At 63.7% G+C, this 44,020-nt stretch carries 34 protein-coding genes; 25 read left to right on the top strand and 9 right to left on the bottom strand.

All coding sequences use genetic code 11. The annotated features are described in order from the left end of the window. Positions 1–221 precede the first annotated feature (221 nt). The 7 genes from ABDB81_RS07325 (at position 222) to ABDB81_RS07295 (ending at position 8,371) form a co-directional block, all read left to right on the top strand. A complete protein-coding gene (locus ABDB81_RS07325) occupies positions 222–2,207 on the top strand; it encodes a TonB-dependent receptor (protein ID WP_137928031.1) in 1,986 nt (661 codons plus the stop codon). Between the two features lie 24 nt (positions 2,208–2,231). Further along, positions 2,232–3,566: an HmuY family protein gene (locus ABDB81_RS07320; protein WP_346810514.1), complete on the top strand. Its 1,335-nt coding sequence runs from the start codon at positions 2,232–2,234 to the stop codon at positions 3,564–3,566. 25 nt (positions 3,567–3,591) lie between these two features. Beyond that, positions 3,592–4,626 carry a ChuX/HutX family heme-like substrate-binding protein gene (locus tag ABDB81_RS07315; RefSeq protein WP_346810513.1) on the top strand — a complete coding sequence of 345 codons (1,035 nt, stop codon included), beginning with the start codon at positions 3,592–3,594 and terminating at the stop codon, positions 4,624–4,626. A gap of 31 nt (positions 4,627–4,657) precedes the next feature. After that, positions 4,658–5,509 carry a hemin ABC transporter substrate-binding protein gene (locus ABDB81_RS07310; protein ID WP_346810512.1) on the top strand — a complete coding sequence of 284 codons (852 nt, stop codon included), beginning with the start codon at positions 4,658–4,660 and terminating at the stop codon, positions 5,507–5,509. Next, a complete protein-coding gene (locus ABDB81_RS07305; protein WP_346810511.1) occupies positions 5,509–6,498 on the top strand; it encodes an iron ABC transporter permease in 990 nt (329 codons plus the stop codon). The genes ABDB81_RS07310 and ABDB81_RS07305 overlap by 1 nt, the downstream gene beginning before the upstream one ends. 1 nt (position 6,499) lies before the next feature. Next, positions 6,500–7,285 carry a heme ABC transporter ATP-binding protein gene (locus ABDB81_RS07300; RefSeq protein ID WP_346810510.1) on the top strand — a complete coding sequence of 262 codons (786 nt, stop codon included), beginning with the start codon at positions 6,500–6,502 and terminating at the stop codon, positions 7,283–7,285. 102 nt (positions 7,286–7,387) lie between these two features. Beyond that, positions 7,388–8,371, top strand: a complete 984-nt coding sequence (locus tag ABDB81_RS07295; RefSeq protein ID WP_346810509.1) for a tripartite tricarboxylate transporter substrate binding protein — start codon at positions 7,388–7,390, stop codon at positions 8,369–8,371. 6 nt (positions 8,372–8,377) lie between these two features. On the opposite strand, the gene ABDB81_RS07290 is transcribed toward ABDB81_RS07295, so the two are convergent. Together ABDB81_RS07290 and ABDB81_RS07285 are read right to left on the bottom strand one after the other, a co-directional pair. Continuing rightward, complete coding sequence (locus ABDB81_RS07290; protein ID WP_160473698.1) at positions 8,378–8,920, bottom strand: cysteine hydrolase family protein; 543 nt, start codon at positions 8,918–8,920, stop codon at positions 8,378–8,380. Positions 8,921–9,110: 190 nt separating this feature from the next. Then, on the bottom strand, positions 9,111–10,043 hold the full coding sequence (locus tag ABDB81_RS07285; protein ID WP_346810508.1) for a DMT family transporter: 933 nt from the start codon (positions 10,041–10,043) through the stop codon (positions 9,111–9,113). Positions 10,044–10,129: 86 nt separating this feature from the next. Between ABDB81_RS07285 and ABDB81_RS07280 the strand changes: the two genes are divergently transcribed. Continuing rightward, positions 10,130–10,996 carry a LysR substrate-binding domain-containing protein gene (locus tag ABDB81_RS07280; protein ID WP_346810507.1) on the top strand — a complete coding sequence of 289 codons (867 nt, stop codon included), beginning with the start codon at positions 10,130–10,132 and terminating at the stop codon, positions 10,994–10,996. Positions 10,997–11,066: 70 nt separating this feature from the next. After that, positions 11,067–11,579, top strand: coding sequence for a nucleoside deaminase (locus tag ABDB81_RS07275; RefSeq protein ID WP_137928040.1), 513 nt, complete (start codon positions 11,067–11,069; stop codon positions 11,577–11,579). A 26-nt stretch (positions 11,580–11,605) separates the two neighbouring features. Here the strand turns inward: ABDB81_RS07275 and ABDB81_RS07270 are convergent, their stop codons facing one another. The 3 genes from ABDB81_RS07270 to ABDB81_RS07260 all read right to left on the bottom strand — a co-directional run bounded on the left by ABDB81_RS07270 (position 11,606) and on the right by ABDB81_RS07260 (position 15,802). Next, positions 11,606–13,195 (bottom strand): gamma-glutamyltransferase family protein, encoded by a 1,590-nt coding sequence (locus tag ABDB81_RS07270; protein WP_160473695.1) that lies wholly within the window; start codon positions 13,193–13,195, stop codon positions 11,606–11,608. A 74-nt stretch (positions 13,196–13,269) separates the two neighbouring features. Next, positions 13,270–14,214, bottom strand: a complete 945-nt coding sequence (locus tag ABDB81_RS07265; protein ID WP_237380479.1) for a tripartite tricarboxylate transporter substrate binding protein — start codon at positions 14,212–14,214, stop codon at positions 13,270–13,272. Positions 14,215–14,524: 310 nt separating this feature from the next. Further along, a complete protein-coding gene (locus tag ABDB81_RS07260) occupies positions 14,525–15,802 on the bottom strand; it encodes a 4-aminobutyrate--2-oxoglutarate transaminase (protein ID WP_346810506.1) in 1,278 nt (425 codons plus the stop codon). Between the two features lie 119 nt (positions 15,803–15,921). On the opposite strand from ABDB81_RS07260, the gene ABDB81_RS07255 reads away from it, so the two are divergent. From ABDB81_RS07255 to shc, 10 genes are all read left to right on the top strand, one after another. Continuing rightward, a complete protein-coding gene (locus tag ABDB81_RS07255; RefSeq protein WP_346810505.1) occupies positions 15,922–17,448 on the top strand; it encodes a PLP-dependent aminotransferase family protein in 1,527 nt (508 codons plus the stop codon). 226 nt (positions 17,449–17,674) lie between these two features. Further along, complete coding sequence (locus tag ABDB81_RS07250; RefSeq protein ID WP_346810504.1) at positions 17,675–18,589, top strand: dihydrodipicolinate synthase family protein; 915 nt, start codon at positions 17,675–17,677, stop codon at positions 18,587–18,589. Positions 18,590–18,751: 162 nt separating this feature from the next. Beyond that, a complete protein-coding gene (locus tag ABDB81_RS07245; protein ID WP_137928046.1) occupies positions 18,752–19,396 on the top strand; it encodes a TRAP transporter small permease subunit in 645 nt (214 codons plus the stop codon). 1 nt (position 19,397) lies between these two features. Next, entirely contained in the window at positions 19,398–20,663 is a 1,266-nt protein-coding gene (locus tag ABDB81_RS07240; protein WP_160473691.1) for a TRAP transporter large permease, read from the top strand. Between the two features lie 47 nt (positions 20,664–20,710). Beyond that, the gene (locus ABDB81_RS07235; RefSeq protein WP_137928048.1) at positions 20,711–21,715 is read left to right on the top strand and encodes a TRAP transporter substrate-binding protein; all 1,005 of its coding nucleotides are present in this window, start codon (positions 20,711–20,713) and stop codon (positions 21,713–21,715) included. A 100-nt stretch (positions 21,716–21,815) separates the two neighbouring features. After that, the gene (locus tag ABDB81_RS07230; protein WP_160474661.1) at positions 21,816–22,499 is read left to right on the top strand and encodes a GntR family transcriptional regulator; all 684 of its coding nucleotides are present in this window, start codon (positions 21,816–21,818) and stop codon (positions 22,497–22,499) included. Between the two features lie 445 nt (positions 22,500–22,944). Continuing rightward, positions 22,945–23,169, top strand: coding sequence for a DUF1653 domain-containing protein (locus ABDB81_RS07225; protein WP_237380761.1), 225 nt, complete (start codon positions 22,945–22,947; stop codon positions 23,167–23,169). A 40-nt stretch (positions 23,170–23,209) separates the two neighbouring features. Further along, on the top strand, positions 23,210–24,283 hold the full coding sequence (gene selD, locus ABDB81_RS07220) for a selenide, water dikinase SelD (protein ID WP_160473689.1): 1,074 nt from the start codon (positions 23,210–23,212) through the stop codon (positions 24,281–24,283). Beyond that, positions 24,280–25,335 (top strand): tRNA 2-selenouridine(34) synthase MnmH, encoded by a 1,056-nt coding sequence (gene mnmH / locus ABDB81_RS07215; protein ID WP_346810503.1) that lies wholly within the window; start codon positions 24,280–24,282, stop codon positions 25,333–25,335. The genes selD and mnmH overlap by 4 nt, the downstream gene beginning before the upstream one ends. A gap of 153 nt (positions 25,336–25,488) precedes the next feature. Next, positions 25,489–27,513 (top strand): squalene--hopene cyclase, encoded by a 2,025-nt coding sequence (gene shc / locus ABDB81_RS07210; RefSeq protein ID WP_346810502.1) that lies wholly within the window; start codon positions 25,489–25,491, stop codon positions 27,511–27,513. A 165-nt stretch (positions 27,514–27,678) separates the two neighbouring features. Here shc and oxlT read toward each other — a convergent pair whose 3' ends face one another. Beyond that, on the bottom strand, positions 27,679–28,998 hold the full coding sequence (gene oxlT / locus ABDB81_RS07205) for an oxalate/formate MFS antiporter (RefSeq protein ID WP_137927092.1): 1,320 nt from the start codon (positions 28,996–28,998) through the stop codon (positions 27,679–27,681). A gap of 922 nt (positions 28,999–29,920) precedes the next feature. Here oxlT and ABDB81_RS07200 point away from each other — a divergent pair. The 4 genes from ABDB81_RS07200 to ABDB81_RS07185 all read left to right on the top strand — a co-directional run bounded on the left by ABDB81_RS07200 (position 29,921) and on the right by ABDB81_RS07185 (position 34,814). Next, positions 29,921–30,451: a sigma-70 family RNA polymerase sigma factor gene (locus ABDB81_RS07200; RefSeq protein ID WP_137927097.1), complete on the top strand. Its 531-nt coding sequence runs from the start codon at positions 29,921–29,923 to the stop codon at positions 30,449–30,451. 6 nt (positions 30,452–30,457) lie between these two features. After that, the gene (locus ABDB81_RS07195; RefSeq protein ID WP_346810501.1) at positions 30,458–31,522 is read left to right on the top strand and encodes a FecR domain-containing protein; all 1,065 of its coding nucleotides are present in this window, start codon (positions 30,458–30,460) and stop codon (positions 31,520–31,522) included. A 105-nt stretch (positions 31,523–31,627) separates the two neighbouring features. After that, complete coding sequence (locus ABDB81_RS07190) at positions 31,628–34,054, top strand: TonB-dependent receptor (protein WP_346810500.1); 2,427 nt, start codon at positions 31,628–31,630, stop codon at positions 34,052–34,054. A gap of 22 nt (positions 34,055–34,076) precedes the next feature. After that, positions 34,077–34,814, top strand: a complete 738-nt coding sequence (locus ABDB81_RS07185; protein WP_137927089.1) for a DUF4198 domain-containing protein — start codon at positions 34,077–34,079, stop codon at positions 34,812–34,814. A gap of 101 nt (positions 34,815–34,915) precedes the next feature. Here ABDB81_RS07185 and ABDB81_RS07180 read toward each other — a convergent pair whose 3' ends face one another. Next, complete coding sequence (locus ABDB81_RS07180; RefSeq protein WP_137927088.1) at positions 34,916–35,920, bottom strand: LysR family transcriptional regulator; 1,005 nt, start codon at positions 35,918–35,920, stop codon at positions 34,916–34,918. Between the two features lie 134 nt (positions 35,921–36,054). Further along, positions 36,055–36,960, bottom strand: a complete 906-nt coding sequence (locus ABDB81_RS07175) for an AraC family transcriptional regulator (protein WP_160473682.1) — start codon at positions 36,958–36,960, stop codon at positions 36,055–36,057. Between the two features lie 149 nt (positions 36,961–37,109). Between ABDB81_RS07175 and ABDB81_RS07170 the strand changes: the two genes are divergently transcribed. After that, positions 37,110–42,080 carry an ATP-binding protein gene (locus tag ABDB81_RS07170; RefSeq protein WP_346810499.1) on the top strand — a complete coding sequence of 1,657 codons (4,971 nt, stop codon included), beginning with the start codon at positions 37,110–37,112 and terminating at the stop codon, positions 42,078–42,080. A gap of 16 nt (positions 42,081–42,096) precedes the next feature. Here ABDB81_RS07170 and ABDB81_RS07165 read toward each other — a convergent pair whose 3' ends face one another. Then, complete coding sequence (locus ABDB81_RS07165) at positions 42,097–42,867, bottom strand: IclR family transcriptional regulator (protein ID WP_346810498.1); 771 nt, start codon at positions 42,865–42,867, stop codon at positions 42,097–42,099. 109 nt (positions 42,868–42,976) lie between these two features. On the opposite strand from ABDB81_RS07165, the gene ABDB81_RS07160 reads away from it, so the two are divergent. After that, positions 42,977–43,987 (top strand): tripartite tricarboxylate transporter substrate binding protein, encoded by a 1,011-nt coding sequence (locus tag ABDB81_RS07160; protein ID WP_346810497.1) that lies wholly within the window; start codon positions 42,977–42,979, stop codon positions 43,985–43,987. Positions 43,988–44,020 lie beyond the last annotated feature (33 nt).

Raw genomic sequence — 44,020 nt, 5'->3', positions numbered from 1 at the left:
CCGCCGCGTCCGCCCCTCCCCGCCCCACCCCGCCCTCTTCTTTCGCCTTCCCCCGCCTTCCCTCGCTTTCCTTCCGTCTTTCTACCTCTTTCCCCGTTTTTCGCGTCCCCGCATGACCACGCCGCACCGTTGCCATAAACGGTTAAGGAAAGTTAATAAAAGTGGATATCAGAATCATTATCATTTGCGTCTGTTTCTAACCGAGCAGGTCCGCCCCCTTCATGCGTCTGAAAACCCTTGCCGTCGTCGCCGGCACTCTGCTTTCCACTGCGCCGCATCTTCGTGCCCAGCCGGTCGCTGCCGATACGTCCCTCTCCACCGTGGTGGTTACCGGCACCCGTTCGGAAAAGACGCTCGACGAGACGCCGATCCGTACCGAAGTGGTCGACCGCCAGGAAATCGAACGTACCCACGCCCGCACGCTCAAGGATGCGCTGGAGAACGTGCCCGGCCTGCAACTGCGCGAAATCCACGGCAAATCGGGGTACGAAGTCACGCTGCAGGGCATGACGGCGGATCAGGTGCTGATCCTGATCGATGGGCTGCCCATCACCGCCAGCACTGGTTCGACGGTAGACGTTTCGCAATACCTGCTCACCGAAGTCGATCACATCGAAGTGGTCAAGGGCGCCAGTTCGGCCCAGTACGGCAGCTCCGCCATGGGCGGCGTCATCAATGTGATCACGCGTCCCATCGAGAAGGGTTTCCGTGGTGCAGCCACGGCCGATGCAGGCACCTATGGCGGCCAGAACGCCGACGGCTCGCCCGGCGCGCTGCACGGAAACGTTCGGCTGGAAGGTGGCACGGAGCACTTCCGGGCGCGCGTCAGTGCCGATGCGCTCGATAACAAGGGTTTTGCCGTGGAGCCGGACAACTGGACGCGCCATGGCGACAAGGTGCGCCGCCAGCAGTATTCGGGCCGGCTCGAATGGCTGCCGACGAAGGCAGGCAAGTTCTGGTTCGATGCCAGTGCCTATCGCGAGACCGACGAGCAGCGCTACCAGTATTACGCGCCGCCGCAGTACGTGCCGCAGCGCAAGACCGAGGACATCGACCGCAATCGCTATACGTATGGCGGCCAGTGGGGCTTCGACAATGGCGTGCGTGCCCGGCTGGCCGGTGTGCACGAAACCTACGACAGCACGTCGCGCGAATACTCGAACGGCTTCCAGACTTCCACGCGCAACTCCGCGCAGCAGACCGATCACGTCTCCGCGCAGTTCGACATGCCGGCCTGGTATCGGCAACTGTGGCAGTTCGGCGGCGACTTCCATCGCGAGACGCTGAACCAGAACGTCAACGGTGCCTCCGAGCTTGCGGGCTCGGGCAACGCCGAACGCACAGCGGGCGAGTTGTACCTGCAGAACGACGTCATCTTCAACGAGACCTGGGAAATGGTGTTCGGCCTGCGCGGCCAGCACGATTCCGACTTCGGCAGCCACTTCGCGCCGAAGGTGGGCGTGCGTGCCAACCTGCTGGCCACCGAAACCTGGAAGGGTGTGCTGCGCGCCAACTACGGTCAGGGTTATCGCGTGCCGAACCTGAAGGAGCGCCACTACCTGTTCGACCATAGCTCGCTGGGCTATGTGGTGCTCGGCAACCCGAACCTGAAGCCCGAATCGTCGAACAGCTTCCAGCTGGGCGGCCAGTTGAGCTGGCGCGACCGCGTCACGCTCGATGCGAATCTGTTCTACAACCGCGTGACGGACCTGATCCAGACCGACATGACCAACTTCCAGATGGTCAACGGCATCGCGGTCTACACCTACCGCAACGTGGCGCGCGCCAAGACGCAAGGCGCGGAAACTTCGCTGCGCTGGCGCGCCACCAACACGCTGAACCTGACGGCCGCCTACACCTTCACGGACACGGAAGACCTCAATACCGGCACCGAGCTGACTCGCCGTCCGCGTCATATGGGCCGCGTGGGCGCTGACTGGCGCATCTTCCCGTCTACCGAACTGACCACGCGCGCGCGCTTCCAGAGCAGCGAACTGACCGACTCCGTGACGGGCGCTCGCTCGCCGGGCTGGGGCACGCTGGACCTGGTGCTGAACCAGAAGATCGGACGCAACGTCACGGGCTTCGTCGGCGTCAACAACCTCTTCAATCGTCAACGCGATTTTGCGAATGCCAGTGACTTCGGGCCCGTGGCGGGGCGCTTTATCTACCTGGGCGCACGGTTCAACTTCGACGTCGCTCGCTAACAAGAACTCAACGGGGAAGCACTCATGATGAAGAACGACACACTCTCCTTGCATCGCCGCACGCTGGGCGCAATTGGCGTGGCCGCGCTGGCGCTGACGCTCGCCGCCTGCGGCGGCGGTGGCGACGACAGCACCACCACGACGCCCAGCACCGGTGGCAACTCCAACACGGGCGGCGGCACGACCACGCCGCCGGCAGCCACCACGGCCTTCACGCAATCGGCCGAATGGAGTTTCGCCCTGCCGGCGGCTGGTGCATCGCTCTGCTACGACTTCAACGCAAAGGCCGAGACCGCGTGCTCGGGCACGGCGTGGGACCTGAAGGTCAAGACGGATACGGGTGGCCGTACGGCCAAGCTGTGGACGAACAGCGGCACCAGCGGCACCGGCAACGGCGGCGCGTTCGGCAGCCCGTTCGACCACACCTGGAGCAACCTGTCGGCCTGGAAAAACGCCACGACCGATCCGGTCAACGGCGCCCTGCCCGCAGCCGTGTTCCTGAAGGACTCGGCCAGCGGCGTGTTTGCCAGCACCAACGATATCGGCTCCGCCACGTTCGAATACGGCGTGACCGGCGCGGCGACGGACCACTCGCTGTATCCCACGTTCCGTACGTTCGTGATCACCACGAACAGCGCTGCGGCCGATGCCACGGGCGCTACGCCGTCCACCGTGTTCGCGCTCCAGGTCACCGGTTATTACGGTGGTGCAGGCGGCACGACGTCGGGCTATCCGAGCTTCCGCTTCGTGGATCGCAATGCGCCGGCTACCGTCTACACGGCACAGGTCAATGCCTCGACCGACTGGGTCTACTACGACCTCGTGAACCGCGTCACCACCACCTCGACGGGTACGTGGCATATCGCCTTCAACCGCTACAACGTGAAGCTGAACGGTGGCGAGTCGGGCACGGGCACGGTCGCGGGCTTCCTGGGCAAGACCCCGGCTGGTTTCTATGATTCTTCGAACAAGCCTGTGGCAGCGAAGTTCACCGACGTGAACAACCTGACCGCCACGCTGGCTGACCTGTCCGACCTGACGCTGGCCGTACCGGCTTCTGCCTCGGCATGGGTCAAGGATTCGACGGCTTCCGTGCTGAACCCGGCCTACACCGGCACGTATCCGAACCCGCTGAACTACGGCTGGTTCTCGTACTTCCCGACCGCTGCAGCCGCCGCCGCCAATGGTCTGCCGTCTGTCGCTCACCTGATCGCGGCCAATACCGATGCCGGCGGCCTGATCCGTGGCGGCGAAGGCACCACGTATGCGCGCTTCCACCTGACGAAGATCGCCTACGCAGACACGAACGTGAACAGCAGCCAGCAGACCTGGACCATCAATTTCGACGTCCAGCCCTGATTGAATGACTACAGTCCCCACAAACATGACACAACAGGATGTTGAAACGCTGCGCCAACGTCATGAGGCGTTGGTGGCAGCGGAGCCCAAGCTTCGCATCCGAGACCGCGCACAGCGGCTCGGTGTGACGGAGGCCGAACTGGTGGCCGCAGGTTGCGGCCTGGTATCGAAGCAACTCGGCGGCACGGCACAGGAGTTGTTCCGTGACCTCGGTACGCTGGGTGCCGTGATGGCACTGTCGCGCAACGACAATGCCGTGCATGAGCGCCACGGTGCGTACACGGGTATTGAAGCCGAAGGACCCATGGGCATCGTGCTGGGTCCGGATATCGACCTGCGCATGTTCTTTGGCAGTTGGCGGCATTTCTACGCCGTGACGGAGAGCGGCCGCGAGAGCATCCAGTTCTTCGACAAGGCCGGCGATGCGGTGCACAAGGTCTACAAGACCGATGCCACCGACGCTGCCGCATGGCAGGCGTACATCGACCGCCATGCGGTGGATGCGATCGCACCGGTCACAATCGAACCGGTCGTCGCAACCCAGGAAGCCGACGTGCCCGCCGATGGCGATGCATTCCGGACCCACTGGCGCGGCCTGAAAGACACGCACGATTTCTTCTCGATGCTGCGACAGTTCAAGGTGTCGCGTCTCGGCGCGCTGCGCACAGCGGGGCAGGATCTTGCACAACAGGTCAATGACGTGGCCGTGGAAACCGTGCTGCATCGCGCGGCGGAAACCGGCTTGCCGATCATGTGCTTCGTGGCCAATCGCGGCATCGTGCAGATCCACACGGGGCCGGTGAAGAAACTCGTGCGTACCGGCCCGTGGTTCAACGTGCTCGATCCGTCTTTCAACCTGCACCTCAATACCGAAGCCGTGGTGTCGAGCTGGGTAGTGAACAAGCCGACCGTCGATGGCTGGGTGACGTCGCTGGAGCTGTACGGCGCCAGTGGCGAGCTGATCGTGCAGTTCTTCGGCGAGCGCAAGCCTGGCAAGCCGGAACTGGGCGAGTGGCGCGCGCTGCTCCAGTCGCTGTGCCCGGTGGCACTGGCGGCCTGATGGCAGTGTGATGGCAACAAGGAACCAAGCGATGAAACTGCTGCGCCCTGCGCTGTTGTCCCTGCTGTGCGCGGCAGGTCTTGCCCAGGCCGCGCCGCCTGCCCGCGTTGTCGGGCTCGGTGGCGCGGTCACCGAAATCGTCTACGCGCTCGATGCAGGCAAGACGCTGGTCGGTGCCGATTCGTCGAGCATCTATCCGGCGTCTGCATTGAAGTTGCCGAAGGTAGGCTACTACCGATCGTTTTCGGTCGAAGGCATTGCGAGCCTCAAGCCCGATCTCGTGCTCGCCTCCAATCAGAGCGGCCCGCCGCAAGCACTGGAGCAAGTGCGCAAGCTTGGCAGCAAGGTCGTGACGCTGCCATCCGAGCCAACGATCGAGGCGCTCGATCAGCGGATCATCGGCACGGCCAACGCGCTGGAAATGCCGGAGCGCGGGCGCGCACTGGTCGACAAGCTGCACGCCGAACTGCGCGACATCAAGCCCGTCAGCGGCACGGTGCGCGTGCTGATGGTGAGCAGCCATACCGGCAAGATGCAGGCGGTGGGCGCCGATACGGCCGGCAATGCGATGCTCAAGCTCGCGGGCGCGACGAACGTGCTCGGCAACCAGACCGGCTTCAAGCCGTTCTCTGCCGAGGCAGCGGCGGCACTGAAGCCGGATGTCATTGTCACCACGACGATGTCGGTAGGCGCCAGCGGAAGCGCGGAAGCATTCCTCGCCCAGCCGGGCTTGAACGCCACGCCGGCTGCGCGAAACAAGCGCATCGTTGTGATGGATGACCTGCTGCTGCTTGGCTTTGGTCCCCGGTTGCCGGAAGCGCTGCGCCTGCTGCAAACGGGCCTGGTTTCAGCGCCAACTTCGCCGCCATCGGCTGCTCGCTGATGCGCGCGCACCGACTGGGCGTCTTCACCGCCCTCTGCGCCATGCTGGTGTTCACCGCCCTCTGGGCGGCCGCCAGCGGCGCGCTCTCCATTCCGCATGCCAAGCTGTTGCCGCTGCTGTGGTCATCGCCCACGGACGGGGATGACGCGATGTGGCGCAACGTGCTGATCGAAGTACGGTTGCCGCGCATCGTATTGGCCGTGACCGTGGGCGCCGCGCTGGCATTGTCGGGCGCGGTCATGCAGGCGCTGTTCCGCAATCCTCTGGCCGAACCGGGCTTGATCGGCATCTCGCTCGGCGGTGCGGCGGGTGCCGTGGCCGCGATCGTGCTCGGCGCCGAAGGGCTGGGCAGCATTGCACCGGCAGCGTTCCTGGGCAGTCTCATCGCCACCGCGTTTGCGTACCGGCTCGGTTCGCGGCGCGGCGGCGTGGCCAATCTGTTGCTGGCCGGCATCGCCATCAATGCGATCTGCGCGGCTATCGTCGGCTTCTTCACGTATCAGGCCAGCGACGTGCAACTGCGCAATCTCACGTTCTGGAACATGGGCAGCCTTGCTGGTGCTACGTGGCAGATGCTGGCGTGGCTCGTGCCGCTGGTGACCGTGCTCTGCGCTTTACTGCTGCGTGACTGGCGCGCGATGAATGCGCTGCTGCTTGGCGAGCGCGAAGCGCAACACCTCGGTTTCGATCTCAAGCGACTACGGCGCCGGTTGATTGTGCTGACCGCCCTGCTCGTCGGCCCCGTTGTCGCCGTGACCGGCACCATTTCGTTCGTTGGCCTCGTCGTGCCACACCTGATTCGCATGCCACTTGGTGCGGATCATCGTTGGCTGCTGCCAAATGCGATTGCTGGTGGCGCGATTGCCATGACACTCGCGGACTGGCTGTCGCGCACGGTCGTCATCCCCGCCGAACTTCCTATCGGCATCGTGACCAGCTTCGTGGGCGGGCCGTTCCTGCTGTGGATGCTGACGCGGAAAAAGACCTGACATGCTGCTCGCCAGAAATCTCCGTTGCACACGCGGTCGCCGCGAAGTGCTCAGTGGTATCGATCTCGAACTGCGCGCCGGGCAGGTGCTCGGTGTGCTCGGTGCGAACGGCGCGGGCAAGAGCACGCTGCTGGGCGTGCTTGCGGGCGAGATTCCTGCGCACGATGCCGCCATCACACTGAACGATCGTGCGCTCGGCAAATGGCCCGTGCAGGAACTCGCGCGCAGCCGCGCTGTACTGCCGCAATCGCCGGGACTTGGCTTCGACCTCGATGTCACCGAAGTGGTCACGATGGGTGCGTATCCATTCCCGGAACTCGACCTCACGGCACTGAACGCGCTCATACGCCGTGCACTCGCCCTGGCCGATGTGCCACACCTGGCCACGCGCGAATACCAGAGCCTGTCTGGCGGCGAGCAACAACGCGTGCAATTTGCCCGCACGCTGGTGCAGGTGCTGGCTTGCCGGGAATCGGATACCTATCGTGCGCTGCTGCTCGACGAACCGATCTCGAGCCTCGATCCGCGCCACCAGCTTCTGCTGCTCGACGCCGTGAAAACGCTGAGCCGCACCGATGGCCTGGCGGTGCTCGTTGTGCTGCACGACGTCAATCTTGCGGCGCGATGGTGCGATCAACTGCTGCTGCTCGCAGATGGGCGCACCGCCGCCTACGGCCCGCCCGCCGACGTATTGACCCCGGAGATTCTCGCCAAGGTCTACGGCATGCCGGCAAGCGTGTTGCCATCGCCGGTGCATGTGGGGGTGCCGCTGGTGGTGTTTGGGTAAATCGCCGGAAGTCAGACGCCGTTATATCCATATTGCAGATCAGTTGTTTGGCTGGAGCGGAAGGCGGGGTAACCTGCACGGCCTTTCTGTACGGTAGTCCACATGTCTTCCCGCTTTCTCCTGCGCAGCACCCTGCTCTCCGTGGCACTCGGCGTGACCGTTTCCGGCAACGCCCTCGCTGAAACCTATCCCAGCCGGCCCATTCGCCTCGTTGCGCCTTACCCACCCGGCGGCGCGACCGATGTACTGGCGCGTCTGCTGGGCAAGCAGCTTGGCGAACGGTTGGGCCAGCCGGTGGTGGTCGAAAACCGCGCGGGCGCCGGCACCGTGATTGGCGCCAGCTACGTGGCCAAGGCTGCGCCGGACGGCTACACATTGCTGCTGACTGCGGGCACCACGACCTTCACGATCAACCCGGCGTTGCAGCCGAACCTGCCCTACGATCCGATCCGCAGCTTCGAGCCCATCGGCTTTGCCACGCGGCTGCCGCTAGTGCTGGTGGCCAATCCCAAGGCTGGTATTCACAACTTGCGCGACCTCGTGGCCAAGGCCAAGGCGGAGCCGGGCAAGTACAGCTATGGCTCGTTCGGACAAGGCAGCACCGCACACTTTGCCGGCGAATTGCTGTGGAACAGCGCCGGTGTGAAACTGGTTCATGTCCCATACAAAGGCAGTGCACCAGCCATGAACGACCTGATCGGCGGCCAGATTCCGCTGGCCATCGACACGGTTACAGCCGTGGCACCGCAGATCAAGGCGGGGAAAATTCAGGCGCTGGCCGTGACCACGGCACGCCGTTCGGCCCAGTTGCCGGACGTGCCGACTGCTGCCGAGGCCGGCATCCAGGGCGTGGACATCGATGCATGGTCGATCCTCGCCGCCCCGCGCGGCCTGCCCGACGACGTGCGCCAGAAGCTGACCAAGGCGCTCGCCGATACGCTGGCGGACCCGGTCACGCGCAAGCTGCTGGTGGAAAGCGGCTTCGAGCCGCGCTATGGCACCCCTGCACAAGCGCAGGCGCAAATCGAATCGGAACTGCCGAAGAAGCGCGCCGTGGCGCAGCGGGCGGGAATCAAGGCGGAATAACGCCGTTCAGGCGCCGCCGCGCAGTACGTCGGCGGCCGCCTGCAGCGTGACCCGTGGGCCAAAGCTGATGATGCCGGCCAGTGTCTGGTTGTGGTGGCGCGCGATCTGCGCGGCGCTCAGTTCCCCGCTGGCTACGGTTGTGTGCCCATCGCTCACCAGCGTCACCGGATAACCCAGTGCCAGCGCACGGCGCGTGGTGGTATCCACGCAATACTGACTCTGCATGCCGCAGATGATCAGTTCCTTGACGCCATGCGTCTGCAATACCGCCGCGAGATCGGTGTTGTGGAATGAGTCCGGCGTGGTCTTGCGGACCTGCAGGTCCGAGGCATGTACATCCAGACCCGGAGCAAGCTGCCACCTCGGTGATCCGAACTTCAGGAAATCCGAAGCGGATTCGTGCTGGACAAAAATCACCGGCAAGCCCGCCTCTCGTACACGGCGAGCAATGCCGTTGATCCGCTCGACCATCCCTTCCCAGCCGACACCGGCGTACTCACCTTCACATAGTCCTTGCTGGACATCGATCACGATCAGGGCAGTTGTCATGGCGGTGGGGTTCGGAATTGGGCTGGCGAATGATGCCACACGTCAGGACCCGCCAGCCCTCACCCCCAGTCCCTCTCCCGCTTGCGGGCGAGGGGAGCAAGTCTGGGGCACGTTTGGAAGCCCACGTCCTGCGCTATGCGCTCCCCTCTCCCATGCAGTGGGAGAGGGGTTGGGGGTGAGGGCACGCGGTTCAATACTCGACCTGTCCGTGCTTCCGCTCCGCCATCAAAATCGCAGCGGCCATCACGCCGATGCCTGCAATCTGGAGGGTACTGAGACCACGTCCCAGCACGAGCCAGTCCATCAGCACTGCCGTGGCGGGATAGACGAACTGGAACACCGCGATGCGCGCGGTACGCAGCCTTGCCATGCCTGCATAGATCAAGGTATAGGCCAGCGCCGTGTGCACGAGTCCGATCCCTGCGAGCCATGCCCACGACGCGCCGAACGGCGGCCAGCCGTGCTGCAGCGGCCAGGCCAGCAGCACTGTCGTGCCAATCGCGCATTGCCACCATGCCAGCACGCCGGCGCGAAGATTTCCCAATCGGCGTGCAATCAACGTGGCGCCCGCCGTACACAGGGCGCCCAGCAGACAGGCACCTACACCGATCCAGTAGCCCGTGCCTCGCACACTCTCCGCCTGCTCCAGCAGTCCCGTTGCCAGCAATAGTCCGACCATCGCGACCATCACAAAGCCAAGGCGGGCACGGCCAACGGGTTCGCCCAGCCACAATCCGCCAAGCCCCAGCACGAACAGCGGCTGCACATGAAACAGCACCACGGCCATGCCTGCCGAGGTGCGCCCTATCGCGTCGAAGAACAGGCCCCAGCTTGCCACCATCAGCGAGGCGGCAATCAGCACCCACGGCGCGGTATCGCGTGTGAGCCAGACATGGCACATCTCGCGTCTGCACAGCAGCCACACCGAGAGGCCGACCCATCCAAAGGCGCAGCGCGACCATGCGGCCGTGAGCGGATGCGCGTTGGCCGCGAACACAAAGATGCCGATGGTGCCTAGCAATACGTTGCCGAGCAGGAATGGCAGCGCGCCGCTCCCACTGAGAATCGATCCCCTGCCCTGGTGTGCGGGCAAGCCGCCGTGAAGTGTCTGATCTGATTTCATGGCACCAGTCTGGGGCGCCGCATCGATCATGAAAAGCGCATAATGCGCGAGGTATGGTTTCGATAATCGAATGTATAGAGGCGGCGATGACAACACCCCGTGACCTGCAGATGGACTGGCTCAAATGCTTTGTGGCTGTGGTCGATGCCGGGTCGCTGGCGAGTGCCGCTGGGGAAATCCATCGCTCCCAGTCTGCCGTAAGCATGCAGATCAAGAAGCTGGAGGAAGCACTCGGGCAGCGCTTGCTGGAGCGTAGCGCGCGCAATCTGAGCCTGACGCCGGAAGGACAGACACTGCTGGGCTATGCACGGCGGATTCTGGATCTGCACACCGAGGCGCAAGGCGCGCTGACGGGCGAGGAACTGACCGGCCGCGTACGGCTAGGCGTACCGGATGACTACGCCGAGAAGTACCTCACGCCAGTGCTGAAGCGCTTCGCGCCCCGGCACAGCGGCGTGGAAATCGACCTGGTTTGCGAGCAATCCACGTCGCTGATTCCACGCGTGGCCAGCGGTGATCTCGACCTCGCGCTGATCTCACGCGATCATGCACGCCGGGGCACGCTGCTGTTTCATGAGCCGATGGTCTGGGTAGGCTCGCCCGAGTTCGAAACCTGGCGGCGCGATCCGCTGCCCATTGCCGTCTACGAGGATGCGAGCCTGGCGCGTCAGGTGGCCATCCATTCGCTGGCCCAGCAGGGGCGGCGTTACAAGGTGGTCTATCACAGCTCCAGTCTGGCCGGGCAGATCGCGGCCATCGAAAGCGGGTTGGCCGTAGCCGTGCTCACGCAGTGCAGCGCGCCGCCGCATCTGAAGATTCTCGGCAGCGAGCAGGGTCTCGGCCCATTGGGTCCGATGGAAGTGGCGGTGTACCGTAGCCGTGCGTCGCGTGGCGCCAAGGCGGTGGACGAACTTCAGGACTTGTTGACGCGTACGTTGCGGCTTGCCGCCTAGTTGCCGGGGCTGGCACGATGCCTGCTATCTCCAGCCCCTGCCTCTTACATCCAGCAATCAGGAATCATCGATGACGACCACTACGTTTCCCGCCCAGGGCCTCTCCCCCACGCCGGACCAGATCCGTCGCCACCTGCGCCGCACGCAAGCCGTAGCAGAACGCGCGATTGGGCTCGGCCATCATCCGTTCGGCGCCATCCTGGTTGGCCCCGATCAGGAAACCGTGTTGCTGGAGCAATGCAACATCGACACGGTCAATCATGCCGAATCCACATTGGCCCGCGTGGCCGCGACCAACTTCACGCCGGAGTACCTGTGGAGTTGTACGCTCTACACCAACGTTGAACCCTGCTGCATGTGCGCGGGCACCGCGTACTGGGCCAACATCGGCCGCGTAGTGTTCGGCATGACCGAGCACGCGCTGCTGCAGGCCACCGGCAGCCATACCGAAAATCCGACCATGAGCGTGCCGTCGCGCTATGTGTTCGACCATTGCCAGAAACCGGTGGAACTGATCGGGCCGGTGCCGGAGATGGAAGCCGAGATCGCTGCGTTGCAACAGCGATTCTGGGCCGGGCGTTAACACCCGGCCGCCTGCTGGCGCGCGGATCAATACCCCACGGCCTGCCCATCGCGTCGCGAATCCGACGCGGCTATGTAGCCGTCTTGCGCCTTGTAGATCAGTTGCGCCGAGCCGAATTCCAGGCTGTCGCGCGGCGCCACTTCCACGTGGTGACCACGTTCGCGCAGCACGGCCACCACATCGGCCGGCAGGTGGGCTTCCACGTTGACCACCGGGCCGTGTTCCACACGGAAGCGCGGTGCATCGCTCATCGCCTGGGGGTTCTGTCCGAAGGCGGCAAGGCGCGCCATCATCTGCACGTGCCCCTGCGCCTGCATCGAACCGCCCATCACGCCGAACGCCATGACCGGCGCGCCGTGACGCGTGACAAAGCCGGGGATGATCGTATGCATGGGCTGCTTGCCCGGCGCCACGCAGTTGGCGTGACCCGGCTTCAGGTTGAAGCCCTCGCCACGGTTGTGCAGGGAGATGCCAGTGCCGGGCACCACCACCCCGGAGCCAAAGCCACGGTAGTTCGACTGGATGAACGACACCATCGAACCTTGCGCATCCGCCGATGCCAGGTACACAGTGCCGCCGGTCTTCGGCATGCCCGCCGAGGGCTTGCCCGCGCGGCGCATGTCGATGGTTGCCGCGCGCTCGGCCAGATAGGCCGGGTCGAGGAAGGCGGCGGGCGGATGCTGCATCGTGGCGGGGTCCGATACGTGCCGGTGCAGGTCCGCGAAAGCCAGTTTCATGGCTTCAACACCAACGTGGTAGAAATCCGCGCTGTCCACGCCCATCGACTCGATATCGAAGCGGTCAAGAATGCCCAGTCCGATCAGCGCCGCAATGCCCTGCCCGTTCGGCGGAATCTCGTGCAGCGTGTAGCCACGGAAGTCCTGCGAGATCGGCTCTACCCACGTGGCTTCATGGGCGGCAAGGTCGTCGCCACGGATGGCGCCGCCGGTGGTCTCGGCAAACTCGACGATCTTCGCAGCCAGTTCGCCCTTGTAGAAGCTGGCTCCGTCGCTTTCGGCAATCTTGCGCAGCGTGGCGGCCTGTTCCGGAAAGCGCCAGCGCTCGCCAGCCTGCGGTGCACGGCCATCGCGCAGGAATGCCTGGGCAAAGCCCGGTTGCTCGCGCAGCACCGGCACCTGTGCCGCCCATTGGCGCGCGATCTGCGGTGAGACCAGGAAGCCGTGCTCCGCGTATTCGATAGCCGGCTCGAACAATTTGGCGAAAGGCAGCTTGCCGAAGCGCTTGGACAACGCCTTCCATCCCGCTACCTGACCCGGCACCGTCACGGTGTCCCACCCCACCGACGGCATCTTGTCGCGGCCCGCGAAATGATCGAGCGTCCATGCAGCGGGGGCGCGGCCACTCGAATTGATGCCATGCAGACGCCCCTCATGCCAGACCAGCGCAAACATGTCGCCGCCAATACCGTTCATGACTGGCTCCACTACCGTCAGCGTAATGGCGGTGGCAATGGCACTGTCGATGGCATTGCCACCGGCATACAGCATGCGCAGGCCCGCCTGGGCCGCCAGCGGCTGGCTGGTGCTTACCGCGTTGGCGGCCAGCAGCGGCATTTTCTGGGAGGGATAGGGGAAGGACCAGTCGAAAGGCAGCATGGGAATCTTGTTCGGTATGTCTGTAAGGATGGGAGCGTGGCGCTGCCTGAGCGCCACGGTAGATCGACGAACGCTTACTGTAGCGTGACGCCGGCCTGCTTCACGAGCTTCTCGGTGCGGGGAATCTCCGCGTTGACCATCGCCGTGAAATCGGCCACGCTGCCGCCGCGCGGCTCGGCGCCGGTGACGGCCAGCTTCTCACGGAAATCCGGTGTGGCCAGCAGTTTGTTGATCGACACGTTGAGCTTGGTGACCACCTCGGCCGGTGTGCCCTTGGGCGCGACGATGCCGTACCACGGCGCAATGTCGAAGCCTGCATAGCCCTGTTCGGCAATCGTGGGGATCTCGGGCGCTTGCGGCGAGCGCTTCGCAGTGGACATGCCGAGTGCGCGCAGCTTGCCCGACTTCACGAACGGCAAGCCCGTCATGATGGTGTCGAAGTACATCGACACCTGTCCCGCCAGCAGCGCGGGAATGGCCTCGCCTGCACCCTTGTATGGCACGTGGACAATATCGATGCCCGCCACGGCCTTCAGCATCTCGCCCGCGATGTGCGAGGTGGTGCCCGAGCCAAACGAGGCATACGTCAGCTTGCCGGGATTGGCCTTGGCATACGCCACCATCTCGGGCAGCGTGCGGAACGGCAGCGACGGATTCGACATCAGCAGATTCGGCGTGATGGCAACGACGGCCACTTTCTCGAACGCATCGGGGTCGTAGCTGAGCTTCTTGTAGAGGAAGCGGTTCGTCACCATCGATGCAGGACCGGACATCAGCAACGTATAGCCATCGCCGGGCGCGCGCGCCGCGGCTTCGCTACCGATCATCGCGGCAGCGCCCGGGCGGTTCTCGACCACGAAGGTCTGGCCGTATTCCTTGCCCAGTCCCACGCCAAGCTGACGGGTGATGAGATCGGTGGCGGAGCCTGCCTGGAATGGCACGACGATGCGGATGGGCTGGGTCGGCCAGTCGCGTGCGGCTTGTGCCGAGGCCAGCGATGGGACAGTCGATAAAGCCATCGACGATACTGCTAGCAGCGTGGTGGACAAGAACGTCCGGCGTGATGTGGAACGGTTGAAACGCATGTCTGTACCCTCTTTGAATCGAACAAGTGCCACGTGCCGGCGATCCGTTGCGTGGTGACCTGTCTTGCGCAAAATGCGTACCACTGAAAAATTGCCTGTGTCGGGATGCGTGTTTTCCGCACCCTTCCGGTGAGGGAAGTTTGCGGAAGGCGTGCACCGCGTTGAGGCTGCGGCATGCCACAAGATGTTGCGAGGCAAGGGTCAGGGCACCATGCAGGGGCGCCCTGAGCCATCCCATCCAACGCTATGCGGCCAGCGCCTGCGTCAGCACGGCCAGCGCTGCATCGAACTGATCCTGCGGAATCGTCAGCGGATAGAGGAAGCGGATCACGTTGCCGTACGTGCCGCACGTCAACAGCACCAGCCCTGCTTCGAGCGCGCGCTTCTGCACGCGCAACGCGGCCTCGGCGTTCGGGGCACCCGTTGCCGGATCGCAGAACTCGGCCGCTACCATCGAGCCCAGGCCGCGCACCTCGGCCAGCGCGGGGCACGTTGCGCGCTGCGCGTTCAGGTGCGCCTGCAACTGTTGCCCCAGTGCTGCGGCGCGTTCGCACAAGCGTTCCTCGGCAATCACGTCGATCACTGCATGCGCGGCCGCCACAGACAGCGGATTGCCGGCATAGGTGCCACCGAGTCCACCGGGCAGCGGCGCATCCATGATCTCGGCGCGGCCACTCACCGCCGACAGCGGCATGCCACCGCCGAGGCTCTTGGCCATCGTGATCAGGTCCGGCTGCACATCGAAATGCTCCATCGCGAACAGCTTGCCGGTGCGCCCGAACCCGGTCTGCACTTCATCGGCAATCAGCACGATGCCGTGACGGTCGCACACCGCACGCAGGCCGCGCATGAAATCGGCGGGTGCCGGTTGGAAGCCGCCCTCGCCCTGCACCGGCTCGATGATGATGGCCGCGACGCGATTCGGATCGATGTCGGTCTTGAACAGGCTCTCCAGTGCCTGCAACGCCTGGGCGGTGCTGACGCCATGCAGCGCGTTCGGGAACGGTGCGTGATAGATGTCCGACGGGAACGGGCCGAAGCCCACCTTGTACGGCGTCACCTTGCCGGTCAGCGCCATGCCCAGCAGCGTGCGACCGTGGAAGGCGCCCGAGAAGGCGATCACGCCAGCGCGACCGGTATAGGCGCGCGCAATCTTGACGGCGTTCTCCACCGCCTCGGCGCCCGTGGTGAACAGCGCGGTCTTGTTCGGTCCGCCGTTGGACCCGCCTATGGGGACGATTTCGTTCAACCGCTGGGCCAGCGTGATGTAGCCCGCGTAAGGCACCACCTGATAGGCGGTATGCGTGAATCGCTCCAGTTGCGCGGCAATCGCCTGCATCACGCGCGGATGGCGGTGACCGGTGTTCAGCACCGCGATACCGGCCGCAAAGTCGGTGAACTGGCGGCCTTCCACATCCCACAGCGTGGCGTTCTCGGCGCGGTCGGCATGGAAATCGCACATCACGCCCACGCCACGCGGCGTGTGCTGGGCTCGGGACTGGTTCAGTTCTTGATTCTTCATGATGGGGGCAGGATCGAAGGGGATCGACGGGATCGACGGGATCGAAAAAGGAACGGCCCCATTGCAATCTGTTTTGGCCCTACAATCTAGCGCCACTTTCACAAATCAGATGGTGCCAATTGAAATCGATCTGCGGTGACCTGCTGCTTCAGCGGCTCGGCCCCGATGGGACGGCGGCGCTGGCCCGCCCGCTCAATCGCGGGCTCTATGCGTGCATCCGAGGCGCGATCCTCGACGGCGCGCTGGCCAGCGGCACCCGCCTGCCGCCGCAACGCGATCTCGCTGCCGAACTGGGCTTGTCCCGCAATACAGTGATGTACGCGTACGAGCAACTGCTGGCGGAGGGATATCTGCGCGCCCGCACCGGCAGCGGCACCTTCGTGGCCGACACCGCGCCGGAACGCTTTCTGAATGCGACCGCTGCCGAATTGCCTGCGCAGGCCGCGCCCGAGATGCCGGGCCTGTCGCCACGGGGGCAACGTCTGCTGTCGAGTGCATCGGCCTCGCCCGTGCAATGGGGCGCCTTCATGCCGGGCGTGCCGGACCTGCGCCGCTTTCCGCATCGGCGCTATGCGCAGATCGCCGCGCGGCTCTGGCGGCAGCCGCAGCCGGAGTGGCTCAGTTACAGCCACGGCGGCGGCCTGCCCGCATTGCGCGAAGCGGTGGCGGCCCATCTGCGCGTGGCCCGCTCCACCCGTTGCGACGCGGACCAGATACTGATCACGGAAGGTATCCACCAGGCCATCGACCTCGTGGCGCGCATGCTGGGTTCGCCGGGGGATCAGGCGTGGGTGGAAGAGCCCGGCTACTGGGGCATCCGGGGCGTGCTGCAACTGAGCGATATCGGCATGACACCCATGCCCGTGGATGCAGAAGGCATGACGCTGCCTGCCTTCGACGATTCCGATGCGTCCCCCACGCCGCCGCCCCGCTTCATATTCGTCACGCCCTCGCACCAATATCCGCTTGGCGCGGTGATGAGCCTGCGGCGGCGCCGCGCGCTGCTGGAAGTGGCGCGCCGCCATGGCAGCTGGATCGTCGAGGACGACTACGACAGCGAGTTCCGCTATGCGGGTCAGCCGATCCCATCGCTGCAAGGCATGGAGCCCGATGCGCCGGTGATCTATATCGGCACATTCAGCAAGACGCTCTATCCCGGCCTGCGCATGGGTTACATCGTCTTGCCGAAGGCCCTGGCCGCTGCCATGAAGACCGCCCACGCCGATCTCTATCGCGCGGGGCACCTGATTACGCAGGCCACGGTGGCCGAGTTCATCCAGGCCGGCGACTACGCCGCGCACATCCGCCGGATGCGGCCGCTCTATGCCCGCCGGCGTGCCGTGCTGTCCGGCCTGATCGAACGTTACCTTGGCCCCGACGCCCTGCACGAGCATGCCAGCAACGCCGGCCTGCACCTCGTGCTGCGCCTGCCGGACCACGTGGACGATGTGGCGCTGGCCAATCTCGCCCGGGATCGCGGCATTCTCGTACGGCCACTGTCACGGTACTTCTCCGGCGCAGCCGTGCAGCGTGGCCTGCTGCTCGGCTACGCCTGCGTGCCCGAGGAAGAGATCGGCCCGGCCTTCGACGTATTGCTGGGTTGCGTGCTGCCCATGCTGGAAAACGCCAGCCGCAAACGGGCCTGACTCGCCCAAGACGCCCCCTCCTCCTCAAGCCGGTGCGCCGTGAATCGCCACGGTGCACGCCGCGCCCAACCATCGCGCATCGCCCGCTTCAACACCCATCCCACACCCCTTTCAATCAGGGATTCCACTGGCATTGCTCTTGCTAGATCTTTCCCGGAAGATATCCTAAATATATTTACAGGATATTTAAGACGCATTCCCCTGTGTTCCCAACCGAGGAGTTTTCATGAGCAATCCCCGCTGGACCGGCATCTTCCCGGCCGTCACCACCAAGTTCCACGCCGACGAACGCATCGATGCCGAAGGCACGATCCACCATATCGACTTCCAGATCCGCAATGGCATCCATGGTCTGGTCACGTGCGGATCGCTGGGTGAAGCCAGCACGTTGTCGCTCGAAGAGAAGCTCGACGTGGCGCGCATTGCGCTGGAAGCCGCAGACGGCCGCATTCCTGTGCTGGCCAACGTATCGGAGACCAGCACGCGCGACGCGCTGCGCTATATCGATGGCGCCAACAAGCTCGGCGTGGCCGGCTTCATGCTGATGCCCTCGGTGATCTACGTGGCCGATGCCCGTGAAGCCATGCAGAACGTGCGCACCATGGCCGAGGCCGCGCAGAAGTCGGTGATGGTCTACAACAACCCGGTTGCCTACCGCGTGGACCTGAAGCCCGAGCACATGGCCGAGCTGGCCGATTGCAAGTGGATCGCCGCCGTGAAGGAAAGCACCGGCGACATCCGCCGCGTGACGGACCTGCGCAATACCGTGGGTGACCGCTACCAGATCTTCATGGGCGTGGACGACCTGGCCTACGAAGGGCTCGCACTCGGTTGCGACGGCCTGCTGGCCGGCGTGGGCTGCGCGTTCCCGCGCGAGACCGTGGCGCTCTTCGATCTGATGAAGGCCGGCAAGTTTGCGGAGGCGCTCAAGCTCTACCAGTGGATGACGCCAATGCTCCACCTCGACGTTTCCAACAAGCTCGTGCAAAACCTGAAGCTGATCGACGTGCTCGTCGGCGTCGGCTCCGAGCATATGCGCCGCCCCCGCCTGCCGCTGATCGGAGAAGAACGGGCCTTTGTCGAGCGCGTGGTGCGCCAGGCGCTGGAAACGCGTCCCACGCAGTACCAGTCGGTGGCCTGAGGCTTCCTCCTGTCCGGTAGTGGATGCCAGCCACTGGCATCCAACTTGCTGCATCCGCTGCAAATATATTTGAAATATCCGCCCGCGCCCCGCGGCTGCGCATCATGCACCAGCGCGCGGCGACGGCGGAACGCAGGACCCCTCGACATGGAGCCTTCCGCAATGCCCGACCCCTCCCTCACAGCGGACGTCGATGCCCCCGTCAGCGCGCCCGTGGCCCGACCCGTACGCTGGGTGCTTGCGCTGTCCGACGCGGTGCTCGCCACCGAGCGCTATCTGCTCGGCGGCCTCATGACGCTGCTCGTGGTGCTGATTCTGCTCAACGTGGTGACACGCTATGCGGGACTGCCGCTGTACTGGGTGGACGAGGCGTCGGTCTATGCCGTGGTGTGGCTCACGTTCGTGGGCGCATCGGTCATGACGCGACTGCGGCTGGACTTTGCGGTGGGTCTGCTGACCGATCACTTCGGCCCGAAAGCGGCCAAGGTTGCCAAGGTGGTGTCCACGGGCGGCGTGCTCGTGTTCGGCCTCGCGCTGGTGTGGATGTGCTGGCTCTGGATGGACCCAGTCGGCATCGTCAGCTACCACTTCGACGCGAAGGAATTCGCCGCCGAGACGTTCAACTTCCTCTACACCGAACACACGCAGACGCTGGAATGGCCGATGTGGGTGCTGCAACTGATCATGCCGCTGTGCGCCATCACCATCAGCCTGCATGCACTGGCCAATCTGCTGGAAGACCTGGAGCTGGCGCCGCGCCGCACGTTCCCCGAATTCCAGGTAGGCAACTCCGAATCGGTGAACTGACATGGTGACCACCCTATTCTTCTGCGCCGTGCTGCTGGCCGGCGTGCCCATCGGCATCTGCCTGTGCCTGTCCGGACTCGCGTTCATCTTCGCCACGGGCGATACCGTGCTGTTGCAATCGTTCCCCACGCAGATGTTTGCGGGCGTTGACAGCTACGGCCTGATCGCCATCCCGTTGTTCATCCTGATCGGGGAGATCATGAACAGTGGCGGCATCACGCGCCGGCTTGTCGATCTGTCGATGGCGTTCGTCGGCTCGGTCAAGGGCGGGCTGGCCTACGTGAACATCCTGGCCAACATGCTGGTGTCATCGATCATCGGCTCGGCCACGGCACAGGTGGCGATCATGGCGCAGGTCATGGTGCCCGAGATGGAAAAACAGGGCTACGACAAAACGTTTGCAGCCGGCCTCACCGTCTACGGCGGCATGCTGGGGCCCATCATTCCGCCCTCGGTGATGTTCGTGGTCTACAGCGTGCTGGCGCAGGTAGCCGTCGGCGACATGCTGATCGCGGGCATCCTGCCCGGCGTGCTGCTCACGCTGCTGTTCTTCGTGATCATCGCGATCATGGGGTTCTTCTACAACTACCCGCGCAGCGCCCGCAAGACCTTGCGCGAGCGCGCGATGACGGTGCTGACGGCCAGCCCCACGCTGCTGATTCCGATCGTGATCGTCGGCTCGATTCTCGGCGGCGTGGCCAATCCCACCGAAGCCGCTGCCGTGGGTGCAGTGGCCGCAGCACTCGTGGGCCGCTACGTGACCAAGGAATTCGATCTCCGCACGATGCCGGCCATCCTGCTGCGCTCGGCGATCTACTCCGCCATCGTGCTGTTCCTGGTGGCCGCTGCTGCCGTATTCTCGTGGCTGCTGATCTACGGAAAGATTCCGCAGATGGTGGCAACGTGGATCCAGACGGTGGCGCACAACCCCATCCAGTTCCTGCTGCTGGCCAACGTCATTCTGCTGATCATCGGCACGGTAATCGACGGCATCCCGGGCCTGATCATGACGGTGCCCATCCTGCTGCCGGTGGCCACCGAGGTCTATCACATCGATCCGCGACATTTCGGGGTGGTGATCGTTATCAACCTTGTGCTCGGGCTGATGTCGCCGCCCGTGGGACTCAGTTTCTTCGTCGCCTCGGCAGTCACCGGCGCCAAGCCCGGCAAGATGTTCATGATCACGTTGCCGTTCTTCCTGATCTCGTGCGTCGGCCTGGTACTGCTTTCGCTGTTCCCCAGCCTTTCCATCGGACTGCTGAACTGAGTCCGCTTCCCCATCGAACCCGTTGATACGAAAGCCAGGAGCCTGCCATGACCGCCCTCTTTACCCGTCGTCGCTTTATCCAGACCGCCGCCGTTGCCACCGCCGCGGCGCCGCTGGTGATCACCTCCACCACGCGCGCCGCCACGCAGAAAGAATTCCGCCTGGGTCTGATCACACCAGCGGGTCACTCGTGGAATCGTGCTGCCGTGGCGTTTGGCGAATCGCTCAAGAAGGAAACCAATGGCCGCCTCAGCGTCACGGTGTTTCACTCGGGCCAGCTCGGCAACGAATCCGCGATGATGCAGCAACTGCAATCCGGCGCACTGGACATGGGATGGATTCAGGCTGCCGAACTGGGCTCGCGTGTCTCCAGCGTGGCCGCCATCAACGCGCCGTATCTGGTGCGCTCCACCGGCAGCGTCGCCAAGCTGGTACGCACGCCCGCTGCGTTGAAACTGCTCGACGCCCTGCCGCGTGAAACGGGCACCATCGGCCTGGGATGGGGCATCACGGGCATGCGCGTGGTGTTCGCCACCAAGGACATCAACTCGCCGGACGATCTCAAGGGCATGAAGCTGCGGATCAACCCGACGCCGGTCTATCGCGATTTCTACTCGATGCTGGGCGCCGCGCCCACGCCGATCCCCACGCCCGCCGTGTTCGACGCGATGACCAACGGGCAGGTAGACGGGCTGGAGGCCGATATCGAGCTGTCCTGGAACCAGCGCTACGACAAGATCTCGAAGTCGCTGCTGCCGATGAACGCACTGTTCATGCCCTTTGCACCGCTGGTCTCGGGCCGCATCTGGGCCAGCCTCGACGCCAAGGACAAGGATCTGGTGCGCGGCCTGGTCACGCAGGCGCTGAACAACCAGATCAACGATATCGTGACCACAGAGGCGGGCCTGATCGAGAAGCTCAAGCAGTCGTCGGTGACCTTCAAGAGCGCGTCGAACTACGACCCGCAGCCTGCCATCCAGAAGTTCGATGCGTTGTGGGTGGCCAAGGCCCCTGCGATCCCCGAACTGCGCAAGATCGGCGCCACGCTCTGAGCCTCCGCGTCGGGCGCCACGCGTACGGCATAATGGCGCACCGCCCCGGAAGGCGGTGCGCACGCCCGCTCGCGTGCGCCACGCGGCTTTCCTGCACGAGATGCCTACGCCAAAAACCACCACTTCAGGCGCGCCCGCCGTCGACAACGGCAAGCGCCGCGCCGCAGACGTTGCCTACGACCGCATCGAAACGCTGATTTCGAAGCTGGAGATCGCCCCCGGCAGCCCCGTGGTGGAAGCCGAACTGGCCGAACTGACCGACCTTGGCCGCACGCCGGTGCGCGAGGCGCTGATGCGCATGGTGTCGATCGGACTGGTGGTGCAGCAACCCCGCCGTGGCCTGATGGTCTCGACCATCGACGTCATGGACCACCTTGACGTCATCGCCACCCGCCGTGTGCTGGAACGACTGATCGCCACCCACGCGGCACGCCGCGCCACAGACGTGCAACGCAAGGCGCTGCTCGCCAGCGCCCAGAAAATGGTCAAGGCCGCCCAGCGCGGCAACCTCGACGAATACATGGCCGCCGACCAGGCGCTCGATCACGTCAACCACGCGGCCTGCCGCAACCGCTCCGCCGTGAAGGCCGTGGTCCCGCTGATCGTGCAATGCCGCCGCTTCTGGTACGCCTACCAGCACGAAGGCGAAATCGCCGAAGGCGCGCAGGCCCATCAGGCGATGGCGCAGGCGATTGCTACCGGAAATGAAGCTGACGCGGCCAAAGGGGCGGATCAGTTGATGGACTATCTGGAGAGGTTTGCGAGACGGGTGATTGCGGGGTAGTTGTCTCCCCTCTCCCGCACTGCGGGAGAGGGGTTGGGGGAGAGGGCAAGAGGCTCTGCTTGCCGACCTCATCGCAATTTGCACCGCGGGGGCGCAGCCCCCCCCCCCCCCCCCCCGCCGGCGGGGGGGGGGGGGGGGGGGCTGCGCCCCCGCGGTGCAAATTGCGATGAGGTCGGCAAGCAGAGCCTCGGGGGGGGGGGCCCCCCCCCCCGAGGCTCTGCTTGCCGACCTCATCGCAATTTGCACCGCTTGCCCTCTCCCCCGCCCCTCTCCCGCTCGCGGGAGAGGGGAGCAAACCGGCAGTAGAATCCCGTCCTTCGCATTCCGCCAAGGACACCCCATGCAAAACCCCACCCTCACCACCCTCCGCGACGCTTTCGACCTCGTCTCCACCTTCACCCAGCAAACCGACCCGCAATACAAGGTCACCTCCGAAGCCGAAGCCCTGCAACTCGCCACGCACCGCCACTACAAGGGCGGTCTCTACCGGCGGCTCTTCGAATCGAAGCACAGCGAGACCGGCGACGTGCTGACGGTCTACGTTCACCTCTGGCCGCACGAGACGGGCGGCTGGGTGCGTCCTGCCGAGATGTTTCACGGCAAGCTGGCGGACGAACGCGTGCGCTTTGTGCCGTTGGAAGCAGAGTCAGCGGCGAACGAGGTAAAGTAGGCGCCTATTCGCTGACAGCCCGACCGGGCCTCCCAAGATCATGAGCAACCTGACTCCGAACGCAGATGCGGCATCGCCCGTGCGACTCACCAGTTTTTCCCATGGTGGCGGCTGCGGCTGCAAGATCGCGCCCGGTGTGTTGTCGGAGATCCTGCGTGGCAGCACTGGCATGCCGATACCGAAGGAACTGCTGGTCGGTATCGAGACGTCCGACGATGCGGCGGTCTACCAGCTCAACGACGAGCAGGCCCTGATCGCGACGACCGATTTCTTCATGCCGATCGTCGACGATCCGTTTGACTTCGGCCGCATTGCCGCCACCAATGCCATCAGCGATGTCTATGCCATGGGCGGACGTCCGATCATGGCGCTGGCGCTCGTGGCCATGCCCGTGAACCAGTTGCCCATCGACGTGATCGGCCGCGTGCTCGAAGGCGGCCAGGCCGTGTGCCGCGCCGCAGGCATCCCGATTGCGGGTGGCCATACGATCGATTCCGTCGAACCGATCTACGGGCTGGTGGTGATGGGCCTCGCGCATCCGTCGCGCATCCGTCGTAACCGCGATGCACGCGCTGGCGACGTTCTCGTGCTCGGCAAGCCGCTTGGTGTGGGCGTCATGTCCGCCGCGCTCAAGAAGGGCGCGCTTGGCGATGCCGGTTACGCGCAATTGATCGACACCACCACGCGGCTCAATACGCCAGGCATTGCGCTGGCCGAACTCGACGGCGTGCACGCGCTGACCGATGTCACCGGCTTTGGCGTGGCCGGCCATACGCTGGAACTGGCGCGCGGCGCCGGGCTGCGCGCCGTGCTCGAATGGTCTCGCCTGCCACTGCTCGACGGCATTGCCACACTGGCCGCACAGGGCCATATCACCGGTGCGTCACGCCGCAATTGGGAAGGCTACGGCGCGGATGCCACCATAGAAACCGGCCTGCCCGATATCGCGCAGGCCATCGTTACCGATCCGCAGACCAGCGGCGGGCTGCTGGTCAGTTGCGCACCACATGCCGTGGAGCAGGTGCTGGCGATCTTCCAAAAGGAAGGCTTTGCGCAGGCTGCCGTGGTGGGCCGCATGGAAGCTGGCGAACCGGGACTGACCGTTACTGCATGAAGCCGTTTGCACGCGTGGAAGATCGCCACGCCTTTGACACGATCGTTGATGCACGGACGCCCGCCGAGTTCGAGATCGACCATATTCCGGGTGCCATCAACTGCCCCGTGCTCGATAGCGAGGAACGCCACATCGTCGGCACGCTCTACAAGCAGGCAGGCCCGTTCGAGGCCCGACGCGTGGGCGGTGCGATGGTGGCGGCCAACCTCGCGCGGCATTTGCGCGGCGCCTTTGCGGATCGTCCCGCCAACTGGAAACCACTGATCTATTGCTGGCGTGGCGGGCTGCGCAGCGGATCGATGACCACGTGGTTGCGCATGGTCGGATGGGATGCCCAGCAAATGGCGGGTGGTTACAAGTCCTGGCGACGCCATGTGATCGGCATGATCGATGCCCAGGCGCCGCTTCTGCCGCTGGTAGTGATCTGCGGCGCCACGGGCAGCGCCAAGACCCGGCTGCTGCACGCCCTGGCCGCACGCGGCGAGCAGGTGCTCGACCTCGAAGGCATGGCGCGGCACAAGGGATCGCTGCTGGGCGCCCTGCCCGATATCGCGCAACCTTCGCAGACCGGTTTCGAGACGGCGCTGGGCAACGTGATCGAACAGATCGACTTCACGCGTGCGGTCTATGTGGAAGGCGAAGGCGCGCGGATCGGGCAACTGAACCTGCCTGTGCCGCTTGTGAGCCGGATGCGCGCCAGTCCTTGCATCGAAATCCAGGCGGCATGGCCGGCACGGCTCGATTACCTGCTGCAGGACTACGCCTACCTCGGCGACCGGCCCGACTGGCTCGCCGCACAGGTGGAGCGCCTGGCGCCGCTGCATGGGCGCAAGACCATTGCCGAGTGGCAGGCGCTGGCGCATGCGCACAACCTGCCCGCGCTATTCACCGAACTGGCGCTCAAACACTATGACCCGTCGTATGTGCGCTCCCAGCGCACGCATTTCCACGCGTGGGGCGAGCGAGTGACGGTGCCTGCCAACGATCTCTCCGAGGCCGGCATCGCACGGCTCGCGGATGTGATTGCCGGACTGGGAGTGCCCCGCGCATAACTTCAAGAACAGTCTGTTCCGCCACACGCGTTGCAAACAATTGGTCTGGATGGTATCGTGCGCCGCCATGAGTGAAGGCCAGCGACGTCCCGAGCAGCCGCAGTTGAAGATGCAATGGCGATGCCGACCCGCAGGCGCACGTCCAGAGCAAGCATGACCTCACAAGCCATTCCGGCGGCCGATCTTGACGCCGCCCTCGTCCGCGCGCGCGATGCGCTGCTGGCGCAGCAACACCCCGACGGCCACTGGTGTTTCGAACTCGAATCCGATGCCACCATCACGGCCGAATACGTCCTGATGATGCATTTCGTCGACGAGATCGACACCGATCTGCAGGCGCGCATGGCCCGCTACCTGCGCGCCACGCAGCGCCTGGAAGGCCATGGCGCCTGGGATCTCTACCTCGGCGGCGACGTGGACATCTCATGCAGCGTCAAGGCGTACTTTGCGCTGAAGGCGGCTGGCGATTCGCCCGACGCTCCGCACATGGTGCGCGCCCGCGAAGTCATCCTGGCACGCGGCGGCGCGGCGAAATCGAACGTCTTCACGCGGATCCTGCTGGCCACGTTCGGTGAGGTGCCCTGGCGCGCCACGCCGTTCATGCCTGTGGAGTTCATGCTGTTTCCGCGCTGGGCACCGATCCATCTGGACAAGGTGGCTTACTGGGCCCGCACGACGATGGTGCCGCTGCTGGTGCTCTGCGCCATGCGCGCACAGGCTCGCAATCCCCTCGGCATCCATATCCAGGAACTGTTCGTCACACCCCCTGAGCTGGAGCGCGAGTATTTCCCGCGCAAGCGCGGGCTGCAGGGCGCGTTCCTGAAGCTCGACCGCGTGGTGCGCCCCCTCGAACCGCTGATCCCGCGCGTCGTGCGCCGCCGCGCCATCGCCCGCGCGGTGAAGTGGAGCGAGGAGCGGATGAACGGCGAGGACGGCTTCGGCGGCATCTTCCCGCCGATGGTCTACAGCTACGAGATGATGGTGCTGATGGACTATCCCGAAGACCATCCGATGCGCCGCGATTGCCGTGACGCCTTGAAGAAGCTGATCGTGCATCGCGACGATGGCAGCGCCTACTGCCAGCCTTGCCTCTCGCCCGTGTGGGATACGGCATGGAGCCTGATGGCGCTGGAACAGGCACCCGCCAGCGAGCGAAGTGCCGCGGCCATTACCCGGGCCTACGACTGGCTCACGGAACGTCAGGTGCTCGACCAGTCCGGCGACTGGGACCAGAACGCCACGCCGGGCACCAGGCCGGGTGGCTGGGCATTCCAGTACGCCAATCCGTACTACCCCGACGTGGACGACACTGCCGTAGTGCTCGCCATGATCCACGCCCACGCACGGCGCACGAATCAGGAAGCCCGCTTCAAGCCGCACGTGGACCGCGCGATGGATTGGTCGATTGGGTTGCAGTCGAAAAACGGCGGCTTCGGCGCGTTCGACGCCAATTGCGACCGCAGCTATCTCAATGCGATTCCGTTTGCCGATCATGGCGCGCTGCTCGATCCGCCGACCGAGGATGTCTCGGGTCGCGTGCTGCTGGCGCTGGGCGTCACCAACCGTCCGCAGGACAGATCGGTGCGCGAACGCTGCATCGACTATCTGCGCCAGACGCAACAACGCGACGGCAGCTGGTGGGGCCGCTGGGGTACCAACTATATCTATGGGACGTGGAGCGTGCTGGCCGGCCTGGCGCTGTCCGGCGTGGACCGCCAGCAACCGATGGTGCGCCGCGCCGTGGAGTGGCTGCGCGCCAAGCAGCACCATGATGGCGGCTGGGGCGAAACCAACGACAGCTATATCGATCCCGCGCTCGCCGGCACGCATGTCTTCGGCAGCATGGCCGACCAGACCGCGTGGGGATTACTGGGGCAACTGGCGCTGGGCGAGCAAAAATCGGATTCGGTACGCCGTGGCGTCGAATATCTGATTCGCACGCAGCAGGCCGACGGGTTCTGGATGCACCCCTTCCATAATGCGCCGGGTTTCCCGCGAATCTTCCATTTGAAGTATCACGGTTATACAGCGTATTTTCCGCTGTGGGCGCTGGGGCGATATCGAAGGCTGGTGGTAGGGAAATCTGTTGTCTCCCAGCCGGTTTGCTCCCCTCTCCCGCAAGCGGGAGAGGGGCGGGGGAGAGGGCAAGCCGCTCAAGATGTGACAGCGGCGGTTTGAACCGCCAACCCTCTCCCCCTTCCCCTCTCCCCCGGAGCGGGAGAGGGGCGGGGGAGAGGGCAAGCCGCTCAAGATGTGACAGCGGCTGTTTGAACCGCCAACCCTCTCCCCCTTCCCCTCTCCCGCGTAGCGGGAGAGGGGAGCCTGCTTCAAGCGGATTCGAGGTTAAGCCGGCACCTGCGTTCGCCCGCCCTGCTCTTCCACGAACTGCCGTTTGGACGCCGCCACGTGTCCGGCAAACACTGGCCTGAGCACCGTGAATGCCAGGAAGGCCGCAATCAGGTCCATGGTGGCCACCGTGTAGAGCACCGTGGACCACGTGCCGGTCGCTTCCATGATCAGGTTGCCGATCGGTACGAACAGCGCGCCAATCCCCTTTGCCGTGTACAGCACGCCGTAGATCTTGCCGATGTGCTTGGTACCAAACGCATCGCCGGCCAGTGCGGAGAACAGCGAGTAGACCTCGCCCCATGCCAGGAACACCAGCCCGGACAGCAGCAGGAACGCGTAGGGGTTACTGCCGAAGTAGCCGAGCGCGATAATCCCGATCCCTTCCAGCGAGAACGCGATCACCATGGTCTTCTCGCGGCCGATGTGGTCCGAGATCCAGCCGAACAGCGGTCGCGAGATGCCGTTCATGACGCGGTCGAGCATCAGCGCCAGCGGCAGCGCAGCCATCACGAAGAAGTGCAGGTCAACCTTGAAGTCCTTGACGCCGAGGTCCTTGGCGATCACGCCCAGCTGTGCCACGGCCATCATGCCGCCGGTCACCACCAGCACGAACATCACCAGCATCAGCCAGAACAGGCGGGTGCAAAGCGCTTCCTTGAGCGTGAAGTCGCGCGTCGACTGATAGATCTTGGTCGACAGCTTGACCTCCACGTTCTGCGGTGCGCGCAGGAACCAGGCTGCCACGAATGCCAGCGAACCTTGCAGCAGGCCGAAGAACAGGAACGTGTGCTGGAAGCCTTGCGACTCGATCATCGCCGCGATCGGCAGGATGGTGGCCGCCGAACCCGCGCCGTAGCCGCCAGCCGTCAGGCCCACTGCCAGGCCGCGCCGGTCCGGGAACCACTTGATCGCATTGTTGATACAGGTGGCATAAATCGACCCTACGCCCAGCCCGCCGACAACTGCGCCGAAGTAGAAGCCCATCAGCGTCGTCGCCTGCGAATTGATGACCCAGGCGGCACCGATGAACAACGCGCCGAACGCCACCATCAGCCGTGGCCCGAATTTATCGATGAAGTAGCCCTCGATAGGCGCCAGCCAGGTTTGCACCAGCACGAAAATGGTAAAGGCAATCTGGATATTGGCTCGCGACCATCCAAATTCGTCCTGGATTTCCGGTACGAAGAGCGTCCACGCGTACTGGATATTCGCCGTGGCGATCATGCAGATCACGCCAACCAGCAGCTGTTTCCAGCGGGTGCTCTCGGAAATTTGCGGCTTGGGGCTCGCAGCCCCCGTCGATGCGTACGTCATTGCACGCTCCCTTTGTTCGATTGATGGGGATTTTGGTGGGGTGTGCGTCGACGCATTGGTAACCGGCATCCACTCCTGAAAATGGTCGCAAGCATTCTCGTGTCTCCTGTGTCTTTCTTATTATGTTTTGTGGATTCTGACTTCACGTGATATCCATGCGCCGCAGCCATGATGGCATGCGGACGACCTGGCCAGGAACAAGCAGGCATGGGACCTGCCGTCAAACGGGGGGAACTTGTCTTATTCTGAATCCATCTGAAAATCCTCCTATTATTAAATCCGCTGAATGAATGACAGATTTGTAATCTTCAACGTGTCACGTCCCGTAATGTTCGCGTAATGCTGCGCCGGGATGGATATAAGGTATGTGATATACCAGAAGAGTCAAGATAAATGCACAGCAGGGTTTTCACCATCCACCCCATTAGGATTGATTCGGAAGATGAATCAATGACAGCACTTCGATTCCATTTTGAAATAATGGATTATGAATTCACAAATCCAGGACAAAAAAAAGCCCGCAGGCTAGCACAAGCGGGCAGAGGCGTGGAGCGTGACACCAGTTCGCAACACGTGCCGTATTTATAGCGGAAGTTTTGTCGAAAATAACCCCCTTCAGGGTTTTCTCTAGATTAATTTGATTACAAGTTTGTCAGAATCAAAATGGAGATACGGGAAAACCACGAATTAAGGAAGATAACTATTCGATACTCATCATGGAATGCGCAATGGATCACATTGAAAACGAAGGAAAAACTGTGTTCCGGCTACAACGTCCTGCCTTTAGTCGGATTTCGAGAAATTGACAGTCGGCACCTGCCCTGTTATTAATAACCATTCGCATTTGTATTGCGTGTCACTGCAAGGCTAGCCGGGCATCCGCTCACGGGACAGCATGTAGTAACCGATGACGGGTCAGACCATGAGTACGCCGGGCGCTACGCTGCCTTCCTTGCCTTCCACGATCGAATCCCTGTATTGCGACCACCACGCATGGCTCAAGGGTTGGCTGCACCGCCGCGTGGGCAGCGCCGATCAAGCTGCGGATCTCGCACAGGACACGTTCGTGCGCCTGCTCAATAGCGAGCGGGTGCCAGCCCAGCTCGACGAACCGCGCGCCTACCTGACCACCGTGGCCAGGAACCTGATGTCGAATCAATGGCGGCGCGAGCAACTCGAACGGGCTTACCTCGATGCACTGGCGCAGGCGCCCTATCAAGTCGAACTCTCTCCGGAAGATCGCGCGATCCTGCTGGAAACGCTGTTCGAACTGGACCAGTTGCTCGACGGTCTGGCGCCTGCCGTGCGAGAGGCCTTCCTGCTGACGCAACTCGACGGACAAACGCACGCGCAGGTAGCGGAGACCCTTGGCATTTCGATTCCCACGGTCAAGCGCTATGTGGTCAAGGGACTGCAGCAGTGCTACTTCGCCGACCTGTCCTTCGTAGGCTGACACGCCATGCCTACATCTTCCTGGTATCGCGCCACGGCCGATGCGGCCACGATTCCCGCAAGCGTGGCCGAGCGTGCGGTCGAATGGGTGGTGGCGTTGCAGGATGCGGATGGCGCATCGCACGTCACCGACGCATGGCGTCGCTGGCGTGCCGAACATCCTGACCATGAGCGGGCCTGGCAGCGTATCGAATCCGTCCGTAGCCGGCTGCAGCCCCTGGCATCGCCCGGCACAGCGGATATCGCCCGCAGTGCGCTGACGCACGGGCCGACCGCGCCGAGCGTGCCGTCACCGCGTTCGGAAGCCCAGCGTCGCACGGCACGCCGGCATGCATTGAAGACACTCGCCACGCTGGCCTTCGCCACGGGGTTGACGGCCGCGGCGCGCGAATACACGCCGTGGCGCCAATGGTCCGCCGACTATCGCACCGGCGTAGGCGAGCGGCGCACCGTGATGCTGACCGACGGTACGCAGTTGATGCTGAATACCGATACCGCGGTCGATCTTGCTTTCACTGACGTCGAACGCCGCGTACGGCTCGTGTCCGGGGAAATCCTCGTCACCACGGCCAAGGACCCGCTCCCGACGCCGCGCCCGTTCCTCATCGAAACCGCGCAGGGCACGGCCCGCGCGCTCGGCACACGCTACTCGGTGCGCCAGCGCGAGAACGACACCGAGGTCTGCGTCTTCCAGGGCGCCGTGGAAATTCGCCCGCGCGATAACACCGCGCATCCGCATGTCATGCAGGCCGGCCTGTGCTCGGTCTTCAACCGCGAAGCCGTGGAGCAGGCTGGGCCGGCCGATACCGCGCGCATCGCCTGGGCCGAAGGGTTCATCGTGGCCCGCAGCATGCGACTGGACGATTTCATTGCCGAGCTGCGGCGCTACAGCCGCGCGAACCTGTCGTGCGACCCGTCCATTGCGGGCGTACGCGTATCCGGCTCGTTCCCGCTGGACAACCTCGACAAGGTATTGCAGACGCTGAGTTCCACGTTTTTCCTGCAGAAGGAAACCGTGACCCGGCTCTGGGGCCAGGACGAAATCCGCCTGATGCCGGGACGCCGAAGCTGACAATCCGATACTGCAAAAATAATTCCGGGAAAGCTGATCCGTTTTCAGATCTCGCGGGTCATGGAGGGTAAGCACTTCTATCCCTTCCATTCAAAAGGTCTGTCCATGGGTCCGGTCCAGGCGCGCAAGCGTGAGTCAATTCCTGTTTTTCGTCGCAAACTGCTGACCTCCCTGGTGGGCCGCATTGCGCTGGGCGCCATGGTTGGCGCTCCAATGGTGGCGATGCCGCTGGCCGCGCATGCCCAGGCAGCGCGTAACTACAGCATTCCCGCCGGTACGCTCGAAGACACGCTGAGCCGCTTTGGCCGCGATGCCGGCATCATGCTGTCCTTCAAGCCCGAAATCACCACCGGCAAGCAGAGCGCCGGCCTGAGCGGCACCTACACGCCGCGCAGCGGACTCGATACGCTGCTGGCCGGCACCGGCCTGGAGTTATCCCAGCAATCGAATGGCAGCTATCTGATCAATGGCCCGGTCAGCAGCGGGTCTGCGGACGGCACCATGCTGCCGGCAGTGACCGTCGTTGCCGCAGCCGACGGCCTGCCGCCCGCCTACGCCGGTGGTCAGGTGGCGCGCGGCGGCGGCCTGGGTGTGCTGGGTTCGGCCAATGTGCTGGACCAGCCGTTCAGCACCACCAACTACACGGCCGAGTTCCTCGACAACACGCAGGCCAAGACGCTGGCCGATGTAGTCATCAACGATTCATCGGTACGGGTGCTGACCTCGCGCGGCGGCTTTGGCGAGGATTTCCAGATCCGTGGCTATACGGTGGCCAGTGGCGACGTGGGCCTCAACGGCCTGTACGGCATGGCATCGTCGAGCCGCATGCCCGCCGCGATCATGGAGCGCGTGGAAGTGCTCAAGGGACCGGGCACGCTGATGTACGGCATCGGCCCGAGCGGCAGCATCGGCGGCGCAATCAACGTGGTCACCAAGCGCGCCGAGGACGAACCACTGACGCGACTGACCACCACCTACGAAAGCAAGTCCCTGTTCGGCGTGCAGGCCGACGTAGGCCGCCGCTTTGGCGAGAACAAGGAATGGGGCGTGCGCGTGAATGGCGTGTTCAAGGGCGGCGATACCACCCTCGACGATGGCCGCCAGAAGCTGGGCGTGGGCGCGCTGGCGCTCGACTATCGCGGCAAGAAGCTGCGCTGGACGCTGGACACGTACACCCAGCACGAAGGCACCGACAATTTCCGCTCGCAGATCGGCTTCCTGCCCAGCGTGACCTCGCTGCCCAAGGCACCTTCCGCGCACCGCAACTTCTATCCCGGCACCGAACTCTGGCTGCATGACACCGCCGTGATGTCGCGCCTCGAGTACGACATTTCGGACAACCTGACGGTCTACGCCGCTGGCGGCTATCGCGACGGCACCGCCTACCAGACGTTCCCGTCTGGCCCGGCCAATGCGCAGGGCGTGTTCAACGCGACCAATTCGTACTACGACTCGTACAGCAAGACGTCGACCGTGGACGTGGGCGCCCGTGCGAAATTCAACACGTTCGGTGTTCGCCACCTTGTGACGGCCAGCTTCGCGCGCCTGGATCAGGAACTGGGCAACGCCTACGTGCCGTCATCCACCGGCGCCATCACGTCCAGCATCTACAATCCGGTGCCACTGCCGCCGGTCGTCGGCACGCGTATCGACGCGACCAAGGCATCGGAGACGGCGCTGACCAGCTTCACCCTGACCGATACGCTGTCGATGCTCGACGATCGCCTGCTGCTGACCGGCGGCTTCCGCCACCAGCGCGTGGTGCTGGACAACTACAGCACCACCACGGGCGCGCAGACGGCCAGCTACGACCAGAGCGCCGTGTCGCCGGTTGCCGGCATCGTCGTCAAGCCGTTGCAGAACGTGTCGGTGTACGGCAACTTCACGTCGGGCCTGTCGCGCGGCGGCGTGGCGCCGGTCACGGCGTCCAATGCCGGCCAAGTGTTCCCGCCGTACAAATCGAACCAGTACGAGGCCGGCGTCAAGGCCGACTGGGGCAAGATGACCACCACGGTGTCGGTGTTCCAGATCGACCGCCCGAGCGCCGTGACGAATCCGCTGAACAACTACTACAGCTTCGACGGCGAGCAGCGCAATCGCGGCGTGGAACTGTCCGCTTATGGCGAAGCCGTGCGCGGCCTGCGCCTGATGGCCAGCGCCACGTTCTACGACGCCAAGCTCAAGAAGACGGCCGGTGGCGTGAACGATGGCAAGGATGCCAACGGCGTGCCCGACTATACGTTCAACCTGGGCGCGGACTGGGATATGCCGTGGGTGCCGGGCCTGAGCCTGAACGGCCGGATCATCCATACGTCGTCACTGTTCTTCAATGCCGCGAACACGCTGAGCATGCCGAGCTGGACGCGCTACGACATCGGTGCCCGTTATCGCACCAAGGTTATGGGGAAATCGGTCGTATTCCGTGCGAATATCGAGAATCTTTTCAACTCGAACTACTGGCTCGTGAGCGGAACGTACGCTACCGTTGCGGCACCGCGCACGGTGCTGCTGTCCGCGCAGTTCGACTTCTGATTCCACTCAACCTGAGACCGTCATGAAAACTTCCGTCAAGTTCGCCGCGCTCACCGGCGCCCTGCTCTGCCTGGCCTCCGCTGCGCAAGCCCACCAGGTCTGGATCGAACAGCCTGCCGGCCAGGGCGCCGTGCTCCGCTTCGGCGAGTTTGGCGAGAACCTGCGCGAAGTGTCGCCGGGCCTGCTCGACAAGTTCGGTGCGCCCACGGCCACGCTGATCGCCTCCAGTGGCGAGAAGACGGGCAATGGCGTGAAGACCCCCACGGGCTTCACGCTGCCGTTCACGGCCGGTCAACGCGATGTACTGTTGGCCGAAGACGCTCGCTACCCGCTGCGCACCTTCAAGCGCGGCGACCAGGACGTCACCAGCCGCTACTACCCCGCCGCGCGCTGGATCTCGGACTTCGCGCCGCAACAGCCGAAACTGGCGCTCGACATCGTGCCCGCCGGCCAGCCCGGCCAGTTCAAGGTGTTCTACCAGGGCAAGCCGCTGCACAAGGCCAAGGTGGCACTGGTGACGCAATCCGGCTGGGCCAAGGAAGCGCACGCCGACGAACAGGGCCTGGTCACCTTCGACATGCCGTGGAAAGGCGTCTACGTAGCGGAAGTCGGCCACACCGACGCCACGCCCGGCGAACGCCAGGGTGCCAACGGTGTGGAGACATTCACGACCGTCAGCTACGTGACCTCGGCCACGTACGTAAAGCGCGATGGCATCGAAGCCCTGCCGGCAGGTCCGGCCGCTACGCCGAACAAGTAATCGGGACGGACGACGGCGCGGATGCGTCGTCGGGCATAGTAGGGAATTGGTAGAACTGGGGCCGCTCGTTATTGAGCGGCCTTTTTTATTGCTTCGTTCTCTCAAGCATCCAGCCCCACCCCACCAAACGAGAATCGCGGAAACTCCGCGACCATGAAGTCGACGAAGACCCGCGTGCGAACTGGAAGATGGCGGCGGCTCTGGTAGCAGATGTAATGACCGAGGTCGTTGGGTAGTCCGTCAGCCAGCGTCACCACCAGTTCGTTGGCCGCAAGATGGTCGGCAATCTGGAAATCGGCGAGTTGGGCAACGCCCCATCCCTGCAGCACCGTGTGCAGCACCATATCCGAGTTGTTGACGGTGAATCGGGATTTCGGTGCATGTTTGCGGATGCGGCCATCGATCTGGAATTCCCATTCGGCGGGACGGCCATTGTTCACGCGATGGCTGATGCACTGATGCCGGGCCAGTTCCTCCAGCGTCCGTGGCAAACCATGCCTGTCTACGTAGGATGGTGCCGCGCAGACTGCCCTGCGCATCGGCCCGAGCCGTCTGGCGATGATGCTGGAATCCTCGATGCGTCCGCTGCGGAAGCCCACATCGATATCGTCCACCGAGTGGTCCATGGGTCCGTCGTCCAGCACCAGATGAATGGAGATATCGGGATATTCGTGCGAGAACTTTTCCAGCAACGGTGCCAATACCTTTCGCCCAAAACATGCCGGTGTCCCGATCTTGATCAGGCCGGTGGGCGGCCCCTGGCGCAGTTCCAGCATTTCGTTCATCGCCTCCGCCATTTGTGCAATGCCTTGATGGCAGTTATCGAAGAAGCGGCGTCCCTCGTGGGTCAGATGCGTGTTGCGCGTGGTGCGAATCAGCAGCCGGGTACACAGTTGGGTTTCCAGCTTCTGCACGTTGCGGCTGATGGCCGAGCGGCTGATGCCGAGTCGTTCGCCTGCCTTGGCAAAACTACCTTCCGTCGCCACGGCCATGAACGCCATGATGCCGGTGTAGCTCGCGCCAAAGCTCGCGGACAGTGCGTCGGCGCGACGCAAAGGCACCCTGCTATTGCTATGCGCCAATATCAGCGAGGATTCCGTTGCCATACCCATCGTTTTCTTCTCCACGCGCCAGTACGCTCTGCGCGTGACATTCTTCCACGATGGAAATGGGCGGGATGTGCCATCCTTGCGCATCCGTATGCCGATCTTGCTGTCGATGTGGCAGCCGAACGCTCACGCTACTCCCGGCCGGGATATTGGCCGGGCGTGTAGCCCGTTGCCTTGCGGAAGGCGCGCGTGAACGTGGCCTGCGAGGAGAAATTCAGCTCCACCGCAATTTCCAGCAGCGATAACTGGCCCAGCCGCAGCAGCGCCTTGGCGCGTTCGATGCGAAGATCGGTGACATACCGGTAAGGCGATTTACCCGTAGCCGCCTTGAAAGCACGGACAAAATGGAAACGGCTCAGGCAGGCAATACCCGCCAGATCCTCCAGTCGAATATCGCCTTCCAGATTTGCCCGGATATAGTCCACGACACGCCGCATGCGGTGTTGCGCCAGATCGACGCCCATCTCCAGTCCCCGCATGCGCAATGCGGCGACATTCGCGCGCCGGTGCAGCATCCGCACGGCCAGACTGCCCGCCAGGCTTTCGATCAACAAGTCGCCGCCGGGTGTTGCCTCGCGCAGTTCGGCCAGGATGACCAGTCCGATCTGCGCGATCAGCGGGTCTTCGAATCCCCGATCGAAATAGAACGTATTGGCTTCGCCGCCGGCAACGCTGTCCCCCAGGGCTTCCGCCGTAAACAAGGCGGGATCGAGGTACAGATGGAGCATGCCGGGCAGCAACGTAGAAATCGACACCTCGTCTTCCTGCACGCCTTCCGGGCAAAGCCACACCGTGCCTCGCTTGGCGAGCGTACGATCCACGATGCCGTAGCCGGTGCGCGTTACCACCGCCGATGTACTGCCGTGCGGATCGATCACCAGTTCGTTGATCGGCAATCCGGCATTGCGTGTGATGATGCCCCCGCTATGGTCGCGGACTTCGGCCAGGAGTCCGGACCAGGCGCGCTCCGCCGATGACAGTACGAGCGTCGCTTCGTTATATTTTTCGCGGAACTGGAACGGGGATGGATTGTGCATCGGACGCGTATCGGGAGGGCTCCGGAAGTTTAACCTGATTACCCCGTGGCTTCCGACGGCGTTCCTTCGGAAGCACATTTCTAGGTGTTTTCCGGATTATCCGCAATAATCGCGGGCATTCGTTTCGAATAAGCGCGCCGAAGAATTCCATGGATGAAACAAAAGACCTGTCCGGTGGCAGTGAAGCGCTGATGGCGCTCATCGACGGCGGCATGCCACCCGAAATTTTCGTGCCCAACGCGCTACGCGTGGCACGGGCATTGGCACTGGTACACGACGCTGGCCTCATCCATGGCGGGCTGACGCCTTCGAATATTCTGATCTACCGCGACGATCCCAGCGCACGGCTGAAAGGATTCCGGGGACAGCATCCCAACGTCGCGCTCTCGGATTTTTCCAGCGGAACGGAATGGGAGATCGACCGGGAATTCCTGCATTACATGGCGCCGGAAGCCACCGGCCGGGTCAATCGCGCATTCGATGCACGCTCCGACCTGTATTCCCTGGGCTGCGTGTTTTTTCACATGCTGACCGGCCACGTGTTGTTCCCCGGACTCTCCACCTCGGAACAGATCCATGCCCATATCGCCCGCCCGCCCGATGAAGCCGTCATCGCCAATCTCGGACGCGATGTCGGTGGGCATCTGGTCGGCATTCTCAGCCGTCTGCTTGCAAAGGAGCCCGATGAGCGTTACCAACGGGCGGCCGATGTTGTTGACGATCTGCTGGCATGGCAATTCGCCAGTGCTCCGCAATCATCGAATCTGCGGCAGGCACCACGATCCGCGCTGGCATCATTTCGCACCAACAGACTGATTGGCCGTCATGTGGAACTGGCCAGCCTTCGTCGCGCAATGCAGGGCGAAGACGACGCACACAGGTTGTGGCTGGTCGAAGGTCCGGCGGGTATTGGCAAAACTGCGTTGATCGATCATTTCCGACTGGGCATCGATCCGGAATCCTGCGAGTTCGCCCAAGGCAAATGCGAACAGGGCGATGGTGCCACCCCCTATGCCAGCCTCTCCCGCGCCCTGTATGCCTTGCTGAGAACGGTACTCGGATATTCTCCGGAGCGGTTCGACGGCTTGCAGACAATCCTTCTGGAAGCGCTTGCCGAGGAGTCGTCGATGATCACGACGATTTTCCCGGAGTTCAGCTTGCTGCTGGGCGAACACACGCATACACCGGCGGTCTCGGCGCATGCCGAAAGGCGGCGGTTCCTTGAAGCCGTTGCCCGACTCTTGAGTGCATTCACCGCGCAAGACCGGCGGCTCATGCTATGTCTGGACGACTTGCATTGGGTGGACGAAGCGACGCTGGAGGTGGTTGCCCATGTCATGCGGCATCCGCTCTGCGCGCGAGTGCTGTTCGTTGCCGCCATGCGCGACGGCCAATCCGAAAACCAGGGCGTTCACGTGCGTCCGCTTATCCTGGCCAACCGGGTGCAACGCATGTCGATTGGCCCGCTTTCCGAAACAGAAGTGGGCGGACTGCTCCGCGCTGTGCTTGCGTATCAGGTCGGCAATATCGATGTGGTGGAGCGCGCGGTGTTTCGCGGTGCGGGCGGCAATCCGCTTCACACCATTCAGTTTGTCCGGTCGCTGATCGACGACAACCTCATGGTGTTCAACGAGGCCGATGGAGAATGGGCCGCCTCGCTGCCGGAAATCGAGGCACGCTCGAACACCTCCAGCGTGGTGGAACTCCTGTCAACGCGATTGGCACTACTGTCCGACGACGCGCGCCTGGCGTTGCAGTATCTGGCGGTCCTGGCAGAGCCATCTTCGATCGGGATGCTGGCGGCGGCCATGCAGCAGCCCGCAGACCTCGTGGAGCGTTCACTGCGGGTAGCCGTTGCAGAGCAACTGGTGGAATGGAAAGACGAGCAATATGCCTTCGCGCACGACCGGTTCAGGGAAGCGGTTTATCAGACGCTGAGTGAATCCGAACAGCACGAAAAGCATCTGGAAGTGGGCTGCAACCTGTGGAACGATGGGCCACGAGACGCGCTCAAGGTCAGCGTCTTCGTCGTGGCCAACCATCTGGACAAGGGGCTGCTTTACTGTGAAGAGACACTAAAACATCCTGGCGAGGAAAATCGCCGGCGTCAGTTTGCTCTCATCATGCTGGAGGCCGCCATCAAGGCCAGGGATGCCACGGCTTACGAGTCGGCGATATCGTATCTCGTCAACGCCGGGAAGCTGTTGCGAAACGGTGCCGACAGGCATGGCGGGGAAAACGCAGACCTGCTCTCGCTGATCGAATTGAGAATCGGGGAGTGTGAATTCGCCTCGATGCGAATCGCGGCGGCTTCGGAACGACTGGCCGCCATGCCGGCGCACCGCCTCGATGCCCGGGACCGCGCGGAATGGATCCGGCTGCGCCTGGCCATGTACGTCGCACTGGATCAACCGGACAAAGGCGTGGAAATCGGCTTCCGCTACCTCGCGGAAGAAACCGGTATCGAAATCCCCAGGGATAACCCCATCCGGGACATCGAACTGGAGTATCGACGGCTGCTGACGCTCTACGGCAACCGTAGCGTCGACGAACTCATCCAGCTGGATCTGATGGTTGACACGCGCATCCGCAACGCGATGGATGTCATGACGGACCTGATTCCGGCCGTGCAGTTCACCAGCCCCGATCTGGTGGAAGTGCTCATGCTGCGGATGATCAATTTCGGTCTCGAATATGGGCATTGCGATGCCTCGTGCTATGCATACGTCTGTCTGAGCTTTATTGCGGGCGCACGATACGGAGACTATGCAACCACCGCCGTCTTCAGCGAACTCGCGATGCGGCTGCCGCACGAGCGCGGGCTCAGGTTGTACGCGGGCCGCGTGCAGATGTGCTACGGCGCGCTCAGTCTGCCGTGGACAGGGCCGGCATCCGAGGCACGGCGGCACCTTGAGGAAGCGACGGTACTGACCGACCGTCAGGGCGACGCGACGTTCGCGGTGTATTCACGCCGGCATATTGTCACCAACCTGATTTTTACCGGCGGGCCACTGTCCGACGCGCAACGCATTGCCGAGGACGGGCTCAGGCTGGCGCGGGACGCCGAGTTCGCGCTGGTCGTCGATGCGTTCATGGCGCAGGCGTGGCTCATCCGTGAACTCAGGGGCGTGCCGCTCGATATCGGGCTACGCGACCCCAACCTCGGCGCCGTGGATTACGTCGAATTGCTCGCTGACTGCATCAGCGGCAACTTCGACCGCGACATTGCAGCGTTCGCGTTCTGGACCTACCGCCTGCAGGCCGCATTCCTGTGGGGAAACATGCGCGAAGGGTTGCAGGCCGAGGCACGGGCCATCGATACCGAGTGGGCGTCTACCGCGTTTCTGGAGAATGCCGATTTCGTCTTCTACAGTGGGCTGCTGCGTATCGCGCTGGCCAAATCCGCAACGGACGAAGCGCGCGACACCCACACTCGTCACGCCGCAGACCGGATTCTCCAGATGCAGCGCTGGGCGCAGGCGAACCCCGAAAATTTCCTGTCCCGCGAACGATTGCTCTGCGCGGAATATGCATCGCTGACGGGCGACGACGCGCAGTGCCTCCCGCTCTACGAAACGGCCATCTCCCTGGCCGAGCGTGCCTGTGACATGCATGTGCTGGGCGTCGCCACGGAACTGGCCGCGCAGTTTGCTGGCCGGTGCGGATTGCGATCCGCGCAGCGCGGCTATCTGGAGCAGGCCAGGACCGCCTATGCGAACTGGGGTGCCGATGCCAAGGTGCGGCATCTGGAGACCGCATTCCCTGCGTTGCGGATGGCAAAACAGGCTGAGTTTTCCGCACTCGAAGATCCCCTGTCGTGGAACGAGCAAGGCTTTGAAACCGAAGTGGTACTGCGGGCAGTCCGTGCCTTGTCCGGCGAAATATCACTGCAGCAGGTCATGACGGTCATCCTCCAGAATGCCCTGCAATATGCGGGAGCGGAGCGCGCCGTGCTCTGCCTGCTGGAGGATGGCGCGCTGCATGGCGCCGCGCACGCACGGCTGGTACAGGGGCAACTGGACATCAACCTGGATCGGAAACCCATTTCGCCGGAGCTGGTTTCCACATCCATTGCCTACCTGACGCTGCGCAGCAAGCAGTCCGTCGTCATCGAGGATGCACGCGACGATCCCCAGCACGGGCTCGACTCCTACATCCGCGCCCACCGTTCGCGGTCCATCATGTGCGTGCCGCTGGTGAAGCAAGGCGCGCTCACCGGATTGCTGTACCTGGAGAATGCGCTGATCGCCGGGGTGTTCAATCCCACACGGGTGAGAACGCTGGAGGTGCTGGCGTCGCAGGCGGCCGTGTCGCTGGAAAACGCCAAGCTCTATGAGAGCGTGGAAGCCGAACACCAACGCCGCGCGGACGCCGAACGCCGCGTCCGCGAAACACAGGGAAAGCTGGCCCGTGCGGCGCGGCTGACCGAACTGGGGGAATTCGCGGGATTCATCGTGCATGAGATCGGCCAGCCCATCACCGCGCTGGGTACAAGCGCCCGTGCCGCCGTGCGGTGGCTGAATCGGGATACGCCGAACATCAAGGAAGCCGTGGCAGCCATCGAGAAAATCTCGGCCAGCGGCGAGCGGGCGAGACAGATCATGGAAAGCCTGCGGGCCATGGTGCGGGAGTCTCGCCCCAAAGTACTGCCCGTGGACATCCACGAAGCGATTCTCGAAGTATTCAGCGTGCTGGAGGAACGCATCGCCGCCGGAAACGTGGGGATCTCCACAAGCTTTGCGCCGGACGTCGAGATCGTGTTCGGTGATCGCGTGCTGCTGCAACAGGTGATCATGAACCTTGTCACCAATGCGCTCGAAGCAATGAACGACGTGGAGGTCCGCGAAAAATCCATTTCGGTCCAGACACAAATCGACGAGCACGGCATGGTCTGGGTGTCGGTCAGCGATACCGGACCCGGTATCGCCGCGGACATCGCGGGGCAGCTTTTCGACTCGCTTGCCACCACCAAGGGCTACGGCATGGGCATGGGGCTATCCATCTGCAAATCGATCGTGGAAGCCCACGGCGGCGAAATCGAGGTGTGCAATGACACGTCCACCGGCGCCGTATTCTGCTTTTCCATCCCCAGCCGTCCTCCGGCGGACACTGCCCGCTGACCATCGTCCACACGCCTCACGGGTGCCACGTCGAGGGCCTTTCCACCTGCATCGCGGGCCGCTGGCTGCCCGCCATCGCATACGAGAGCTTGTTGGCGGCATCCACCACCGTCTGCGCCAGTTCCAGCAGGCGTTCTTCCCCGAGACGCGCGGTCGGCCCCGAAATGCACATCGAGCCCAGCAATCGCCAGTGCAGGCCGAACACGGGCGCTGACACGCTGGACACCTCCGCTTCGCGCTCGCCCAGTGACAGGTGAAACCCGCGCCGCCGGATCGTTTCATAGAGTTCGCCCGATTCCCCTGAGAACGCGAGGATCACGCGTCCCGGAGAACCGCTGTCGAGCGGCAGGGCCGCGCCGATCCGCACGTGGTGCCGAATCGCCTGCGGCCCTTCCACGCGCACCACGCAGGTCCGCTGCTGCCCTTCGCGGATATAGAACGACGCGCTCTCCCCGGTCTTGATCGTCAACTCGCGCAGCACCGGCTCCACCACCTCCTGCACGTTGAACGTCGCCTGATAGCACGCGCCCAGCCAGCCAGCGGCGCGGCCCAGCCGCCAGGTTCCATCCTCTTTCTGCACGAGGTAGTTGTCCGCCGCCAGTGTGCGCGCCAGACGCAGCACCGTGGTCTTGTGGATGCCCGTGCGACGGCTCAACTCCGCCAGCGAAAGCTGCGGATCGTTGACGCCAAATGCCTCCAGCACCCGCAGCGCCCGCGTCACGGCAGTCACGCCGCTCGCCCCGTGATCTGCCTCGGGGGCGCCTGATTCGCTACTTTTCTGGTTCATGGCGTGCAACATGTTTCGTCGTGCGAAACGGCATTGTAGGCAATGAAACGGTCGACAACAATCCATCTCACAGCACCGCCACATATAAAACGAGATCCGGAGACAGACAATGCGCGTCACACGCACGCTCACCATCACCGCAGTCACTGCCGTTACCCTTGGCCTCGGCCTTGCCGTCGCCGGCCTCACCCAGTTCACACAATCCGCCCATGCGGCCCCGGCCTATCCTTCCAAGCCGATCCGCGTGATCGTGCCCTTCCCGGCAGGCGGCGGCACCGACATCATTGCGCGCGAAGTCACCAGCAACGTGGCGAAGTCAACCGGTTGGACCTTCGTCGTGGACAACAAGCCGGGTTCGGGTGGCAACCTGGGGGTGGACGCCGCCGCGAAGGCGTCCGCCGATGGCTATACGATCGTTCTCGGCCAGACCAGCAACCTCGCGATCAACCCCACGCTGTTCAGCCACCTGCCCTATGACCCGCTCAAGGATCTGGCGCCGATCAGCCTCGTGGCCAGCGCACCGCTGGTACTGGTGACGCCGGTCGGCTCGCCCTACAAGACACTGGACGATGTCATCCAGGCCAGCAAGGCCAAGCCCGGCACGTTGAACATCGCCTCGCCCGGCAATGGCACCGTCGCCCATCTCTCGGGCGAACTGCTGCAGAAGACCGCAGGCATCAAGCTGACCCACGTGCCGTACAAAGGCGTGGCGCAGGCAGTCAACGACCTGATCGGCGGACAAGTCGATCTCTATCTCTCGTCGGTTCCCACGCTGCTGTCCCATATCCGTAACGGCAAGCTGCGTCCGCTGGCCGTGACATCGCTCAAGCGCGTGACCGACCTGCCGCAGGTTCCCACCATTGCCGAGTCGGGCTATCCGAACTTCGAAGCCTCCACATGGTTCGGCTTCGCCGCCCCGGCGGCCACACCGAAGGACATCGTCGTCAAGCTCAACGCCGCATTCAACAAGGCGCTGCAATCGCCCGATCTGGTGAAGACGCTGAGCGATCAGGGTGCGCTGGTCCTGGGCGGCACGCCCGAGGCATTTGGCACGCAGATCCGCCAGGACATCACGCGCTGGGCTTCGATCATCAAGGCATCCGGCACCCGGCTGGATTGACCCTTCCTCCGCGAATTCCTGAACGTCCCTCAC

Origin of the sequence: Cupriavidus sp. DL-D2 (assembly GCF_039710735.1) — a bacterium.
Taxonomy (GTDB): domain Bacteria; phylum Pseudomonadota; class Gammaproteobacteria; order Burkholderiales; family Burkholderiaceae; genus Cupriavidus.
This window is presented reverse-complemented; position numbering and strand designations above follow the sequence as displayed.

What these genes read in the sequence shown, in the direction of transcription:
- ABDB81_RS07310 (WP_346810512.1), top strand. Translation starts at nt 4,658, where the DNA reads ATGAAACTGCTGCGCCCTGCGCTGTTGTCCCTGCTGTGCGCGGCAGGT.
- ABDB81_RS07165 (WP_346810498.1), bottom strand. Translation starts at nt 42,867, where the DNA reads ATGAACCAGAAAAGTAGCGAATCAGGCGCCCCCGAGGCAGATCACGGG.
- ABDB81_RS07260 (WP_346810506.1), bottom strand. Translation starts at nt 15,802, where the DNA reads ATGAAGAATCAAGAACTGAACCAGTCCCGAGCCCAGCACACGCCGCGT.
- ABDB81_RS07325 (WP_137928031.1), top strand. Translation starts at nt 222, where the DNA reads ATGCGTCTGAAAACCCTTGCCGTCGTCGCCGGCACTCTGCTTTCCACT.
- ABDB81_RS07295 (WP_346810509.1), top strand. Translation starts at nt 7,388, where the DNA reads ATGTCTTCCCGCTTTCTCCTGCGCAGCACCCTGCTCTCCGTGGCACTC.
- ABDB81_RS07200 (WP_137927097.1), top strand. Translation starts at nt 29,921, where the DNA reads ATGAGTACGCCGGGCGCTACGCTGCCTTCCTTGCCTTCCACGATCGAA.
- ABDB81_RS07160 (WP_346810497.1), top strand. Translation starts at nt 42,977, where the DNA reads ATGCGCGTCACACGCACGCTCACCATCACCGCAGTCACTGCCGTTACC.
- ABDB81_RS07320 (WP_346810514.1), top strand. Translation starts at nt 2,232, where the DNA reads ATGATGAAGAACGACACACTCTCCTTGCATCGCCGCACGCTGGGCGCA.
- shc (WP_346810502.1), top strand. Translation starts at nt 25,489, where the DNA reads ATGACCTCACAAGCCATTCCGGCGGCCGATCTTGACGCCGCCCTCGTC.
- ABDB81_RS07250 (WP_346810504.1), top strand. Translation starts at nt 17,675, where the DNA reads ATGAGCAATCCCCGCTGGACCGGCATCTTCCCGGCCGTCACCACCAAG.
- ABDB81_RS07180 (WP_137927088.1), bottom strand. Translation starts at nt 35,920, where the DNA reads ATGGCAACGGAATCCTCGCTGATATTGGCGCATAGCAATAGCAGGGTG.
- ABDB81_RS07265 (WP_237380479.1), bottom strand. Translation starts at nt 14,214, where the DNA reads ATGGCTTTATCGACTGTCCCATCGCTGGCCTCGGCACAAGCCGCACGC.
- ABDB81_RS07270 (WP_160473695.1), bottom strand. Translation starts at nt 13,195, where the DNA reads ATGCTGCCTTTCGACTGGTCCTTCCCCTATCCCTCCCAGAAAATGCCG.
- ABDB81_RS07290 (WP_160473698.1), bottom strand. Translation starts at nt 8,920, where the DNA reads ATGACAACTGCCCTGATCGTGATCGATGTCCAGCAAGGACTATGTGAA.
- mnmH (WP_346810503.1), top strand. Translation starts at nt 24,280, where the DNA reads ATGAAGCCGTTTGCACGCGTGGAAGATCGCCACGCCTTTGACACGATC.
- ABDB81_RS07230 (WP_160474661.1), top strand. Translation starts at nt 21,816, where the DNA reads ATGCCTACGCCAAAAACCACCACTTCAGGCGCGCCCGCCGTCGACAAC.
- ABDB81_RS07285 (WP_346810508.1), bottom strand. Translation starts at nt 10,043, where the DNA reads ATGAAATCAGATCAGACACTTCACGGCGGCTTGCCCGCACACCAGGGC.
- ABDB81_RS07275 (WP_137928040.1), top strand. Translation starts at nt 11,067, where the DNA reads ATGACGACCACTACGTTTCCCGCCCAGGGCCTCTCCCCCACGCCGGAC.
- ABDB81_RS07190 (WP_346810500.1), top strand. Translation starts at nt 31,628, where the DNA reads ATGGGTCCGGTCCAGGCGCGCAAGCGTGAGTCAATTCCTGTTTTTCGT.
- ABDB81_RS07175 (WP_160473682.1), bottom strand. Translation starts at nt 36,960, where the DNA reads ATGCACAATCCATCCCCGTTCCAGTTCCGCGAAAAATATAACGAAGCG.
- ABDB81_RS07245 (WP_137928046.1), top strand. Translation starts at nt 18,752, where the DNA reads ATGCCCGACCCCTCCCTCACAGCGGACGTCGATGCCCCCGTCAGCGCG.
- oxlT (WP_137927092.1), bottom strand. Translation starts at nt 28,998, where the DNA reads ATGACGTACGCATCGACGGGGGCTGCGAGCCCCAAGCCGCAAATTTCC.
- ABDB81_RS07305 (WP_346810511.1), top strand. Translation starts at nt 5,509, where the DNA reads ATGCGCGCGCACCGACTGGGCGTCTTCACCGCCCTCTGCGCCATGCTG.
- selD (WP_160473689.1), top strand. Translation starts at nt 23,210, where the DNA reads ATGAGCAACCTGACTCCGAACGCAGATGCGGCATCGCCCGTGCGACTC.
- ABDB81_RS07240 (WP_160473691.1), top strand. Translation starts at nt 19,398, where the DNA reads ATGGTGACCACCCTATTCTTCTGCGCCGTGCTGCTGGCCGGCGTGCCC.
- ABDB81_RS07185 (WP_137927089.1), top strand. Translation starts at nt 34,077, where the DNA reads ATGAAAACTTCCGTCAAGTTCGCCGCGCTCACCGGCGCCCTGCTCTGC.
- ABDB81_RS07235 (WP_137928048.1), top strand. Translation starts at nt 20,711, where the DNA reads ATGACCGCCCTCTTTACCCGTCGTCGCTTTATCCAGACCGCCGCCGTT.
- ABDB81_RS07315 (WP_346810513.1), top strand. Translation starts at nt 3,592, where the DNA reads ATGACACAACAGGATGTTGAAACGCTGCGCCAACGTCATGAGGCGTTG.
- ABDB81_RS07170 (WP_346810499.1), top strand. Translation starts at nt 37,110, where the DNA reads ATGGATGAAACAAAAGACCTGTCCGGTGGCAGTGAAGCGCTGATGGCG.
- ABDB81_RS07195 (WP_346810501.1), top strand. Translation starts at nt 30,458, where the DNA reads ATGCCTACATCTTCCTGGTATCGCGCCACGGCCGATGCGGCCACGATT.
- ABDB81_RS07300 (WP_346810510.1), top strand. Translation starts at nt 6,500, where the DNA reads ATGCTGCTCGCCAGAAATCTCCGTTGCACACGCGGTCGCCGCGAAGTG.
- ABDB81_RS07280 (WP_346810507.1), top strand. Translation starts at nt 10,130, where the DNA reads ATGACAACACCCCGTGACCTGCAGATGGACTGGCTCAAATGCTTTGTG.